Consider the following 57,671-nt stretch of genomic DNA (forward strand, 5'->3'; position numbering starts at 1 on the left):
ATGAAGGATAATGCGGCGGTGCTTGGAATTCAGGACGGAGAGGCAGCGGCAGATATGGCCCGCCTGGAATCCGCCTGGACGACCATCCGCACCGGTCTGCGCCGCGACATCGGCGCGCGCATGTTCGACCAATGGTTGAAGCCTGCGCGCCTGGGTGACTATTGCCCCGATTCGCAGACGCTGGATCTCCATTTTGCGTCGGATTTCAGCGCGAATTTCGTTTCCGGCCAGTTTGGCGATCGCCTGCGCATGGCCTGGCGCTGCTCGGGCGCCGGCGTGCGTGAAGTGCGCCTGCGCCGTGCGCCCGATTCGTCGGGCCCGCGCCTGCTGGAGGTGAAGCGCGACGTGGCCGCAGCCGTGACCGCGCCGGCGATCGTTGCCGCTGCGCCGACCGTCGCCTGCAACTTCCAGCCGCGCCACGCCTTTGACCAGTTCGTTCCGGGTGAGACCAACCAGCTCGCCTATTCGGCGGCGCTGGCGATGGCGGGCGAGGCGGAGCCCCGCTTCACGCCGCTCTTCATCCATGGCGGTACCGGCCAGGGCAAGACGCACCTGCTGCACTCGATCGCGCGGGCCTTCTCGGCCCATTCGCCGAGCGCGCCGGTGCTCTACATGTCGGCCGAACGCTTCATGGTCGAGTTCGTCAATGCGATGCGCTCGAACGAGACGATGGCGTTCAAGGCCCGCCTGCGCGCCGCGCGCCTGCTGCTGATCGACGATATCCAGTTCATCGCCGGCAAGGGCTCGACCCAGGAAGAATTCCTCCACACGATCAACGACCTGATCGATACCGGCGCCCGTATCGTCGTGACCGCCGACCGCGCGCCGCAGATGCTGGACGGCATTGATCCGCGCATCCTGTCGCGTCTGGCGGGCGGCCTAGTGGCCGATATCCGTCCGGCGGGTCTCGATCTGCGCCTTGCGATTCTGGAGGCGCGCCGCGCCCATGCCGGCGATCCGCCGGTGCCCGATGCGGTGATCGACTTCCTTGCCCGTTCGATCCGTTCGAACGTGCGCGAACTGGAAGGCGCATTCAACAAGCTGGTGGCCTATGGCCAGCTGACCGGTCGCTCGATCGATCTGGAATTTGCCCAGACCATGCTCGCCGACGCAGTGCGCGCCAATGTGCGTCGCCTGACCATCGACGAGATCCAGAAGGCCTGCGCCGCGCATTTCAAGATCGACCTGTCGGAAATGAAGTCGAAGCGCCGTGCGCGCGCTGTCGCGCGTCCGCGTCAGGTGGCGATGTATATCTCGAAGAAGATGACGCCGCGCTCGCTGCCGGAAATCGGCCGTACCTTTGGCGGTCGCGATCACAGCACGGTGATTCACGCGGTGCGCACGATCGAGAAGCTGCGTGAAAGCCATCCGGACATGGACGCCGACGTCCGCGCCCTGATGCGCCAGCTGGAAGGCTGATAGCAGCCCCAACCATGGCTGACTCCATGGGCTGACAGGGCAGGGTGGTTGGACTAGGCTTGATGCCATGATCCGCACCCTGGCCCTGTTCCTCCTCGCCGCGCTGGCCTCCGGCTCGCTGCTGGCCCAGTCTCCAACCCCGGTTTCGCCGCCTGCCGCGTCAAGCGATGTGCGGGTAGCGCTCGATACGAGTGCCGGGCGCATCGTGGTGGCGCTGCATCCCGACAAGGCACCGGTCACGGCCGGCAATTTCCTGCGCTATGTCGATCAGAAACGGTTCGACGGCACCGTCTTCTATCGTGCCGTCGGCGGCCCGGACTATGGCTTCATCCAGGGCGGGACACAGAATGATCCCAAGCGCGTCCTGCCGCCGATCAAGCATGAGCCGACCAGTCAGACGGGCCTCACCCATGATGACGGTGCGCTGTCGATGGCGCGCTATGCACCGGGCAGCGCAACCGGGGATTTCTTCATCGTGCTGGGCAAGATGCCGGCGATGGACGCGCAGCCCGAATCGGCCGGCGACAATCAGGGCTTTGCCGTCTTCGCGCATGTGGTCGAGGGGCTGGATATCGTGAAGGCCATCCAGGCCGGTCCGAAATCGCCCACCGCCGGCAATGGCGTGATGAAGGGGCAGATGCTGGAGCCGACGGTCAAGATCCTGTCGGCCCGGCGCCTGCCCTGTTAGAGGCTGCGTCGTTCCGTCGGTTCGACGGTGGGCGCGGCGGCATATCGATCCAGATATTGCGCCTCGCCCATCGGCCGGGCGAGATGATAGCCTTGGAACAGGGTGCAGCCGATGACGCGCAGCATGTCCATCTGCGCTTGCGTCTCGACCCCTTCGATTACCACTTCCATGCCAAGGCCCTGAATCAGGCCGACGACCGCGCTGCAGATCGTCCGCGCCTCTGCGGAGGTCACGATGTCGCGCACCAGGCTGCGGTCTATCTTCACCCGGTCGACCGGCAATTCACGCAGCCGGGCCAGGTTGGAATAGCCGGTGCCGAAATCGTCGATGGCGATTCGCACGCCATCCTGTCGCAGCGCGCTGAGCTGCCCCAGCACGCGCTCGTCCATGTCCATCGCCAGCGATTCGGTGATCTCCAGCTCCAGCATAGCCGGCGGGGTCTGGTGCGTCGCCATGGCGTGGCGCAGGCGCAGGAAGAAATCGGCCTGTGCCAGTTCGCGGGTCGAAATGTTGATAGCGATTCGCTGATGCACGCCCGATCGCGCCCAGCGCGCAGCGGTCTCGCATACCCGGCTCATGACCCAGTCGCCCAGCGCGACGATCATGCCGCTTTCCTCTGCAACCGGCACGAAGGCGCCGGGCATGATCAGCGCGCGTTCGGGATGGACCCAGCGCACCAGCGCCTCGGCCGTGACCGCATGGGCTACGCCGCCATGGCGCATTTCGATCTGCGGCTGAAATTCCAGCAGGAATTCGTCGCGCTCCAGCCCCAGCAGCAGGTCGCGTTCCAGTTCGGCGCGGTCCGCCGCTTCCAGCGCCAATTCGGCGGTGAACATCTCGGCGCGACCCCGGCCTTCATGCTTGGCATGATACATGGCGATGTCGGCCGATCGCAGCAGCGCGGACAGGCTGTCGCCATGGTCGGGATAGCAGGCGATGCCGATCGACGCGCCCAGATCGACATGCTGGCTGCCCAGTTCGAATCGCTCGCCCAGCGCGAACTGGATGGCGCGCGCGATGCGCGTGGCTGCCTCGCGATTGGGCAGGGTGGGGAAGAACATGGTGAACTCGTCGCCGGCCAGGCGGCCGATCACGGCGTCGCCCAGGCCTGCGCTGACCTGCGCCATCACCACTTCGCGCAGGCGGCCTGCCACCCGCGCCAGCAACTGGTCGCCGGCCGCATGGCCCAGCGTATCGTTGACCGCCTTGAATCCGTCCAGGTCGATGAAGAACAAGGCCGCCGGTCCCGAGCCGCAACGTTCGACGAGCAGGCGTTCGACCTGTCGGCAGAAGCTGGTACGGTTGGCAAGGCCGGTCACCTGGTCGAACAGCGCCAATGTCTGGACATGGTCCAGATTGGTGCGGACCTGGCTGAACAGGCTTTCCATCGCCACCGACAGGTCGGGCAGTTCCAACCCGATCTCGGCGGGGACATGGGAATGAAGATCGCCATGGGCGGCGGCCAGCAGCCGCTCCGTCGCGGTATCGATGGCGCTTGCGGTGGCGGCGATGGTGCGCTGGGCCGACGCCCAGCTCATCGTGCCGCACAGGATCGCGATGATCAGGGATCGGCCGACATCGACCAGATCGTCGGCCGCGCCATGGCCCAATAGCAGCGACAGGATGAAGACGAGCGCGCCGGCCGCACAGGCAAAGGCAGCAGCGCGGCTTTTCACTGTCACGCCCTGCATGTGCCTCCCTGCCTGCTCAAAGCCCCCGGTAATCGGTGCTGCTGGATCAGGCGGATATGAAGGACAGTGGTTAAGAAAAGGTCAGTGGCTGCGCAAATTGCGTCATTTTTTGCGGCGCAGGATCAGGTAGATGGCGCCGTCGCCGCCATGGCGGGGATGGGCAATGCGCACGCTGGCGATGCGATCGGCATAGGGGCTGGTCTCCAGCCAGTGTCCGATCTCGCCCCGGATCGCGCCGCGACGGCTCGAATCCCCGTGGCTGCTGGCTTTCGGCGGCTTGCCGGTCACGACCAGCAGCACCCGGACATCACGGGCAATCGCTGCCGCCAGCGCCTGATTAAGCCTGACATGGGCGCCGGCCAGATTATGGCCGTGCAGGTCGATCGACATGTCGGGGGCGATGTTGCCGCTACGGATTCGCTTTTCCCAGCCAGTGTCGAGTACGGCTGCGGGCGTGCGGGCGGGGGTGATCGGCACCGCCTTGGCAGGCTGCGGCGTTAACCTTGTTTCCGGGGTCGGCGCCGGGGCGACAACGGGCAGGGGCGGGCGCATCATCCCCGGCCGCAGCGGCCGGACCGAACGCGTCAATGCGCCCCAGAGCGCCTGCTCTTCAGAAGATAGGGTCCGGCGTCGCATGGCGCGCGATCACGGGCGCGCCAGCCGTGCGGCGGACCCGATCGGCAGCAATATCAGTGCGCTGCCCCGAGCGGACATGCCGCCGGCAATGCCGCGCGCGCGGTCGCCTGCCCCCCAGAAACTGTCGAACCGATTGGCGCCCTTGATCGCGCCGCCGGTGTCCTGGGCGATCCAGATGCCATTGGGTTCGGCCCGGTCCAGCGACAGCAGGACAGGGGCGCCCAGTGGAATATATTTGGGGTCGGCTGCCACCGTCGCCTCGGCCGTAACCGGTACGCCCAGCGCGCCGATCGGTCCCGCGCCGGTCAATTCACGGAAGAAGACGAAGCTCTTATTCTCGTTCATGATCGCCGCGCCCTCAGCGGGGTGGGCGCGCAGATATTGCATGATGTCCTGCATCGACCCGGCCTGGATCAGGCCACGATCCTTCATCAGCTTGCCGATGCCGGTATAGTCGCGCCCATTCTGCCCGTCATAGCCGATGCGCATCACCCCGCCGTCGGGCAGGGTCAGCCGACCACTGCCCTGGACCTGCAGAAAGAAGAATTCGACCGGGTCGGCGGCCCAGGCCAGTTCCAGCCCGCGCCCGGCGAGCGATCCGTCGACGATCTGCGATCGCTCGTCGAACGGCACGAAATTGCTGCCCTGCACCTTGCCGCGGATGGTACGGCCCTTCAGGCTGTCGCTGAACAGGCCGAGGTTGACGTCGATCAGTTCCGCCGGGCGGCGATAGATCGGCACCTGATAGCCGGGCTGGCGGGTGCGCGACCCGGCGATTTCCGGTTCATAATAGCCGGTGACGAAGGCCTTGCCCTCGCCCACCTGCACCGCCTCGAAATAGCGGGAGAAAAACTCGGCAGCGGTGGCTTCGGGCCAGCTCGACGCCGCGCTGCAGGCGCTGTTCCAGTCCGATCCGCGCGTCAGGCCGCTCTGGTCGGTGCGCTTCATCAGCGTCGGACAGGAAATGCGGAAGGCCTGCAGGGCGGCGCGGGCGCGCTCACCGGACGGGATCAGGCTGGCAATGTCGGGGCCGGGCGTGACGCCCAGGCCGGCGGCATTGGCCTGGTCCGTGGACAGGTCGCTCGGCGATACGGTCGGCAATTTCGGCGGCAGGGTGGGGCGGGGCGTGGCCGGAACCGGCCGGATCGCGCCTTCGCCGCCACCGCTCGGCCGGCTTGGCGCAGGGCCGCCGGCCGATGGCGGAATGACGCCGCCCGCGCAGGCGGACAGCATCAGCGCCGCAAGCAGCGCTCCCCCCGAATGACGCAGGCTCACGCCGCCTCGTCGGTTTCGCTGAGCTTCCAGTTGGGATCCGCGCTGCGGATGTCGCGGGTGAAGGTCCAGATGTCGTTGGTGCCGACCGCGTCGGTCAGCGACCCGGCAATGACATTGCCGTCCTTATCACGGGTGACGGCGGCAATGTCCGCCTCGAACCGCAGCGAAACTTCGGCGATACGGCCATTGACGCTGGCATCGACGATCTGTGCCTTCTCGATCCGCACCAGGCGATTGTCGAGCACGTGGCCCTCGGCTTCGCGCGCCGCGATCGCTTCCTCGAAGGAACCGAGAACATCGGCGTCGCACAGCCAGGCCAGTTCGTCGCGATCACCGCGCCAGAAGGCTTCCAGCACCATCTTGTAGGCGCTCTTGGCGCCTTCGACGAACTGCGGCACGTCAAAGCTGCGATCGGCACTGATCAGCGCGCGCACGCCTGCTTCGCCCGCCGGGGTAATGAGCCCTTCGGCCAGACGAACCGAATCGCCCGTCGCTTCCGGCATCGGGCGGGGCTGCAACCCGCCTACCTTGGCGCGTTCCTCCGCCGGACGCAGCGCAGGCTCCTGCTCATGGCCCGTCCGCTTTCCAAGAACGGAATAGAGCCGCAGTGCCAGGAAGCCGGCAATCATGGCGAGGATGACGATCACGTACACGGAGGCAAATACCCTTTGTTCGGGATGATGTTCCATCAACATAGGCATGTTTGCACGATACTTCAAATATCGGCTTGCCCTGTAATGCGCAGCAATTGGCCGACGTTGCTTCCTGTCGGGCGGCATTGCCCTGATCTTTCGCCACTGCTAAGCGCGCGGATCGATATCGCGGGCCGTTCCGGCCCTTCGAGCAACGAACGATCAGCAAGGATTTGAGGACAATGGCCGACGAAGCCGACACCATCCAGACCAACGTGACCGGCAATGGCGCCGACACCGCGCCGCAGATTGCGCTGATCAGCCAATATGTGAAGGATCTGTCGTTCGAAAATCCGAACGCCCCGGCCGTCTATCAGTGGCAGGACCAGCCGCAGATCGACGTCCAGTTCAACATCGGTGCCGACCGCGTCGGTGACGAAGTGCTGGAAATCGCGCTGAAGATCGAAGTGAAGGCCGTCGCGCCGCAGGGCACCGCCTTTGCCGTCGAACTGGTCTATGCCGCGCTGTTCGGCATGCGCAACGTGCCCGAGGACCAGATCCAGCCCTTCATGCTGGCCGAAGCGCCGCGCCTCGTCTTCCCCTTCGCGCGCCGCGTGCTGGCCGACGCGATCCGCGACGGCGGCTTCCCGCCGCTGCTGCTCGATCCGATCGATTTCGGTGCGCTCTACCTGCAGCAGGCCGAACAGATGCAGCAGACCGCAGGCGAACCCGCCGGCCACGCCTGATTGCATCATGAATACCCATCCGTTCGCCCTGAGCCTGTCGAAGGGCGCGGCTGAGCGTAGCGAAGCCCTTTCGCTACGCTCAGGGCAGGGCTTCGACTTCGCTCAGCCCGAACGGAGATTGCCATGAAACTGGTGAAGGCCCTTGGCTCGGTCGGCGGGCTGACGCTCGCCAGCCGGGTGCTGGCGCTGGTGCGCGATTCGCTCGCGGCCCGTTATGTCGGTGCCGGCTTCGCGTCGGACGCCTTCAACGGCGTGGCCTTCCGCCTGCCCAACATGTTTCGCGCCCTCTTTGCGGAGGGGGCCTTCTCCGCCGCCTTCATCCCGCTGTTCAACAAGAAGGCGGCCGGGCCGGGCGGCATGGCGGACGGCTATCATTTCGCAGAGCGGGCGCTGGCCGTGCTGCTGCCGGTGCTGATCCTGTTCACGATCGTCCTGCTGGCGGCGGCCTGGCCGATCACCTGGGCGCTGTCGGGCGGCTTTTCGCGCCAGAATCCGACACCGGATCAGTTCGCCTTCGCCGTCACTTTGTCGCGCATCACCATTCCCTATCTGGCGCTGATCAGCTTGGCCTCGCTGCTGGGCGGAATCTTGAACTCGCTCGACAAATTCTGGGTCAATGCGGCCGCACCGATCCTGCTCAACGTCGCGATGATCGCGGGCCTGTGGTTCTTCCACGGCGCCGACGAATATGAAACCGCGCGTGTTCAGGCGATGTCGGTCACGGTCGGCGGGGCGTTGCAACTCCTCTGGTTGATCTGGGCCTGCAAGCGGGCCGGCGTCTCGATGAAATTGAAGCGTCCGCGCCTCGACGCCGACGTGCGCGAGCTGCTGCGCCTGATCGTGCCGGCCGCTGCCGGCGCCGGCGCGTCGCAGATCAACCTCTTGATCTCCACGGCGCTGTCGGGCTGGCTGCTCGCCTCGGGCTCGATCACCTATATCTATTATGCCGACCGGTTGAATCAGTTGCCGCTCGGCCTGATCGGCATCGGCCTTGGCACCATCCTTCTCCCCACCATCTCGCGCATGCTCTCGAAGGGCGAGGATCAGGCGGCGATGGAGACGCAGAACCGGGGCATCGAACTCGCCCTGTTCCTGACCCTGCCGGCAACCGTCGCCTTCATCACCGTGGCCGAACCGATCGTGCGCGGCCTGTTCCAATATGGCCGCTTCAGCGCCGAGGACGCGATGCGCTGCGGCTGGGCGCTCTCCGCCTTCTCGATCGGCCTGCCCAGCTATGTGCTCGTGAAGGTGCTGACGCCGGGCTATTATGCGCGCGGCGATACGAAGACGCCGGTGCGCTATGCGATGCTGTCGATCGCCATCAATATCGTCGGCAATCTCGCGATGATCCCGACGCTCGGTCATATCGGGCCGCCGCTCGCCACCGCGCTCTCCTCCACCGTCAATGTCGCGATGCTCTATCGCACGCTGGTCGCGCGTGGGCATTTTACGGCAGACCCGCAGCTGCGCCGCCGTATCCCGCGCCTCGCCGTGGCGGCGGTGGTGATGGGGCTGGCGCTCTGGGCGGGCGAGGATCTGCTCGATCCGATGCTCTCGGGCCCTATGGTCAGCCGCTATATCGGGCTTGCCCTGCTTGTCGGCGCGGGCGTCGCGCTGTACGGGCTGGCTTGCTTCGTCACCGGCGCCTATCGCCTATCCGACCTCAAGGCGCTGATGCGGCGGCGAGGCACCCCATAACCAACAGAATGGATTAGAGTAATGCGCGTCCTTTCCGGCATCCAGCCCACCGGCAATCTGCACCTTGGCAACTACCTTGGCGCGATCCGCAACTGGGTGAAGATGCAGGACGAGATGGATGAAGGCAGCCAGTGCTTCTTCTTCCTTGCCGACATGCACTCGATCACCGTGCATGAAGGGCGCGAGCAGCGCATCCGCAACGTACGCGACATGGCCGCCGCCCTGGTCGCATCGGGCATCGATCCCGATCGCTCGGTCCTCTTCAACCAGGCGCGCGTGCCGGCCCATGCCGAACTCGCCTGGCTCCTGAACGGCACCGCGCGCATCGGCTGGCTCAACCGCATGACCCAGTTCAAGGACAAGGCGGGCAAGGACCGCGAGGGCGCGTCGGTCGGCCTGTTCGTCTATCCGGTGCTGCAGGCGGCCGACATCCTGCTCTATCAGGCGACCCATGTTCCCGTGGGCGAGGACCAGAAGCAGCATCTGGAGCTGTCGCGCGACATCGCCACCAAGTTCAACACCGATTTCGGCGTCGATGTCTTCACCCTGCCGGCCCCGATCATCCCCAAGGAATCGGCGCGCATCATGTCGCTGCGCGACGGCACGGCGAAAATGTCCAAGTCCGACCCCTCGGACCTGAGCCGCATCAACCTGACCGACGAGGATGATGCGATCATGACCAAGGTGAAGAAGGCCAAGACCGATCCCGAGCCGCTGCCGGAAACGGCGGAAGGCCTGGCCGGTCGTCCGGAAGCGACCAACCTGATCGGCATCTACGCCACCCTGTCGAACAGCACGCCCGATGCGGTCTGCGCGCAGTTCGCCGGCAAGGGCTTCGGCGCGTTCAAGCCGGCGCTGGGTGAATTGCTGGTCGAAACGCTGCGGCCGATGCGCGAGCGCTTCGTGGAACTGCGCACCGACGATGCCGCGCTCGATGCGATCCTCGACAAGGGTGCGGCCAAGGCGGCGGCGGCAGCCGAACCGACCCTGCGCGCGGCCTATGACGCCATGGGCCTGATGCGCTGAGTGATGCCCTGATGCCACAGGGGGCGGGGAAAGAGTCCATCCCCTGTGGCAGGCATACGGAATGGGCGCCGCCGCTCCGTCCCTTCATTGACCGGACATGGCTTGCGTCCAATCGACGGGTTGGTGCGTTCAAACGATGTTCAGTTGCGTTTTGCTAGAGCAGGGCGCAAGAAGACTAACAGGCATCCGCCTGATTCAGGACGCGAAAAAATGAAAGCTTTCAGCAAGATCGGCCTTTTCGCAGCGCCCGCGCTGGCGTTGGTGGCCCTGTCCGGCTGCGCCACGTCGTTCAAGGCGGACGTCGCCCGTTTCCAGCAGCTCCCCGCACCCGCAGGGCAGAGCTACACGATCGTTGCCGACGATCCCAAGCTCGCCGGTGGGCTCGAATTTTCCCATTATGCCCAGATGGTCGGGCAACGCCTGACCCAGACCGGCTATGTCGCCGCTGGCGATCCGGCCAAGGCCGACCTCATCGTGCGTGTCGCCTATGATGTCGACAATGGCCGGGAGCGTGTGCGCTCGACCGGTGGCTTCGGACCGAGCCCCTATTTCGGTGGTGGCTGGGGCTATGGCCGCTGGGGTCGCCCCTGGGGCTATGGCTTCTATGATCCCTGGCTGTTCGGCGGTGCCGGCTTCAACGACGTGTCGAGCTACACCGTCTACACCAGCGATCTCAGCATGAAGATCGACCGTGCGGCCGACAATCTGCGCCTGTTCGAGGGCAAGGCCAGCGCCCAGTCGCTGTCCAACAAGCTGACCTATCTGGTGCCCAATCTGATCGACGCGATGTTCACCAATTTTCCCGGCCAGAATGGCGAGGATGTGAAGATCACCCTGCCGCCCGAAAAGAAGGGCTGAGCAGTCAAGATACGGTCGGCTCCCAGCCAGGCCAAAATTGCCCGGCGGTCCCTGCGATCGCCGGGCTTTCTTTTTGCCTGCAAGCTTTTAGGCTGATTGGCAGGGGAGTGATGCCGTCACGCGTCAGGGGGAATGCACATGTCGTTGACGGTCAGGATCATGATAGCGCTGGTCGCGGGGCTGGCGTGCGGCATTGCCCTGTCGGAATTGGGCGGCGCGCTGGATGCGCGCATCGTCGATATCGCCCGACCGGTCGGCAAGGCCTGGCTCAACGGGCTCCAGATGCCGCTCATTCCGCTGATCTTTGCGCTGCTCGTCACCGGCGTTGCATCCGCCGCCAGCACGGCGCGGACCAGCGGCACGGCGACCCGAACGCTGATCCTGTTTGCGCTGCTGCTCACTGCCTCGGCGGCTGTCGCGGCGCTGCTGGGGCCGTTGCTGCTGCAATTCTGGCCAGTGCCGGCTGGCGCTGTGGGGGCGCTCACCGGGGCGGGGCCGGCCAGCGAGGTGCCCGGCGTTCGCCCGTCCGCCGAATGGTTGCTGGGTTTCATCCCGGCCAACCCGATCCGCAGTGCGGCCGAGGGACAGGTGGTCGCCGTCGTCCTCTTCGCCCTCGTCTTCGGTTTTGCCGTGACGCGGGTGGCGGAGGAGCGGCGCGCCGCGCTGACGGGCTTCCTCGCCGCGCTGGTCGATACGCTGCTGATCGTCGTCGGCTGGGTGCTGTGGCTCGCCCCGATCGGGGTGTTCGCCCTGGCACTGGTCGCCGGTAGCCGCTCCGGCCTCGCCACCGCCGGGGCGCTGCTCCACTATATCGCTTTCATCGTCCTCATTTGCCTGGCCGTGACGGCGCTGGTCTATCCGCTGGTGAGCCTGCTGGGCCGGATTGGGCCGGGTCGCTTCGCCCGTGCGGCCTTGCCGGCGCAGCTCATCGCCTTTTCGACGCAAAGCTCGATCGCCTCGCTGCCGGCGATGATCGCGGCGAGCGACGGCCCGCTGGCGGTGCGAGAAAGCACGCGCTCGATCGTGCTGCCGCTCGCCATCTCGCTGTTCCGCATCACCAGTCCGCCCGCCAATCTGGGCGTCGCCCTCTATGTGGCGGCGATGAACGGAGTAGCGCTCGGCCCGGTGCAGATCATGCTGGGCGTCGCGGTCGCCGCGATCGTCAGCCTGGCGGCGGTCGGCCTGCCCAGCCAGATCACCTTCTTCACCACCACCGGTCCCATTTGCCTCGCCATGGGCGTCCCGGTCGAGGCGCTACCGCTGCTGCTCGCCGTCGAAACCGTGCCGGACATTTTCCGCACCGTTGGTAATGTCACCGCCGACATGGGTGTGACCCGCATCATCGACCGAATTGGCACGATGCCTGTTGGCTTCAATTTACGTGAAGATACGGGGAAAGATGATGCCAATTGATTGCTGCGGCAATTTTTATCATGATTTTTCATAATATTGTTCTTGCCTCCCGTCCGGGGCATCGCGATCAGGAGCTAAGGAGTAGGAGCGAGCCATCGGTCCGGCCTTCGTCAAGTAAGGCCAAGCTACAGGCCGCCACGTAGCAAGATTACCTTTCTTTAACTGGTGTCTCTTCGTGGATCGCTCCAAACGGTGCGCCACGGAGAAATTTGATGAATCAGAAAGTCTGCTGGCCCGATACTAGCTGGTCTTATGTTGATGAATTCGGGGTCTGGTGCCCGTCCTGTTCCACGCAGATCGCAAAGGTCGAGGAACTTACCGCGGATTGGCGGGAGCCTGCGAAATGCGCATGCGGATATCCCGAAGAGGAATGATCGCGGAGCAGAAGGCAACTGCTCCCCTGTTCAAGATGTGATCATGCTCACCCGTCATGCCGGGCTTGGGCGCCCGCTCTGGACGAATTGCTTCCAGGCAGGCGGTTAATCTAGCCCCGCAGCGCCCGTTCTGTGATCAGCGTGTAGATGCGGGTCAGGTCGTGCAGGTCGGCGACCGCGACGGCCTCGTCCAGCTTGTGCATCGTCGCATTGTTGAGGCCGAATTCGGCCACCGGGCAGAGGCGCGAGAGGAAGCGCGCATCGGACGTGCCGCCGGTGGTCGACAATTCGGTGTCGAGGCCCGTCACGTCGCGGATCGCATCGCTGATCAAGGTGGAGAGCGTGCCCGGCTGAGTCAGGAAAGGCTCGCCGCTGATCTTGGCGTCCACCGTGCCGCCCTCGCTCGCCGCGATCGCGCTGATCCGATCGATCAGCGACGCGCCGCTATGCTGGTCGTTGAAGCGGATCGAGATGCGCGCCGTCGCCGCGGCCGGGATGACATTATGGGCCGGGTTGCCGACTTCCAGGTCGGTGATCTCGATATTGCTGGGCTGGAACCAGTCGGTGCCCTCGTCCAGCACTTCGGCATCCACTTTGGCCAGGATGCGGACCAGCGCCGGGATCGGATTGTCGGCCAGGTGGGGATAGGCGACATGGCCCTGCGTGCCCGCCACCTTGATCCACATGTTGACCGAGCCGCGCCGGCCGATCTTCACCACGTCGCCCAGCCGGGCCGAGGAGGTGGGTTCGCCGACCAGGCACATGTCGGGGTGCAGGCCATGGGCGACCATCCGGTCCATCAGCGCGAGTGTGCCATAGGTGGCCGGGCCTTCCTCGTCACCGGTGATGATCAGGCTGATCGTGCCGGGCAGGGCATCGGGCAGTTCGTGCAGCGCCGCGACGAAGGCAGCGATCGCGCCCTTCATGTCGACCGCGCCGCGGCCGTAGAGCAGGTCGCCGCGCACCACCGGGGTGAAAGGATCGCTGGCCCAGCCATGGCCGGGCGGGACGACGTCGAGATGGCCGGCAAAGGCGAAATGCGGGCCGGCGCCGGTGGTGCGCCAGGCGAGCAGATTTTCGACCGGGCCGTCGGGCGCGACGCCGCTGACGAAACGGTCTACGGTGAAGCCCAGCGGGACCAGCATCGCTTCCAGTTCGGCGAACACATCGCCGACGGCCGGGGTGACGGAGGGGCAGGCGAGCAGACGCTCGGCCAGGGCCAGGGCGTCATGATTGGTGCTGGTCTTGGTCATGGGGCAGCGTTAGCGAAAGCCGTCTTTCTTGACCAGCGCAGAGGAGAGGGGCCATGCCGAAGATCGATCTCGCCGCCATTTCACAAAGCAATGCCACCGGCTATCCGGGCGATCATGCGCTGGCGGTGGCCGGTCGCTACTATCGCCGGCTGGCCCCGGCGACGGGTCTTGGCGATTTCGGCGTCAGCCACGTCGTGCTGAAACCCGGCGCAGCCTCATCGCAACGCCACTGGCATGAGGGCGAGGACGAATTTGTCGTCCTGCTGTCGAGCGAGGCGGTGCTGGTCGAGGAGGGCGGGCGCACGCCGATGGCACCGGGCGACATGGCGGCCTTTCCCAAGGGTGTGGCGGATGGCCATCATCTGCTTAACGAAAGCGATGAGGACTGCGTGTTGCTTGCCTTTGGCCGTCCGTCTGTCAGTGATTGCCATTATCCCGATATCGATCTGCACCTGTCCGGTGGGGTCTATCGCCACAAGGATGGGAGCGTTTTTGCATGATGGATCGTCGTGGGTTGCTGGCCGGAATAAGTGGTGCTGTGGTCGCGGCGGGCGTGCCCTCGGTTTCGGCAGCGGCGCCCGCCGGGCTGATCCGGCCGCCGCGCCTGCGCGAAGGGGATGTGGTCGGCCTGGTCGAGCCGGCGGGTTTCACCGATGACGCCTTCGATCTGGACCTGGTCAAGGAGACGATCCGGGCGATGGGGCTCAAGCCCAAGGCCGCGCCGCATCTGGTCGAGCGCTATGGCTATCTGGCGGGCAAGGATGCCGACCGCGCCGCCGACGTCAACGCCATGTATGCCGATCCGGAGGTGAAGGCGGTGTTCGCGGTGCGCGGCGGCTGGGGCTGCGCGCGCATGCTACCCTATCTCGATTTCAAGACGATCCGCGCCAATCCCAAGCTGTTGACCGGCTTTTCCGATATCACGGCGCTGCATCTCGCCTTTGCGGCCCGCGCCGGCTTCACCACCATCCATGGCCCCAATGCCGCCAGCGGCTGGGGCAAGCTCAGCTGGGACAGTTTTCGCGCGGTGGCGTTCGACGGGGCGACACCGACCTATGTCAATCCGGTGGGGACGGAGGATAGGCTGGTGCCGCGCAGCGGCCGCATCCGCACCTTTGGCAGCGGCAAGGCGAGCGGGCGGCTGCTGGGTGGCAATCTCACCGTGCTGACGGCGCTGATGGGCACGCCCTGGTTGCCCGATTTCACCGGCGCGATCCTGTTCGTGGAGGAAACCAACGAGGCGGAATATCGCATCGACCGGATGCTGACCCAATTGTCGCTGGCGGGCATATTGCCAAAGCTCGCCGGATTCGTCTTCGGCCAATGCACCAGTTGCACGGCCACCGGCGTGTCCTATGGCGGCTTCACCCTGTCGGAAGTGCTGGAGCAGCATCTGGCGCCGCTCGGCATCCCCGCTTTCCAGGGCGCGCTGTTCGGCCATATCGCCAACCAGTTCAGCCTGCCGGTCGGCGCCCGCGCCGAAATCGACGCGGACGCGGGTACGATCCGGTTGTTGGAGCCGGCTGTCAGTTAGAGCCTGATCGTTTGAGCTGGAAGCGCTCCGCGCTTCCAGCGATGGCGTGAATCAGGCTCTATTCCTTTGTTGCGGGCTTGGCGCCGTCCAGCGAGGCGACGGTGCCATTGCCGATCGGCTCGCCTTTCATCCCCTCTGCAACCTTCTCGGCCGCCGCCATGACGCGCAGCACATTCTCGCCGGCCAGCTTGGCGATGTCGGCATCGCTCCAGCCGCGGCGCATCAGTTCGGCCAGCAGCGCGGGATAGGTGGCGACGCTGCCCAGCCCCTGGGGCAGCGATCCCACGCCGTCGAAATCGCTGCCGATGCCGACATGGTCGACGCCCGCAACCTTGGCGATATGGTCGATATGGTCGGCGACCATCGACAGGGTGACGACCGGTTCGGGATTGGCCTTTTCCCATTCCGCCAGCGCCTTCTTCGCGCCCTCGGGATCACCGATATAGAGGCCGCCAAAGGGCGGGGCGTTATAGCGGGCCATTTCCGCGCTGCGCGCCGCGCTCCAGACCCGGCGGGCCTCCGACACATATTGCGGCGCGAAATTGACCATGACCACGCCGCCATTGGCCGCGACCTGCTTCAGGATCGCGTCGGACACGTTGCGCGGCGTGTCGCACAGCGCGCGTGCGCTGGAATGGGAGAAGATGACCGGCGCCTTGCTGATCTTCAGTGCGTCCAGCATCACGCCTTCGCTGACATGGGCGAGGTCGACCAGCATGCCCAGGCGGTTGAGTTCATGCACCACCGCCTCGCCGAACGGGGTGAGACCGTCATGCTGCGGATTGTCGGTGGCACTGTCGGCCCAGGCGATGGTCCGGCTGTGGGTCAGCGTCAGATAGCCGGCGCCAAGGTCGTGATAGGCGCGCAGCACGGCCAGGCTGCCGTCGATCTGGCCGCCGCCCTCGACCCCGATCATCGACGCGATTCGACCGGCCTTGTGCGCGGCGCGAACCTCGGCAGCGGAGGTGGCGAGGGTGAAGTCCTGCGGGTAGCGGCGGGCGAGGCTGTGGACCAGTTCGATCTGCTCGACCGTGTCCTTCACCTGCTGCAGTTCGGGCAGGTCGGCCGACACCCAGACGGACCAGAATTGCCCGCCCATCTGCCCGGCCCGCAGGCGGGTGATGTCGGTATGATATTGGCTGGGATCGAGCTGCTCGAGCGGCATGGTCCAGCGGGCGTCGCCGGCCTTGCCGGCCATCGCTTCGGGCCAGTCATTATGGCCGTCGATCAGCGGGGTGGCCTTCAGCACCTTGGCGATTCGCGCCGCATAGGGATCGGACGCGGGCGCGGCCGACGCAGTAAAGGGGAGGGCGACGGTGGCGAGGAGCAGCGGCAGGGCTGCGAGGCGGAGGGATGTCATGGCGCGGGAGACTAGGGGGGCGACGGATCAAGTCAATCGCGGCTGGCGGGCGGGTGCGACATTGGCTAGACCCTTGAAACGATGACGATTGATCCGCTGTTGCTGCTGCAGGCCTATGCCATCGGTGTGTTTCCGATGTCCGATGACCGGCAGGCCGACGATGTCTATTGGGTCGAGCCCAAAAGGCGGGCGATCCTGCCGCTCCATGGCCTTCACCTGTCACGTTCGCTGTCAAAGACGATCCGGCAGGACAGGTTTCGCGTCACCGCCAACCGCGCCTTTGCCGGCATCGTCGCCCTATGTGCGCAAGCCGCGCCCGATCGTCCGTCGACCTGGATCAATGGCCCGATCGAGCGCGCCTATCGCCATCTCCACGAACTGGGCTTTGCCCATTCGATCGAATGCTGGGACGGGGATGAACTGGTCGGCGGCCTCTATGGCGTGGCGCTGGGTGGTGCCTTTTTCGGCGAGTCCATGGTGTCGCGCCGCACCGATGCGTCAAAGGTGGCGCTGGCCTGGCTGGTGGCGCGGATGCGCTTTGGCGGCTTCGGCCTGCTCGACTGCCAGTTCATGACCGATCATCTGCGCAGCATGGGCGCGCAGGAAATCAGCCAGCGCGACTATCTTCAGTTGTTGGGCGTTGCCGTCGGCGACGTGCCGCTGGGAGCGGGCGACGCGGTGCTGTCGGCCGGTTCTGGCGCGGCGGCCGGACTGGCATTTGCGCCGCTGGCCGGCGATGCGGCGGCAGGCACCTTGCCCTTGTCGCCCAGCTTGACCGTGGCAGGGCCGCTTTCGGGCCATTCCATCGTGCATCTCTTGACCCAGACGTCATAGACCGGGTGCTGGACGACATTGCGGTCGGGCCGTTCGCGGAACAGCCAGCCGGAAAAATTGCGGCGCCACTTGCCGTCGGAACTGCTGCGCACGTCCAACTGCACGAAGGCGCCGGTTTCCTGCACATTTTCCCAGGGGGCCGTGGTCTCGCACGCCTGCAGGCGGACGATGGCGTCGCCGACGCGCAGCGCCTCGCCGGGCTTCATCGTCAGGTCGCGGGTCAGGCCGTTGCGCTTGTTGAGCAGGCCTATGACGGCGGTGCGCTCGGCCATCGGCGTGCCGGACAGGCTGGCCTCGTCCGCGTTGCGGATAGGCTGGCCCTCGATCTTTACCGGGCCGCTCTGATTCGCTTCTGGCGCATCATTGCGACCGCAGGCCGCCAGCAGCGCGCACCCCAGAAGCGGCGCGCCAAGCAGGATCGGCGGGAATCCCCCCGCCGGACGCCGAATCATGCCGCGTCGGGGCTCCAAGCCTCGTAATCGCCGGTCGCCTTCTGGCGCTGGCCGCCCTTTTCGAGCGCGCCCGACGGACGATAGGCGTTGGCAGTGCCGGTCGCGTTGGGGGTGAATTCCTTTTCCCAGATGCGCGGCGGCGGCAGGAAGCTCTCGGGCGTGCCCTCGATCGAGTGGTGCAGCCAGCCATGCCATTCGGCCGGCACGCGGCTCGAATCATTGGCGCCGTTATACATCACCCAGCGGCGCGTCAGGCCGTTCGGATCGACGCCGCCTTCATAATAGACATTGCCCTGATGGTCCTCGCCCACTTTCGTGCCCTTGCGGGCCGTGAAGAGCCAGGTGCCAAAGGTGGCGCCATTCCACCAGGTGAAGATGTTTGCCAGGATACCCATGGCCGATGCGCTTAGCCGCTGGGATTGACGTGGGCAAGGACGATATGGCCCTAACGGGCGGTTGTCGGGCAGAAATCGAGGTCGATCGCGCTCTTGCCGTCGGTTGTTGCGCATTTGCCCCAGGCCAGGCGGTCGCCTTCCTTGATTCCCAGTTCCGCGGCGCGGCCGCCGCGCAGTTCCAGCACTGCCACCACCGGAACGCCGGCGGACACCGGCTCGCGCGAATAGGGGGCGACATTGGCGCCGATGAAGGCGATCGTGCCGTCGGTATGAATGAACAGCATGTCGAGCGGGATGATCGTGTTCTTCATCCAGAAGCTGGCGGTGCGCGGCGGCTCCATCGGGAAGAGCATGCCCTTGTCGGCATCCAGTGCCTTGCGGAACATCAGCCCCTGTTCCTGCTCCGCCTCGGTCCGGGCGACTTCCACGTCGAAGCGATGCACTCCCTTCGCCGTGTGGATGACGAGGGGGAGCAGCGCGCCCTGCGGTGCGGCGGCCTGAACATTGCCGCTGTCATTTGCAGCATCGGCGCCGGCATCGGGCTTGGCAGAGCAGGCCAGGAGCAGCGCGGGCAGGGCGGCGGCGAGAAGCAGTCGGGTAAGGATCAAGCGATCCTGCCTAGCGGGTTTCGGGGAGGTGCGGGAGAGAATTAACCCTCAATCCTCCGCGTCGGGGAAGTCGCCGGGTGCAGCATCGACCCAGCGCCGGGCCAGGGCATAGTCGTGGCCGGCGCGCAGGAAGGCGGCGATCGCCTTCTCCCGCCCCTTGGGATCGGGCGCCTGCATCGCATAGGGGCCGATCCGCTTGCGTCGCGCGAATCGGTCAGCTGCCGCCCAGCGATCGGCCTGTGCCTGGGCATCGGCGGCGCCACGATCGGCCTCCCCTATGCCGGCGGCGCGCAATGTTTCAGTGATGCGGCGGGCGCCATAGCCGCGCCGGCCGAGCGCCGCGCTCTTCATCAGGGCGAAGCCGCTGTCGTCGACATAGCCAAGTTCCGCGAAGCGGGCGACCAGCGCTTCGGGATCGGCCGGCGCTTCCCCGCCCCATCCGCGCTCGCGCAATTTGCGCGCAAGATAGGCGAGCAGCTTGCCGCGGCTGGTCGCGAACCGGCCGACATAGCGCAGCGCCAATTCGCGCAATGCGTCTTCGTCCAGGGGTGGGGGCGGGCGTTTGCTGGTCATGACCGGTCGTGCATTGTGCACCATCATGCGCTAAGCGCCATCTTTATGCCACAGTCGGGCCGGAATTTTACCGCGCCTTATGGTCTAGAAGCACAGGCTGGATTGAAACTATCCGGTGCAAGTCGACGTCAAAACTGATAGCGGCCGCCGGAATATGACAGATATGACATTGGGTGACACCAATATGACGGGTTCGCAGATTATGATGGCACCTACGCCGACCAACGATGTTCTTCCGCGCCGCTTCTCCGATTTCGAGACGTTGGGCGAAGCGTTGGATTATGCGGCGCAGGGCAAGCGCGGTCTCAATTTCCATGATGCGCGCGGCAATCTGGCGCGGCCCTATCCGTTCAGCGAACTGCGCGAGGACGCGATCGCCTGTGCCCATCGCCTGATTGCTCATGGCGTGAAGCCGGAAGACCGCGTCGCTCTGGTCGCCGAAACCGGCGCCGACTTCGCCATGCTGTTCTTCGGCATCGTCTATGCCGGTGCCTGGCCGGTGCCGCTGCCGTTGCCGACCAGCTTTGGCGGCAAGGAAAGCTATATCGACCAGCTCAATGTCCAGCTGTCGAGCTGTGACCCGATGCTGTTCCTCTTCCCCAAGGAACTGGAGGACATGGCGGGCGAATCCGGTCGGCAGAAGTCGGTCGAGAGCATCGCCTTCGAGGATTTCATCGCCCGCGACACGGTCCCCTGCGACCTGCCGCAGGCCAAGGGCGAGGAAATCGCCTATCTGCAATATTCGAGTGGTTCGACCCGCTTCCCCCATGGCGTCGCGGTGACGCACCATGCGCTGCTCAGCAACCTGTCGGCGCACAGCCATGGCATGGAAGTGCAGGAAAGCGATCGCTGCATCAGCTGGCTGCCCTGGTATCATGACATGGGCTTGGTCGGCTGCTTCCTGTCGGTCGTCGCCAATCAGGTGTCGACCGACTATATGAAGACCGAGGATTTCGCCCGCCGTCCGCTGGCTTGGCTGGACCTGATCAGCCGCAATGAAGGCACCTCGATCAGCTATTCGCCGACCTTCGGCTACGACATCTGCGCGCGTCGCATGTCGAGCCAGACCAAGGCGGCCGACCGTTTCGACCTGTCGCGCTGGCGCCTGGCCGGCAACGGTGCCGACATGATTCGCCCCGACGTGATGCAGAGCTTTGTCGATGCGTTTGGCGATGCCGGCTTCAGCCCCAAGGCGTTCCTGCCGAGCTATGGCCTGGCCGAAGCCACTCTGGCGGTCACCATCATGCCGCCGGGCGAAGGCATCATCGTCGAGCTGGTCGAGGAAACCGACCTGTCGGGCGGTGCCGCACCGGAAGGCCGTCCGCAGCGTTTCCGCTCGATCGTCAATTGCGGCAAGCCCGCCAAGGACATGATCGTCGAGATCCGCGACGAGGATGGCGGCCTGATGAACGAGCGCCAGATCGGCAAGGTCTGGACCACCGGCCCATCGCTGATGGTCGGCTATTTCCGCGATCCCGAAGCGACCGAAGCCTGCATGGCCGATGGCTGGCTGGATACGGGCGACATGGGCTATCTGTCCGATGGCTATCTCTACATTGTCGGCCGCGCCAAGGACATGATCATCATCAACGGCAAGAATCACTGGCCCCAGGATATCGAATGGGCCGTGGAGCAGCTGCCGGGCTTCAAGCAGGGCGACATTGCCGCCTTCGCGATCACCACGCCGGGCGGCGAGGAAGCGCCGGCGGTGCTGGTCCATTGCCGCACCTCCGACAATGAGGAGCGTTCGCGTCTGCGCGACCAGATTCGCGAGCGGGTTCGCGCCATCACCGGCATGAACTGCGTCGTCGAACTGGTGCCGCCGCGCACCCTGCCGCGCACCAGCTCCGGCAAGCTCAGCCGGTCCAAGGCACGCAACCTCTATCTGACCGGCGAGATCCGTCCTTACGATATCGCTGCCTGATCGGGCGACGCATACCGATTGATAACCATTGCCTGCTAGGCCGGGCATGTGGGTATCGAGCAAGGGCAATCCGAAACCGACCGACAGGGACGGGGTTCGCTAAGGGCGATGATGGGGCTCGCACGCCTCGTCGATGAAGCCGATATGCGCGTCCTGACTGCCCAGTTGCAGTCGGCAGATAGCGTCGCGCTGCTGCGTCTGGCGATGAACGTGTTCGGCCTGCTGTTCCTCTGGCGCGTGTTTGGCAGCCATGTTTCGGCGACCGTCATGATCGGCTGGAGCGTCGCGCTGATCGGTGCCGTTGCTATCAGTGCCCTGTTGATCCATCGCCGGAAGATCGGTGCCGGCGGCGTGCCGCAGGCGCGCGACCTGCGCCGCCATGCCCTGACCGGCCTGCTGCACGGCCTGGTCTGGGCGGCCTGCATGACGCTTTTTTCGAGGGGAGAGGGGGCTGAGCATCTCGTGGCGCTCTGGACCCTCATCAGCTGCATCATGGTGTGCGGCGCAATCAGCTATGCGGCGACGCCGCTGGCCGCGATCGCTTTCCTGGTGCCCTGCATCGTCGGCCTGTCGGCGATGTTCGACGGCGAAACCCTGTTACCGCTGCGGGCGCTCGCCACCAGCTATGCACTGTCGCTGCTGGTCGGTTGCCTCATCTATGCCCGCACCTTCGCGCGCCAGCACAGCACCACGGTCCAGCTGGCCGAGCAGACCGAAGTCGTCAGCCTGTTGCTGCGCGAATATGAGCAGGGCGCATCCGACTGGCTGTGGCAGACCGATGCGCTGCGCCGGATCAGCGGCGTATCCCAGCGTTTCGCCGAAAGCGTCGGCATGACGCCGCAGGCGCTGGAAGGGGCGCCGCTGGTCCAGGTTCTGGCCGGCGCCGGATGGGAAAGCGGCCGCTTCGCCTCCAGCCTGCATAGCCTGGCGGATCATCTCAAGCGGCGGGAAAGCTTCAGCAATCTGGCGTTGCCCGTCGATGTGCAGGGGCGCACGCGCTGGCTCGAACTGTCGGCCTCGCCCCGCTATGATGACAATGGCAATTTCCAGGGCTTTCGCGGTGTCGGGTCGGACATCACCATCCAGCGGGAATCGGCCGACAAGATCGCCCAGTTGGCGCGGTTCGACACGCTTACCGGCCTGCCCAACCGCGCCCATCTGCGCGATGCGCTGGATCAGGCGATGGCAGACACCGGCAATCGCCGGCCCGGCTGCGCGTTCCTGATGCTCGATCTCGACCGGTTCAAGGCGATCAATGACAGCCTGGGCCATCAGGTCGGCGACCAGCTGCTCAGCCAGGTGGCGCAGCGTCTGCGCCATGTCTGTGGCGGTGCCGGCTTTTGCGGTCGTATCGGTGGCGATGAATTTGGCGTGGTGATTGCGCGGATCGACGACGACCGGGCGGTGGCGCGCCTGTCGATCGCGATCATCGACGCCCTGTCGGCCCCCTATCAGATCGATCAGCATGTGCTGCATGTCGGGGCGTCGGTCGGCTCGGCCGTCTCGCCTATCGATGGGCATCAGTCCGAATCGATCATCCGCAGCGCCGATCTGGCGCTCTATCGCGCCAAGGACGAAGGCGGCGGCGTCCATTGCCCCTATGAGCCGCAGTTGCATGCCAAGGCCGAGGAACGGCAGCGGCTGGAGCAGGCGCTGCGCGAGGCGCTGGAAAAGGATCAGCTCCATCTTCTCTATCAGCCGGTGGTGGATGCCACCTCAGGCGTGATTACCGGGTTCGAGGCGCTGGCGCGCTGGACCCATCCCGAACTGGGGCCGATCCCGCCGTCGAAATTCGTGCCGGTGGCCGAAGAGGCACGGTTGATCGGGCCGATCGGCGAATGGGTGCTGCGGACCGCCTGCCGCGAGGCGATGCGCTGGCCCGCGCATATAAGGGTTGCCGTCAACGTGTCGGCGGAGCAATTGCATCAGTCCAACTTCATATCCGCGGTGATCAATGCGCTGGCCCAGAGCGGGCTCGATGCGCGGCGGCTGGAGCTGGAGGTCACCGAAAGCGTGTTCATGCATGAGGATGACGGCGCGCTGCGCGTGCTGGATCAGTTGCAGGCGATGGGCATACAATTGTCGCTCGACGATTTCGGCACCGGCTATTCCTCGCTCGGCTATCTCAGCCGCACCCGTTTCAACACGATCAAGATCGACCGCAGCTTCGTCGTCGGAGCGGCGCATAACACGCCGGAGAATCTGGCGATCATCCGGGCGGTGGTGACGCTGGCGGAAAGCCTGGGCATGTCGACCACGGCGGAAGGGGTGGAAACCGCGACCGAACTGGACATGGTGCGCCGGCTGGGCTGCAAGAAAGTGCAGGGCTATTATTATGGCCGGCCGATGCTGCCACAGGATGCGGCGCGCCTGTTCCCCGATCCGCCGGCGCAGGCCTGCGCCGTAGGCTGAGGCACGGCCTCAGCCCTGCTGAACCTGCCGTTCGACCATCGTCCATAGCGCGCCGAAGGCCTGGGCCGGGGGCGAGGCGGGGGCGAAGGCGCCCAGTGGCTTGCGACGGACCGTCATCTGCTCGATCGTGCTGGCCATCGGGATCGCTCCCCAGCCGGGCTGCTCGTCCAGTGCCTTGCGATGCAGGCTGCGGCGGCGGTCGACCATCGAATAGACCGGCAGGATCGGCGCATGATTGCCGCCGCGCTGGACCAGATAGCGTGCCACCTCGCCCATCGCGCGCTGCGACAGGGGGGAGGGGATGACCGGGATGACGATCAGGTCCGCGGCGCGCAGCACCTGCTCGCTGGTTTCGGTGAGGCCCGGTGGGCAATCGAGGATGATGCGGTCATAATCCTTGCCCAGGCTCTCGATCAGCTTGGCCAGCCGCTTCTTCTTGTCCATCTCGCGGAACAGATGGTCGAGGCTGCGCAGCGAGGTGTCGGCGGCGATCAGGTCCAGACCCGGCACGGTGGTGGGTTGGATCAGCTTGCGGACCTCGACATCTTTGCTGAAGATGGCCTGGGCCGCATCGCGGCTTTCAAGATCGGTGGAGAAGAGCCAGCTCGACGCCGCCTGCGGGTCGAGATCCCAGAGCAGGGTCCGCCGCTTCGATATGCTCGCCGCCGCCCAGGCGAGGTTGACCGAAAAGGTGGTTTTGCCAACGCCCCCCTTGAGGCTGTAGACGGCGATGGTCGCCAATGCCGGTTCCTTTGCCATGGGAGAGGAAGCTACGGCTTCCCCCCGTCAAAGCAAGGGCTCAAATCAGCCGCTTGTTACATGGGCGTGACAAGCGGCTGATATTCAGAGAATTTCCAGAACCTTGTCCTGGGGGCGGCAGAAGCGCACGCCCTTTTCGGTTTCGACGAAGGGGCGGTTCACATAGGCCGGATTGGCCGCCATCTCGTCCAGGATCGCATCCGCCGTCATGTCCGACAGGCCGCGTTCCTCGGCATCGGTGCCCATCTTGCGGACCGCTTCGGCCGGAGTCATCCCGGCGTCGGCGAACAGCTGGGCCAGCTTGTCGCGGGTGAAGGGGGTCTTGAGATATTCGACCACCTCCACCTCGACGCCGGGCGTTTCCTCAAGGATCGCCAGCGTCTTGCGCGACGTGCCGCATTTGGGATTGTGCCAGATGGTGGCCTTCACTGGCCATCCTCACGGGCAAGCCATTCTTCCAGCCACTTGATCGTATAGTCACCGTTGAGGAATTCGGGATCCTTCAGCAGCGCCTGATGCAGCGGGATGGTGGTCTTCATCCCTTCGATCACATATTCCTCCAGCGCGCGGCGCAGACGCATGATCGCGCCCTCGCGGGTGCGGCCATAGACGATCAGCTTGCCGATCATGGAGTCATAATAAGGCGGCACCTTATAGCCCTGATACAGGCCGCTATCGACGCGGACATGCATGCCGCCCGGAACATGATAGCTGGTGACGGTGCCCGGCGAAGGCGCGAAGGTCTTGGGATCTTCCGCGTTGATGCGGCATTCGATCGCATGGCCGGTGAAGCGGATATCTTCCTGGTTCACCGACAGGGGCTTGCCTTCGGCAACGCGGATCTGTTCGCGCACCAGGTCGAGGCCGGTGATCATCTCGGTCACCGGATGTTCCACCTGCAGGCGGGTGTTCATCTCGATGAAGTAGAATTCGCCATTTTCCCACAGGAACTCGATGGTGCCCGCGCCGCGATAGCCCATGTCTGCCATCGCCTTGGCGCAGATGCCGCCGATCCTTTCGCGCTCGGCCTGGCTCAGGACGGGCGAGGGCGCTTCTTCCAGCACCTTCTGGTGGCGACGCTGCAGCGAGCAGTCGCGTTCGCCGAGGTGAATGGCATTGCCATTGCCGTCGCCGAACACCTGGATTTCGATGTGGCGCGGATTGCCGAGATATTTCTCGATATAGACGGTGGCGTCGCCGAACGCGGCCTTCGCTTCCGAACCGGCCTGCTGCATCAGCGTTTCGAGCTGGTCGGGCGAGGTGCAGACCTTCATGCCGCGACCGCCGCCGCCGGACGCGGCCTTGATGATCACCGGATAGCCGGCAGCATCGGCAATTGCGCGCGCTTCCTCGACATCGCTCACGGCGCCGTCCGAACCCGGCACCAGCGGCAGGCCGAGCGCGCCAGCGGTACGCTTCGCCTCGATCTTGTCGCCCATGGTGCGGATATGTTCGGGCTTGGGACCGACAAAGGCGAGGCCATGGGCCTCTACGATTTCGGCGAACTTGGCGTTTTCGCTGAGGAAGCCATAGCCCGGATGAATCGCGTCGGCGCCGCTGATCTCAGCCGCCGAGATGATTGCGGCGATGTTGAGATAGCTGTCCTTGGCAGCGGGCGGCCCGATGCAGATCGCCTCGTCGGCGAGGCGCACATGCATGGCATCGGCGTCGGCGGTCGAATGGACCGCCACCGTCTTGATGCCCATTTCATGGCAGGCGCGGTGGATGCGCAGCGCGATTTCGCCCCGGTTGGCGATCAGCAGTTTTTCGATGGCCATGGGATCGCGGCCTTATTCGATGACGATCAGCGGCTGGTCATATTCGACCGGCTGGCCGTTATCGACCAGCACGGCCTTGACGGTGCCGGCGACGGGCGCGGTAATCGCGTTCATCACCTTCATGGCCTCGACGATCAGCACGGTTTCGCCGGCCTTTACCTGTGCACCGACGCGCGCGAAGGGCGCGGCGCCCGGCTCGGCCGAGAGATAGGCGGTGCCGACGATCGGCGACTTCACCACATTGCCGGCGGGCAGGGCAGGCTCGGCCGCCGCGGCGGGAGCAGCGGCCGGTGCCGCAGCAGGGGCAGCGACGGGTGCCGCTACGGCAGCGGGCGCTGCGAAGATGGGGGCGCCGCCACCGATCTTGCGCGCCACGCGAATCTTGCGATCGCCGTCCTCGACCTCGATCTCGGTCAGGTTGGTGTCGTCCAGCAAAGCTGCCAGTTCGCGCACCAGGGTGACGTCCACCTGCATCGCGCCCTTGTCATGCTTGTCGTTCATGCTTGACCCTTGTCGTCTTTCAAAATGCGTTCTGGCGGCCAGCGCCTATGCTCATTTGCGCCAAAGCGCAACTTTTGTGCGTTCTACAGTTCCAGAGCTGCTTCGAGCGCCAGCATGTAGGACATGGCGCCAAAGCCCGCGATCGTGCCCTTGGCGGCCATGCCGACATAGGATTTGTGGCGGAAGGCCTCGCGCGTGTGCGGGTTAGACAGGTGGATCTCTATCACCGGCACGGTGATGCTCTTGATCGCATCATGCAGCGCGATCGACGTGTGGGTATAGGCGCCGGGATTCATGATGATGGCGTGGGCGCCCTCGCGATGCGCCTCCTGCACCCAGTCGACCAGATGGCCTTCATGATTGGACTGGCGGAAGTCGATTTCGACATGGGCGCGGTGGGCGGCATCCTCCATCCGCTCGGCAATGTCGTCCAGCGTGTCATAGCCGTAGATTTCCGGTTCGCGGGTGCCGAGCATGTTGAGGTTCGGGCCGTTGAGAACATAGATTTTGCGTGTGTCCGCCATGGCGATCCCCCAGTCGGTCGAGACTTGTCTGTTGCGGGCGCGGCGTCGCCGCCCCTATATGCGCGCTGATCTTTAGCCCTTCGTGTCGCGCCAAGTCGAGACACGTTTCCAGCCACGAACGGGATAATGTAGTGAGCATCGACGGCACCATCTCCATCCATATCAATGGCGAGCATCGCCGCATCCGCGACGGCCTGACCCTGGCCGAGCTGGCGAGCGAGCTGGGCTTCGCGCCGGAGAAGGTGGCGGTGGAGCGCAATCTGGAAGTGGTGCCGCGCTCGACCCTGGCCGATGTGAAGGTCGAAGACGGCGACGAGCTGGAGATCGTCCATTTTGTGGGTGGCGGCGATGTGTCCCCGGTGGATGACGATAGCTGGACGGTGGCGGGCAAAACCTTCCGCTCGCGCCTGATCGTGGGCACCGGCAAATACAAGAATTTCGAGCAGAATGCCGCCGCGCTGGTCGCGTCGGGGGCGGAGATCGTCACCGTGGCGGTGCGTCGCGTCAATGTGTCCGATCCCAACGCGCCGATGCTGACCGACTATATCGACCCGAAAAAGGTCACCTACCTGCCCAACACCGCCGGCTGCTTCACCGGTGAGGAGGCGATCCGCACCCTGCGCCTGGCGCGCGAGGCGGGCGGCTGGGAACTGGTGAAGCTGGAAGTGCTGGGCGAAGCGCGGACGCTCTACCCGGATATGGTCGAAACACTGCGCGCGACCGAGGTGCTGGCCAAGGAAGGCTTCAAGCCGATGGTCTATTGCGTCGACGATCCGATCGCGGCCAAGCGGCTGGAGGATGCCGGCGCGGTCGCGATCATGCCGCTGGGCGCGCCGATCGGGTCGGGCCTGGGCATCCAGAACAAGGTGACGATCCGCCTGATCGTGGAAGGCACCAAGCTGCCGGTGCTGGTCGATGCGGGCGTGGGTACCGCGTCGGAAGCGGCGCAGGCGATGGAACTGGGCTGCACCGGCGTGCTGATGAACACCGCCATTGCCGAGGCGAAGGACCCGGTGCTGATGGCCGCAGCGATGAAGGCGGGCGTCGAGGCCGGCCGCATGGCCTATCGCGCCGGCCGCATGGGTAAGCGCATGTATGCCGACCCGTCGAGCCCGCTCGCCGGCCTGATCTGATTCCAGGGCGTCGCGGCGCGAGATTTGACGCGACAGTCGAAGTTCACAGTGTCGTGGGGGTGATTCCGGGGCAATGCGCCAGGAACGCGCCCGCGACGCGACAGCGAAGCGACAGTCGTGCGACAATCGGGTCACGATGACGCGCGTCCGACGCGACACTGGGGCGACAGTGAAGCGACGCCTGGGCGGCGCATGGCCGGTTGCTTGGGTGCGGATATCCCATCCCCAAAGTAAATCAGAATGAGGGCGTGTAGGACAGGCTGATGGAAGGCGCGCCTTGTAGCGATGCCCGCTTTGATTTTATGAGCTCTACATATGAAGGAGGCATCGATGGCGGGGATCAGCAAGACTGTGCGATGGTTGCTCCTGCTGTGCTATTTAAGCATGCTTGTCGGCCTTGGGCTTCAACGATTTGACGGCGGGCTGGCCGGCAATTGGAGCATCGTGCTGCTGAGTTTCGCGATACTCAATCTTGCATTCATGTGGGATGGTATCGTCCGCTTCGTGAAGAAATAGCGGACGGCCTGCTGACCGGCTATTCCTTAAAGTCGGCCGCATCTAAATCCCATCCTCGCTCCGCAACTCCAGCCGGCTGGCCCGGTCGAAGATCGCAAGCACCAGCGGGTCGGCTTCGGCGGCGCGGACGGCGACGTGGAAATCGACCGGGGGCATGAGCGGGGCGCCGGGCACCGGGACCAGTCGGCCTTCGGCCAGTTGCTGGCGGGCCATCGGCCGGGGGAAGATGCCGATGCCGCCGCCTTCCAGCACGATGTCGATCATGGTGCGGACATTGTTGCACAGGTTGAGCGGGCAGTCGGCCAGGTCCGACGCGGCGATCGCGTCCTTCATGATGCGATAGAGCGGCGACAGGTTGGTGAGCGACCAGATTGGCGGGCGGGTGGCCGCCATGGTCGCGACGGCCGCGGGGCTGGCGAGCCAGAGCAGGTCGACGTTGCCGATCGGCGCGGTGCGCAGCATCGGATGGGCGATGCGGCCGGCGGCGAAGGCGAGGTCGGCATGGCCCGAGGCGAGCTGCTGGATGAGGTCGGCGGTGAGCGCGATGTCGACCTCCAGGCTGACATGGGGCAGGTCGCGGCCAAGCTGGGCGACGAAGCCGGGCAGGCAGCTGGCGGCGGCAATCTCGCCTGCGCCGATGCGGACGATGCCGGTCGCGCCGGATATGTCGCTGCAGCCCATCAGCACGCCCTGAAAGCGCGTCCAGAGCGGTTCGCTCTCGCGCACCAGTTCGCGCCCGGCGGGGGTAAGTGCCATCGTCCGCCCCTCGCGCCGGAAGAGCGCGGTGCCCAGATGGCTTTCCAGTTCGCGCACCCGCGCGGAAATGGCCGGCTGGGTCGTGTTGAGGCGCGCCGCCGCCGCCGCGAAAGTGCCCAGCCGCGCGATCCAGAGCAGGGTTTCAAGATGGTAGAAGGCGATGCGATTGATAGACATTGTTTGGGTTTAACTGAAAAAACAAATCATTGGTATTGATCGGTTTGCCTGCCTAGTCTGCGCCGAAATTTCAAAAGGATGGATGCCGATGGCCAAGAAGCTCTACCCCGATGCCGCCGCCGCGCTGGAGGGGCTGCTGTTCGACGGCATGCATCTGTGCGCGGGCGGCTTTGGCCTGTGCGGCATTCCCGAGCGGCTGATCGATGCGATCCGCGATTCGGGGGTCAAGGACCTGACCATCGCCAGCAACAATGCCGGCATCGACGGCGAGGGGCTGGGCAAGCTGCTGCGCACGCGCCAGGTCAGGAAGATGATCTCCTCCTATGTCGGCGAGAATAAGGAGTTCGAGCGGCAATATCTGGCGGGCGAGCTGGAGGTGGAATTCTGCCCCCAGGGGACGCTGGCCGAGCGCTGCCGCGCGGGCGGGGCGGGCATTCCCGGCTTCTATACCAAGACCGGCGTCGGCACCGCGGTGGCCGAGGGCAAGGAAGTGAAGAGTTTCGACGGCCAGGACTATATATTGGAGCGCGGCATCTTTGCCGATGTCGCGATCATCAAGGGCTGGAAGGCCGACGAGAGCGGCAACCTGATCTTCCGCAAGACCGCGCGCAATTTCAACGCGCCGATGGCGACGGCGGCGAAGATCTGTATCGCCGAGGTGGAGGAAGTGGTGCCCGTGGGCAGCCTCGACCCCGATGCGATCCATCTGCCGGGCATCTACGTCAAGCGGATGATCGTCGGCGCGCCCTATGACAAGAAGATCGAGTTCCGCACCGTGCGCCAGAGGGACGCGGCCTGATGGCGACGATGATGCGGCTTGCGCCGGCGCTGTTGCTGGCGCCGCTGGCGGCCTGTGCGACCACCTCCGCGACGACAAGTGCGACGGGTCCGGCGCCGGTGACGCCGACCGGGCCGGCGGTGCCGCCGACGGGCATGCAATATCTTTATGGATCGGGCGAGGCGGCGGCGCTGTCGCGCCAGGCCTGGACCGCGCTGGTGGCACATACTGCCGCCGTCGTGAAGGCGCGGCCTGCCGATTCTGTCGTGCTGGCCGACGGCGCGAGCCTGGATGCGCCCAAATATGTGCCGTGTGGCAACCGGCCGTTCGCCGCCGTGTTCGACGTCGACGAGACGGTGATGCTGAACACCGGCTTCGAATATCATGATGCGAAGACCGGGAAGGGCTATGATGCCGCCGACTGGGACGCGTGGGAAAAGACCGGCGAAGGCGCGGTCGGCCCGGTGCCGGGTGCGGACAGCGGCCTCAACGCGCTGCGGGCGATGGGCGTGACCGTGATCTTCAACACCAACCGCTCGGCCGCCAATGCCGATGCGACGGCGCGCGCGATCAAGGCGGCGGGGCTGGGCGAGGCGGTGCATGGCACGACGCTGTATCTGGCCGGCGACGATGCGATGGGATCGCGCAAGGATGGCCGGCGCTGGACGATTTCGCGCAGCTATTGCGTGATCGCGCTGGGCGGTGACCAGCTCGGCGATTTCACCGACCTGTTCAATGTGGGGCAGTCGGTGCCGGTGCGGCGTGCCGCGACCGAAGGCCCGGGAATCGCGAAACTCTGGGGCGCGGGCTGGTTCGTCCTGCCCAACCCCGTTTATGGCAGCGGCCTCAAGGGCGGCTTCGACGATGTTTTTCCTGCCGACAAGAGGTGGGCGCCGCCCGCCCAAGGGGAGAAGTGATAATGGCCTGGACCCGTGACGAGATGGCCGCGCGTGCGGCGAAGGAGCTGGAGGACGGCTTCTATGTGAATCTGGGCATCGGCATCCCGACGCTGGTGGCGAACCATATTCCCGATGGCGTGGAAGTGACGCTGCAGTCGGAAAATGGCATGCTGGGCATCGGCCCCTTCCCCTATGAGGGGGATGAGGATGCGGACCTGATCAATGCCGGCAAGCAGACGATCAGCGAGCTGCCGCAGTCGGCCTATTTCAGTTCGTCCGACAGTTTCGCGATGATCCGCGGCGGGCATATCGACCTCACCGTCCTTGGCGCGATGGAAGTGGCCGAGAATGGCGACATCGCCAACTGGATGATCCCCGGCAAGATGATCAAGGGCATGGGCGGCGCGATGGACCTGGTCGCGGGCGTCAAGAAGATCATCGTGGTGATGGAGCATACGTCCAAGAATGGCGATCCCAAGTTCATCCCGGCCTGCACCCTGCCGCTGACCGGCAAGAATGTGGTCGACATGATCGTCACGGACCTGTGCGTGTTCCAGCGTCCCGACCATGACAGCCCGTTCAAGCTGGTTGAACTGGCACCGGGCGTGACCGCCGAGGAAGTCGCTGCTAAGACGACCGCCCATTATATCAGCTAAGGGCGTTTCATGAGCCTCGACGGCACCTATGACGAAGCCAATATCTTTGCCCTGATCCTGCAGGGCAAGATCCCGTCGACCAAGCTGTACGAGGACGAGAAGACATTCGCCTTCCTCGATATCATGCCGCAGACGCGGGGCCATGCGCTGGTCATTTCCAAATGGTCCAAGGCGCGCAACCTGCTGGAGATGGAGGATGAGGCGCTGGGTGAGGTGATGGCGACCACCAAGAAGGTCGCCACCGCCATCCGCAAGGCGCTGAACCCCGACGGCATCCAGATCGCCCAGTTCAACGGCGCGCCGGCGGGCCAGACGATCTTCCACCTGCACGTCCATATCCTGCCGCGCTGGGAGGGCGACCCCAAGGGTTTCACCGCCCATGGCGCCGGTGCGCAGGCGGACAAGGATGCGCTGGCGGCGCTGGCCGAAGAGATTCGCGCGCAGTTCTGACGTGGCACTCAAACCCTTCAAGGCGCCGGGCGCGCGGCTGGCGCTGCGGTCCAAGGCGGCGAACAGCTATCTGACCGGCGATCGGGGCGGGGCCGAGGTGATCCTCGACATCTCGCGGCTGCTCTCGCGTGCTTTCCACCCGACGCCGACCGGCATCGACCGGGTCGAATATGTCTATGCCCGCGAATTGCTGGAGCGGATGCCCGATCGGTTGGCCTTTGCCGCCGTTCATCCGGCGGGCGGCTATTATGGGCGCTTGAATCACGCTGCCGTGCGCCAGTTCCTGGCCTTCACCGCGGCGAAATGGCGTAATGTGGATTCGCCCGACGAGCGCAAGGAGCGGGCGGCGGTGATCCGCCACATGTTCGCGACGCGCCCGCGCCCGGTGCCCAAGGCCAAGGGGCCGCGCATCTATCTGCAGGCGTCGCCCCATCATCTGGACGATGCGGCGCAGGTAGGGGCGATTTTGCGGGCGGAGGGCGCGAAGTTCGTCACGCTGGTGCATGACGTCATTCCGCTCAGCCATCCCGAGTTCGCCCGGCCGCAGGGCGCGGACGAGCATCGTCGCCGGCTGCGCAGCATCGACCTTTATGCAACCGGCATTATCGGCAACAGCCAGGCGACGCTGGACGCGCTGGAACCGCATCTGTCGAACGGCCTGGCCGATCGCCAGACATGCGTCGCCCATTTCGGCGCCGATCCGCCCGATGTGTTTGGCGGTTCCGGCACGGCGATCCCGCAGCGGCCCTATTTCGTCTATCTGTCGACTATCGAGCCGCGGAAGAACCATCTGCTGCTGCTCAATATCTGGCGGCGGATGGTGGACGAGCTGGGTGATGCGGCGCCGATGCTGGTATTGATCGGCCGGCGCGGCTGGGAAAATGAGAATGTCATCGACATGCTGGAGCGGGGCGAGGCGCTGCGCGGCCATGTGATCGAGGCCGGCGAACTGCCCGACAACCAGATGCAGGATCTGGTCGCGGGCGCGCGGGCGATGCTGATGCCATCCTTCGCCGAAGGCTTCGGCATGCCGGTGGTCGAGGCGCTGTGTGCCGGCGTCCCGGTGATCTGCAGCGACATTTCGGCGCATCGCGAAGTCGGCGGGGACGCGCCCGATTATATCGATCCACTCGATGGCATGGGCTGGATGCGGATGATCCATGCCTATGCCGCAGCGGATTCGCCGCAGCGGGCAGCGCAACTGGCGCGGATCGGCGGATGGCATGCGCCGACCTGGCGTGACTATTTCGACATAGTGGCGGAACTATTGGAAGATGTGACAACTTCTGTTCCTTGACCGGGAATCGGTCGGCGATCATGGATGGTCAGATAAGGCAGCCGGATCAGGGGGATATGTGACCGGGGGTTGGTGGAACATGGGTGTGAGCCCGGTATGCCCGATGGAGCCGGGCGCTCTGTGAGCGGTCCGCCGTTCCTGCGCTCGCCGCCGTTTCCAGGCGTTGATTCGAATGTAGCGGCCATCAGCCGTGCCGTTGCTGGCGGCACAATCTCGACGATATCCGAAGCGCTGCTCGACAGCATCGCGGACGAGAGGGTCGGCGGAGATTTCTGGGGACATAGGCCGTCCGGCCTGCATATCGTTGCGCGGGAAGGCGTTAAGATCGCGCCGGAGGCCTGCGCCGGGCTTCTCGCCGGCCAGATCGGCATTCTGCCTTTGGGACGGCAAGGCCAAGGCACTGTGTTCGCGGGCGTCGGGACGCTTCTGCCCCATGATTGCGATCCCTGGGCCCTGGTGGCGCAGGTGCGCGCCGTTCATGCTGCACCTGATGATGATCTGGTGATCGTTGCCGGCCTGCTCGACGTGCCGGCTTTCGGCCTGGATGGCGAGCGGCATTCGCGTGAAATGTTGCGCGCTGCGGCACGGGCGCGTCTGGCTGCGGCCGAATATCGCGACTGTTTCAGCGGTCAGCCGGTCGATGCCGCACATGCCGTCGCCCAGCTTGCCGATTGGCGCCGCCATATCGATGGTAATCGGACGATCGTGGCGGCGAGCGGCATGGCCTTCTGGAAGCGAGAGGCGATGCGGCATTTTCTCTGGAATGGGTTGGACAGTCCTCCCTTCATGTCGCCGGCGCGCGGATTGGCGCGGGCGCGCAAAAAGGGGGCGGCGCTGGCCATCTGGCCGTCGCGTGTGCCGTCCGACATGGTCAGGGATGCGACCGACAAAGATGTTGCGATCGCTCGTGTCGAGGACGGCTTTTTGCGTTCCCGCGGGTTGGGGGCGGGGCTGCATCCGCCTGGATCGGTGGTGATCGATCATAGCGGCATCTATTATAATGCCCGCAGCCCCAGTGATCTGGAAACGCTGCTTGCCACGCATGGGTTCGCGCCTGCGCTGGTCGATCGGGCCCGGCGGCTGCGTCATCGCATATGTGCGGCAGGCGTCACGAAATATGGGCAGCGCGCCGGACAGATGATTGACCTGCCGGCCGGCCGGCGCACGGTCCTGGCCGTCGGGCAGGTCGATGACGATATGTCTGTCCAGCTGGGTGGCGCGGGTGTGGGCGGCAATCTGGATTTCCTCGCTCGCGTCCGAACGGCCGAGCCGGACGCCTGGATCGTCTATCGCCCCCATCCCGATGTTCAGGCGGGGCATAGAAAGGGGCATTTGAGTGATGCCGTCGTGCTGCAACATGCCGACGCGATCGACAGTGGTGCGCCCCTTATGGAACTGGTGCAGCGGGTGGACGAGGTGCATGTCCTCTCTTCGCTGACCGGCTTCGAAGCATTGATGCGGGGGCGCCCCGTAACCGTTCATGGCATGCCCTTTTATGCCGGCTGGGGCCTGACTCGCGATCTGGCCAAGGCGTCGCCCAGAAGAGGTCGCCAGCTCGACGTGGATCAGCTTGTGGCGGGCGCCCTCATTCTCTATCCTCGCTATCTTGATCCGTTGACGCGCTTGCCCTGTGGTCCAGAATTGATGGTGGACCGTCTGGCAAGTGGATCGACGCCACCGATGACCTGGCTCATCCGGTTGCGGGCGCTACAGGGGAAGCTACGAAGATTTATGACTTTGTCTGCTGAGTTCCTTCATGGCTGAACCATCGTCAAAGACATTCCTGTTCTTGCAGGGGCCCCACGGTCCGTATTTCTGGATGTTGGCCAACGCGCTGCGAGATCGCGGTCATGCTGCATTACGGATCAACATAAATGGCGGCGACAAGGTGGACTGGCCGGGCGAAGCCACGGACTATCGTGGGACGTTCCGGAACTGGCCGCTCTTCTTCGATGATTTCATCGTCAATCAGGGGGTCACTGACCTTATATTATACGGCGATTGCCGTCCCTATCACGCATCGGCACATGGCATGGCGCGGCTGCGCAACCTGCGTGTCCATGTCGTCGAAGAAGGCTATATCCGACCGGATTTCCTGACATTGCAGGATGACGGGGTGAACGGTAATTCAACCCTGCCGCTGGACCCTCAATGGTATCTGGATCAGGCGCGCAGCTTGCCCGATTATGATGCAACGTTGCCGCAAGTGCCCTCGACCTTTCGGGCGCGGGCGCGCAACACGATGCGCAATGGGCTCGCCTCTGCCTATATGCGCCCCTATTTCCCCTTTTACCGGACCCACAGGCCGCATAGCTTCCTGATGGAATCGGTGGCCTGGTGCCGCAAGCTGGTCATGCGACGTGGCGACGCGCAACGATCGGAGGCCGCCTGGGAGAGGGTGAAGGATCAGCCCTATTTCACCCTGCCGCTGCAGTTGAATTCCGACTATCAGATTCGGGTTCATTCGCCTTTCGGCAATATGCGGGCGGCCCTGCGCTTCGTCATCAAGAGCTTCGCGCGACACGCGCCGGATCATGTCTCGCTGGTTGTGAAGCGCCATCCTCTCGATCCGGGGGTGGTGCCATGGCATCGGCTGACCCGTCGTCTGGCGGTTCAATATGGGGTGAAGGACAGGGTCATCTATCTGGCGGACTGGGACATTGCCGAGGTCGTCGAACGGTCGCTTGGTGTAGTCACGGTCAACAGCACGGTCGGGACCTTGGCGCTCAACAGTTCCCGATCGGTCGTGGTACTTGGTCATGCGGTCTACAAGGTTGCCGGCATGGTGCATACCGGAGGGCTAGACAGTTTCTGGGCCGCGCCTGCGCCGCCGGACATGGCGCTCTATTCCGCGTTCAAGCGGGTGCTTGCGGACAAATGCCTGATCCGCGGTGGCTTGCTGTCGCGGGAGGGGCTGGAAATGCTGGTGACGAACGCCGCCGATCGGCTCTTGCGGCCGGAGCGGGAAGGCCGCAAGCATGCGGTGCGTCGTCAGCCCATTTTGAAGGCCGTGCGCGGGGATGCGGCCTGATCGGCGGTGCCGGTTGTCGCTCCGGTTGATAGGATGTCGCCACGCGACGCAGCAGTTTGAAGGTTCTGGAAATAGCCGATGATCAAGTTCGAGAATGTGAGAAAGATCTATGAAGGGCGGGGCTTTCATAACCTGGTCCTGTATGATCTGAACTTCACGATCCCCAAGCGTGTCAGCCTGGGCATTTGTGGTGCCAATGGCGCGGGCAAGTCGACCTTGATGCGGTTGATTGCCGGCGCGGAATCCCCCACGTCCGGGCGCGTGATCCGCAAGATGGCGACGAGTTGGCCGCTGGGCTATACTAGCGCGTTCCAGTCCAGCCTGAGCGGGGCCGACAATGTGCGCTTCATCGCCCGCATCTACGGTAAGGATGTGAAGGAACTTCAGGACTTCGTCGAGGAATTTGCGGAAATCGGCCCCTATTTCCGGCAGCCGACGAGCACCTATTCGGCCGGCATGGTCGCGCGCCTGGCCTTCGCGATTTCGCTGGCGATCCGGTTCGAATGTTATCTGATCGACGAAATCACGGCTGCGGGCGATGAACGCTTCCGGGTGAAGTCGGAAAGGGCGCTTGAAGAACGGCGGAGTGAATCGGCGATCATCATGACCAGCCATGTTCCCGAAACCCTGCGTGCCTATTGCGAGACCGGTGCGGTGCTCTTCAACGGGGCGCTGACCTTCTACGATACGATCGACGAAGCGATCGACGTGCATATGTATTACCAGCGATCGTCACGCAATGATCGGGCGGTTGCCGAGAAGCGGCGCTAGGCTGAGCGCGAGCGGCAAAGGAAAGGGCGGCAACCACGCGGTTGCCGCCCTTTCCTTTGGCAGTCTTTCCAAATCTGCTCGATTTCCTGATTGCCACCGCGAAGGGGCAATTTGGCCGCCTTCCCCTCGTCAAATATCTCGACGAGGGGTGATCGACGTTCAGGCCGGGCTATGCTCCGGGATCAGACCGCTGATATGGAAAGCCAGGTTCCGGTAGTCGAGATTGCCAATCTCGTCGGAGGGGCGCCAGGTTTCGGATTCGAAATGCAGTGCAGTGCCTGCCTCGACACGTTCGATGGGGAGTCGGGTCTCGCCGGGCGGGATGGTGAGATCCTGCGCCTTGCCGCCGCCGAGCCGCAGCTTGGCCTGAATGTCCTTGGGACGGAAGTTCTGGATCAGAAGTGCGGCGCCACCGCTGCCGACTGGCTCGTTGAAGATCAGTGAGGTCGAGGCATTGGCCACGATATAATCGCCGTCCAGTTCTCCGCCCTCGATCACGGCATGCCGGCTGAGCCATTTCGCGCCCAGTGCTTCGTCCTTCGAGGCAACGACAAACTGGCCGATGGGATCGGGGAAGTCCGTGATTTCGACGTTGAAATGGGCGCGCTCGAAGCATTTCACCAGGAAGTCCTGCGACCAGCCGCTTTCGAACCAGCCATGCTTGTGAATGCAGTAGACCGACATCGGATCGAGGCGGAGCCCCCAGTGCGGCCACCAATGGGTGTTGATGGGTTCGCCGCAGGCCACGACCTTGCCGCCGGGGTTGAGCATGGATGCGAGGCGCTCGATCAGCGTCCAGGGTTCCACCGCATGGTGAAGGCACTCGTAGAACAGGAACATGTCGACCGGGGCCGACGGCTGGTAGCTGTCGAACGAGGCATGGACAGCATTGATGTCATAACCGTAGCGCAGCGAGCGATCATGGACCAGCGAGACGAAATCGCGGTTGATATCGACCGCTTCGACATCGAGGCCGAGATAAGCGCCCAGTTCGGATGAGAGGCCCCAGCCGCAACCCATGTCAACCAGTCGGGCACCACGCTTTGGTCGGGCGAGGCGCATGGCCGTGGCCAACTGTACGATCTGCGTGGCCAGCATCCCCGGATCGCCGTGATTATAGGGGTTGCGGGCGCGCACATGGCTCGCCTTGTCGAAGATGGTGTGCTCGTTGATGCTCTGGTCCAGCTCTCGACCGGACATTTCCTTGTAGAGCGCGATCTGGGCATCGTAATATTCGCGGGAGAACGGGTCCAAGCGCGTATCGACCCGAACCTTTGGCTGGTAGACGACACCACGCCAATATTCGTCCACGCGCGGATCACCGGGACCACCAAGGGAATCGATTGTGCTGACGAAATTGGGGAGGTCGTCAGGACCGAGGATACTCATGAACATCTCCAAAGATTATATTGTCAGCACCCATCGGACTCATGCCCGGACCAGCATGTCAGAATATTTGATCTTGTTGATTGTCGAGCCGGGCAAAAGCATGGATCACGCCGTTCGAAGCGCCTCCTGACCGCAAACGCCGCGAGGGCGAAGCGGGGCGCGATCTTTGCCGCGATTGAGAACGCCGATGGCGAACACGACAAAAAGCCAGTTCAGGGAAGGGTAGAAAGCGTATTTCCCCAAAGGACCTTGGCATGTTTCCATGGCATTTGCCTAACCCACTTCCGAGCGCGCTGCAATTGTCTAGCTTTATCATTGAGCGCTATTCGGGCGACATTGCGTGTAGAAAATATGATGTGCGGCTGGCACATCTTCATGCTTCAGCTGCTGCCAGCACATCCATGCTGCGAAAATGCGCGCGCCGTGTCCCGCGACAGTGGAAAGAAACAGGCGCGAGGCACGACACCAATGACGCGCCCGTTGTCAGACCAGCCGGAAACTGATGGCGACAGCGGCAAGGGTGACCAGAATCAACAAGGATCCGACCGCCAGCATGGTGGCGCGTTCCCAACTGAATTCGGTGCCGCCATGACCCTGGGCAAGCGCAAATTCCGCACGCGACTTGTTGAGGGCTGCTTCGGTCATCATCTGCTTCATTCGCAGGTCATCAAACAGATCGTTCAATAACCGGCGTTCGGCGACGAGGAAGGGCTCGACTTGTGGCTGAAGCTCTATTGCGTGCCGAATGGACATCAATGCCTCTTCCCGTTCGTCTGCCATTTCCTGGAAATAGGACAGGGCAGCCCAGAGATGGGCATTGTGGTGATAGCGATCCACGATCGTCTTCATGAAGGCGACGGCATCCAGCGGAGCGCCGCTTTCGCGAAGCGTATGGCAGTAGGCTATGCCGATTTCCGGCCGATTTTCGACCTCATAGGAGCGCTTAAGCAATCTTCTAGCTGCGGGGAGTTGCCGCTTGGTCAGCGCGTCATTCCCCAGCACATAGAGTGCCGTTGCCGACAAATGCCTGTTCGCCCGAAAATGGCGATTTACGTCCAGGATAGTGCCTTCGCCCATGGCGATGACCAAGGCCACAAGCGTACCGCTCTCTTCAAGCGAGTAACGTGCCGGGCTGCCGGTATGAGGCGTTTTGAAGACCGTCGCGCGGGAAAACAGAGTGCTGGCCTGCTGGAAGTTTTCAACCTGGGCCGGCACGCAGGGGTCATAGATCATGGTGATCTGGGCCTGGACCGGCTTCGCCAGGGCGCAGTCCACTGTCATGTCGGGTGACACCGCCAAGATGGTCACGTTGGAGAAGGCCGAAAACAGCCGCAATGCAGCAGTTGCTCCAGCTTCCGTCCCCAGGACGGTGACGCTCTGATATTGGGGAATCTGATCGCAGACGGTCGCGATGGTCTCGGCCGTGAGGTCCGCATAGCCCATGTCGCTGGCTTGCTTTATGGCGAGAACATCGAAACCTTCGGTCCGCAGCCGATCTTCGTAATAGCCAAATCCGTTGACATCGCACAGGGCTGGCGGCGCGAACGTAACCGCCAACCGGTTGCTGGGCATGTCTCCACGGATGAATTCGATAAGGCTGTTTTCATTCTGGAAGAGAATGGTGCGCCCCGCTGCCGGCGTCGGCTGCAGCGAGGTCTTTCTTGATCGAGCGGCCGGTCGCTCTGTCATCACCTTGTTCGCCATTGCCATCAGGCTGCCTTGACCTTGTTGCGTTCGACATCGTCGCGGCGAAGGGCCCCGACATCATGCTGGAACTGGATGCCGGTAATTGCGGGGTGCTGCCAGATCGTCTTGCCCGGTTCGGCCGTAACAATCTGTCCCTTGACCGGAAAGGCGGCCATCAGCGCTTCTTCATCGATCGAGACGGGCTTCCAGTGGCGATCAATCGCTTTCATCACGTCCTGCCAGTCACTTTCCTCGTCGCGCGGCTGAACATAGAGCGGCAGACGCGTACGGCCGATGCCGGTATAGAGGTCGCGGATACGCAGGTCGAGCCAGTCTGCGTTCAGCGGCTCGCCCCGGAATCCACGGCCAGGTTCGGTGCCTCGCGTGGCGAAATAGAGGCAGGGGATGCCATAGCTTTCCGCAACCACCATGCCGTGAAGGCTGGTCGACACAATCCGCTTGCAGGAGAGGATCTCGTCGAACTTGTCCTTGAGCCCTTCGGGATCGATGCTGGTCAGCGTGTTGATGATGCGAATGGACGAGCGCAGAGATTCAGGAATCCGAGCACGGATCACATGCTCCGCCGCGCCGGCATCCAGCGCGCGACCGTCAAGTTCGGACAGGTGCAGGATGACGCCAAGCTCGTGGGTCTTCTCCACCTTGGGATTGTAGAAGCGGGGCATCAGCCATACGGGATCGCCGAACGCCGTATTGGGGCCGCCGCCGAGCAATTTCTTGGACACCTTGCCGCGCGTTGCCGAGACATGCACCTTGGTACCGGGCGAAAAGTTGAACGGAATGCGTTCGTTGGCAGGCGCGCCGGGGTTCTTCCACTGCGAGCTCCCCGTGCCCCAGAAGAAGATGGTGCCATTGTCGAAGCCGTGGCCAATGGTGCCAACCGCGCCCAGCCGGATCGACTGCGACTTGGTGGGGATGCGCTGGATCGGCAGGCCGGACATAAGTGCGACCATGACGGGGCTGAGAGCATCGCCCCAGTTCAGATAATTCATATCCGTCGTCGCGCCGGCCCAGGACATGGGGAGGACGCCTTGCTGATCGACGACTTGTTGCAGTTCGTTCAAAGCTATTTCTCCATCATCTTGGCGACGTTTGCGCCTTTTCGCGAATACTGCACATATGGCCGAAGTGTTTGTCCTGCTTGATTTTGACACCCCGCAGTGAAGCCATAAGCGAGTTAAAATGCCAAAGCTAGAGCGCTTCCAATTGGGAGCCATTTGGGAGGATGCGATTGGGCTTGTCGCAAGCCCTTGCCGATAGAGCTATCTGCGGCCATCAGTGGTGGATGGATGGTGTCGTGCAGTCCGACGATTGGGAAAAGATCGGCGAGGGTGCCAGTGCCGAAGTGTGGGCGCTGGATGACAGGCGCGTGCTCAAGCTCTTTCGTGCAGACGTGAACGATGTTCCGATCGCCCTGGAACAGGCTGCAGGCCAGTGGGCGGATGCGCAGGGATTGGCGGTAGCGCGGCCGAGCGGCCGCATCAGGCTGGATGGGCGAGAGGGGATCATGTTCGAGCGCGTCCATGGCATCGACATGCTGACGGCGATCCTGCGCAAGCCTTTCCGCATGTGGCGGCTGATCGCCCGTATGGCACGCCTGCAAGCGCAAATGCATCGCATGCCGGGGAGCGAGATATTGCCACGGCAAATCGACGTATTGCGACACCGGATACAGCGATCGCAAGCCGGTGATGCGGCGATCCAGAAAGCCTGGCGGCTGGCCGAGATTCTGCCGACCGGGGATCGGTTGACCCATGGCGACTTCCATCCGGGCAACCTGTTGCTGGCCGAGCGTGGCATAGTTGTGATCGATTGGGCCCAGGCTTCCTCGGGCATGCCGGCCGCTGACGTCGCGCGCACCGAACTGCTGTTGCGATTTGCAGGGGCGGGACGCAAGGGAGCATCCCCGCTCGCGGCGCTCATCACGGCGCATTGGTATCGGCACTGCTATAAACGATACTCGGGCATGTCGACCGCGGCAATCAATGCCTGGCGATTGCCGGTGGCCGTTGCCTGGTATCGCGGGCAAGCAGGCTTGCCGCAGGAACGGCTGGCAAGATGGATAGGCCGGCTGGTGCATGCGCAACCGCAATAGTCGGCGAATGTTGGCCGTCGGTCAGCTGTGCGCTTGTTCGTGGAGGGGCGAGCCTAGCTCGCCCCTCCAGCATCTCATCCGGCAATCTCGTCAAGCCGTTCCTTGTAGCGCTGTGCCAGCGCATCCATGGAATAGCGCTGAGACACCAGTTCATAGCCAGCCTTGGCACGACGTTCTGCGTCGATCGGATCGTGGCGGACCTTCTGCATGGTCTTGGCCAGTTCCTCGACGTCGATCTCGGCCCAGCAGGCGCCCGGCGCATCATAGACGAAATCGCCTGGTGCAATCGGCGTGAGCTTGGACGCGACCGGGTAGCTGGTCTCTTCCGTGCAGAAGTCCTCGGTCCCGCTATGGTTGGTGACGATGACCAGGCGCGACAGGAGCATCGCATAGGCAGGCAGGTAGCCGAAGCCTTCGGAGCGGTGCGCGCTGATCAGGGCATCGGCCATCTCGATCAGGCCAAGATATTTGGGGAACGGCATGCGTTCGTTGACCAGCAGGATGCGCGGGTCCGCGTCAGCCGCGGCAAGCACGCGGGCAATCTGTCCGGTCCGGTCGCCCGGATGCGAGAAGATGCCAGTAGTCTTGACCACCAGACGAACGTTGGGATCGTTGGGGAAGGCGCGTGCAAAGGCATCGACCACGGCTGCAGGATTTTTGCGCTCCACCCAGCTGTCGATATCGAACGAGGTTACGAAGACGAAATCATCCTCGTGAATGCCGTAGGTCGATCGATCAAGGCGTTCGACCGGACCAAGGTCGATACCCTTGCCCATCACATGGACATTGGCGAATCCGGCATTGTGGTAGACCTCCTGCAGATAGGTGGTGGGTACCCACAATTCGTCCATCAGGGTCGCGCCGCCACGATGCTGTTCGGGCATGACCGAGGATTCCCACAGCGCGAAACCGATGCGGTAGCTGTCGGGCCGTGCGTGGGTGCTGTAGCGCGATACCAGAGCAGGAATCTCGTCGCAGTTAAGATGATAGATTTCGATCGGGCGATCAAAGCTGCGCCCATTCCCCCGCGGCGGGATGACCATGTCCGAGTCCGTGTTGACGGTTTCCACGTCAATGCCGACGCTGTCGAGTGCAGCCAGGGTCATCCGCATGTTCGTGCCCAGGCCCGAGGACGAACGCGCCCGGCCGATGACGCGAAGCGGATAATTGTCCGGCAGTTCGGGAGCCGGCAGCCAGTCATAACTGGCGCGCAGGGCGGCAATCTCCGGCGCGACGGCCTGACCGTGCGCAGTGATGTAGCCAAGGCTGCGTCCGCCAAGATTTGCCATCACCAATATTTCGAAGGGCGACACCGCGATTGACGGACCGATCGGCTGGGTCATCCAGTCCAGGATGGACTGGCCGACGAACAGGCGCCGCGCTTCGTTTTCGAGACCAAGCAGCAGCAGGTCGAAGGCATAAGCGCAACGACCGGCGGCCAGGGTCGCATCATAGCGGCTCTGATACCCGGCATCGTCATTGAGCAAGCGCGCCATGAAGCCGGTTTGCTGCGGGAAGGCTTCCTCATCATCGCAGGATTCAGGCGACGTTGCATATGCCCGGACTACCGGATCGGGCACCAGGCTGACGGGAAGATTGTGATCGATCATCACCGAGGTGATGTAGCGCCACATGAGGTTGAGGAAATCCTGATGGCGATTGAAGTGAATCGCCATATTGTCGTCAAGCGTCGCGATCATCGAGCGCGAGACCGGCATGCTGGACAGTTGCGCGGGAAGTGCGCGCGAGTTGAGCCACTGCGTCAGGCGCGGGGGCAGCGGCGGGGCGCTGTTGCGGAAGAAGCTGTTGCTGTCCTGAACCATGCGCTTGAACAGGTCGACATATTCGACCGGATCGGTGGGAAGGCCATTCCGGAAGTTTCCGAATTTTGCCGCGAAGGATTCAAAATAGGCCGACTGCCTGCGTTCCCTGTTGCGGCGCTGCATGGTCGACGTCGTCGTCGAGGAAATGACCGGCTGACGATAGGATTTTCCGCTGAGCCGCATGCGGATCATCTGGCCCAGCCGTGCGATGCCCTCATAGCCAAGGAAGTCGTAGCTGCGCAGAACCTGGGCGAGGACAGCGAGTTTCCGTCGCTCGTCATCATTGGCTGACCTGGATGCCTTGACCAGTTCGGCAATGGCGTCATTGCGCGAATTGGCGTTGTGGAAGCCGGAAAGCGGAACGGTGAGCGATGCGGCGCCGCGCTCATTGAACCAGTAGGCGCCCTCGTTCACCATGTCGATTTCGCAGGTGACCGCGCCCCGCGGCAGGTCCGCCGGCGCGATCGTGATCGAGAATTGCGCTTCCTGTTTCGGGCGAACAGGGAAAGCGTTCAATTTGCCGCGAAATTCGCAATTGGGAATGATGTTGCCGTCCGCGTCCTTGAAGTTGCGAATGCCAAGGGCATGGTTCCCGTCCCACGGCGTATCGCCATTGTTGATGATCCAGCCGCCAACGGTAAACATGTTGGGCAGCGCGCCGCTGTGATCGCGCGTCTCGATCACGATTTCATAGGCGTCGATCTTGTCCATGACGGGCTTCTTGCGGGTGCTGCGCGCGCGGCCGGCAGGAGCGATCTGCTCATCCACAAAAATCACGGCGACTTCCTCCACGTCGTTCGACGGGAGGCCCGAAAGATCGATATCGTTGGACGCATGGGGAGGCAGGCTTGGCTGGGCATGCAGAAAAGCATTTTCCGGATCCGACGGTTCGTCGGCAAGTGGAACAATGGTCACGTCTATCGTGTGAGGCCAGTCGCCAGGCACATTCGTGTCTTTAGCGAAATGATCTTCCTGCCCTTCTGCCGGACCGACATTGTCCGGCGTCAAATCAGGCGTTTCATGTTCCAGCTTGCCCGTCACTATTTATCCCCTGCTTGCTGAATTCGGTGTTAAATCGAGTCTGTTGCACTGCAGTATCTATGGCGCTTACTGCAGCGTGAGCAATCAGAATTCTATGTTTTGCCAAATTGATGGATCAATATCCCAACGGGCGGCATCGGGGTCGACGGCCAGTGGGAGGGGGAAGGCGCGCAGCAACGCGTCGCCATCATAATTTTCGACCGGACGCCAGCGGCGATCGATGAATCGGATGATGGCGTTCCAGTCCGACTTGAACTTGCGATCGCTCAGATAGGCATTGATGGTCGATCGACCGAGGCCCGCGTAAAAGTCCGCGATACGGTGATCGATCTTGGATTTCGGATCGTTGATTTCGAGTTGGGCGCCCTCGCCCTCGCCAGGGCCATAGGTCGCGAACCAGGCGCATGGGATGCCATAGGTTTCCGAAATGACCAGGCCGTGCAGGCTGGTCGAAACAATACGGCGGCACGAAATGATTTCGGCAACCTTTGCGCGCATGGCGTCGGGCGTGGCGTCGCAATAGGTGTTGATGATCTTGACCTTCCCGGCCCATTCTTCCGGAATGTCATAGCGACCATATTCCGGGCGGTGGCCGACACCTGGACATTGCTCGGTCAATTCCGAAATGTGCAGGATGACGCCCAGATCATGGGTTTTCTCGACATCGTCGAGCGGCCAGATGCGCGGCAGAAGCCAGACCGGGTCGCCGAAAATGTCAGGCGCATCGATGCCGGCGTTGCGGAATGTCGCCGCGCTGTTCGGGCCGCGCGTGGCATAGACGTTGAATTCGGTATTGGGCGGCTTGGAATAAGGCGCATCGCCGGTGACCGGATTGCGAAGCGCATCGACACCGGTTCCCCAGAAATGCAGCTTTCCGTTTTTCTGCCCATGGCCGATGGTTCCGACTGCGACAATGCGTTCGCTGTCTTCGTCGAAATTCGCGCGGACCACGGGCATGCCGGCCAGCGAACTCACCATGATGGCGCTCAATCCATCGCCGAAGTTGGTATAAGGTTGTTCGGGGGTGGTTGCGACCCAGGATAGTGGTGCGCGAAGCCTCTCACGGTTCATGCGGAGGAGGCGGTCGGTCTGGACGTCTAGCGGCATCGTCTTTTCTTTTCTCGAATTTATGGGAGCGGTGCGATTGTCTTGGGCATAATCAAGTTCGATTCTGGTCGCAATCCATTTGAATATATTGGCAGTTTCTCTTTGTTGTGCAGTGCGGCGGGCATCCTGTCTTAACGCGGGTGACAATGCCCTCGGTCCTGCCTAGGGTCGCGGGGCATGAAAAACGTATGGCCCGCCCCGTCTGCAAGGGGGATTTTGAAGTGTTCTGATCAGTCTGCGTCAACGTATGCGGTCTCATGGGTGACCCCATGGCCAAGATGGACATCCGCACGTCTGGAGCCACAATAAAGACGCCGGCAACGAGTGCCATTTTTTTGGCCGGGCTTTCCAGACGCCGATCGACTGTCAGGCCATCTTCACGATCCTTCCTGCAAACATCGTTGGCCTATGCACGAAGATGCGTGCGGCCGATCCGGTTATGCCGCGACTGGGTAGCCGCGTTCGAACGTCGCGTCCTTGCGCAAGGCCGCCCATGCGATCCGCGCCAGCTTGTTGGCCAGCGCGACGACGATAGCATTGCGGTGGACTCCTCGCTCGATCATTCCTGTCAACCAGCGCCCCAACGGGGTCTCGCTTCGCGCCAGCGACGGCAATGCTGCTCGGGCACCGTGGATGAGCAAGGTGCGCAAGTAGGTGTTGCCTCGCTTGGAGATGCCGAGCAGCCGCGGCTTGCCGCCGGTAGTATGCTGACGGGGCACCAGACCGAGCCAGGCACCCAGGTCTCGGGCTTTGGCAAAGCTGCTGGCATCGCCCACGGCTGCAATCAGGGCAGTTGCGTTCAGCACCCCGACGCCGGGGATGGATGTGAGCCGCCGGGCAGCCGCGTCATTGCGCGCCAGCTCGACAAACTCGCCGTTCAGCGTTTCCACCCTGGTATCGAGTTCGCGCCATTCGGCACGCAGTTCGGCCACCAACTGGCGCAGACGCGGTGACAAGGTCGTATCCTCATCGGCCAGCAGGGCATCGATGCCGAGTTCCAGCTTGCGCCGCCCAACCGGGAAAATGGTCCCGCGCTCCAGCAGGATCGCCCGCAACTGGTTGGTCAGGCTCCTGCGCTCAGCCACCAGGCGCGAGCGAACCCGGTGGAGCGTCTGGATGTCCAACTGCTCCTGGGTCTTGAGTTCGACGAAGCGCATCGTTGGACGCGAGGCGGCCTCGGCGATCCCCTCGGCGTCGCGGTCATCGTTCTTCTGTGCTTTGACATACGGCCGTACGTACTCCGGCGACATCAGCCGGATCTCATGTCCGTGCGCGGCGAACAGGCGCCCCAGATAATGGGCACCGCAACATGCCTCCATCGCGACCACGCACACAGGAAGCTTGGCAACGTAGTCGACCAGCGTCTGGCGGCGCATCGACCTGCGTACGACGACAGCTCCCGACGCATCCACGCCCACCACACTGCAGGCATTCTTGCCCAAATCAACGCCAAGGATCACAATAGACATCGGTCCGCTCCTTTCCTCTTCAAGCACCAGCATCATATCCGATGCCGGGGAAAAGGGGCGGGCCATCCCATAAAGACCTAGGCATGATCGACGACGCTGGCCAATCGGAAAGGTGCCTCTCTGAGGGGGCATCGAGAGTTTTGCCTATCTGCATCGACGGGCGTCTGCTGGATCGCAATTTTACTGGCGTTGGTCATTATGGTCATCGTCTGGCTCAGACCCTGGAGCGCCACGCTGTGCCGCCTATGCGCCTTGATGCCGCGGTGCCCGAGTGGGACCAGTCCGGTGCGGCGGCACGCATGGGGCGGTATCTGCGCGCCTATCTTCCCGGTGTGAGGTCGCTGGTCCGCAGTCGTGCAGATAAGCCTGGCTATGCTGAAAGATTGATAGGACAGGATATTTTTCGTCAGGCCTATCTGCATTTCAAATTTCATGGCCGGTTGATGCGCCTGCAGGTGCCGGGGCCTGCTGGCATCATGCATTGGACATACCCGCTGCCGCTCTATCTGGAGGGATGGCGCAACATCTATACGGTCCACGACATCATACCGATCGATCGCCCGGATCTGTCTTCGATCAACCCCGTCCGGATGGAGCGTCTGCTGCGCGCGATCATGGCGCGGGCTGACCATCTCGTGACAGTCAGCGAGGTGGTGCGACAAGAATTGGTGGCGCGGTTCGGTTGTGCGCCAGATACCGTCACGGCTTGCCATCAGGTGGCGGACCTTGATGCGCGGCGCGGTGAAGTGTCGCGGGATCCGAATGCGCATTTTCTTTTTTGCGGTGCGGTGGAGCCGCGCAAAAATCTCGCCCGGCTTGCGCGTGCCTATGTGGTCAGCGGCAGTAACAGGCCTTTGATCATCGTCGGACAGGACGGATGGCGTTCTGACGAGGTGCGGCGTGAAATCGGAAGTCATCCCGGCATTCGCTTCATGCCATTGCAGAGCCGTGAATCATTGTCGGACCTGATCCGGGGTGCGCGCGCGCTGCTATTTCCATCGCTGGCAGAGGGTTTCGGCCTGCCGGTGGCGGAGGCGCTGGTGCTGGGGACGCCGGTCATGGCTTCGGATATCCCAACGCTGCGGGAAGTTGCTGGAGACGCTGCCCTTTTTGTCGATCCTTTTGATGAGGCGGAGATGAGCCGTGCAATAATGCGGTTGGATGGTGATGATATTCTGTGTGAGCGTCTGGCGAGACTTGGCGATGTCAAAGCTGTCGCTTATCAGTCGCGGGCTTATCATGAGCGGCTGCAGGCAATCTATGCCGCGGTAGGCGAAAACCGGTGAAGAGCCGGGGTGGGGCGGAATGGTGATGAGAATTGGTGTCGACGGTTATAATCTCGCCTTGCCGGCGGGAACCGGCGTCGCCAGCTATGGTCGGGCCCTGTGTCGCGCGATCACCGCCATCGGTGGCGAGATAGACCTGATTTATGGCATCGCCATGCGGCCCGAAACTCCGGCGCCTATGCGGGAGACGCTCTTCTATTCGCGATTGGGCGAGCAGTTGTCTCTGGGGCAGAAGCCCAAGATGACGCTGCGGCGGCGGGCGTTGAGGGCTGCAATGCTGCCGACCGTCCGCAAAGCGGTGGAAGTGCCCATCAGCGGAAAGGTCATTGCAGGCGATATGGTCGAGCGGGTGCCTCCCGCGCGACGGATTTTTTCGCGTTCGGGGCTTTTCGAGGCCTCGGTCCATTATTTTCGCCGCTATGGCAAGGCGATGCGGATCGAGGTGCCAGAACCGCCGGCGATCATGCACTGGACCTATCCCGTGCCGGTGGAAATGGTCGGCGCGCGCAACGTCTATACCCTGCATGATATCGTGCCGCTGGTCATGCCCTATGCCAGCCTGGAAGATAAAGCCTATTACAAGGCCATGCTGCAATGGCTGGTGGATAATGCGTCGGGTTTGTGCACGGTGTCCGAGGCGTCCCGGCACGATATCTCGGGCATGTTCGGCATGGCTGCGGATCGGATCGACAACCTGTATCAGGCGGCGGACCTGGGTGAGCATCCGGTCATGCCTGCTGGCGATGATCTGCGGCTCTGGCTTGATCGGCTGTTCGATCTGGAGCTGGGGGGCTATTTCCTCTTTGCGGGGGCGATCGAGCCGAAGAAGAATGTCGGGCGATTGATCGAGGCCTATCTGCAGTCGGGGGTGGAAACGCCCCTGGTGATCGTGGGACGGGAGGGTTGGCGAGCTGAACCTGAGCTCCGTTTGCTGCGCGGCGGCAATGGCGCGCAGTTGAAGGGGGCGGCGCGTATCCGCCGGATCGACTATCTTCCGCGCGCTCAATTGCTGCGGCTGATGCGCGGAGCGCGAGCGATGCTGTTCCCATCGCTCTATGAAGGCTTTGGCTTGCCGGTGCTTGAGGCGATGGCGCTGGGAACGCCGGTATTAACTTCAAATATTAGTTCTCTGCCGGAGGTGACGGGTGAGGCGGCGATGCACGTTGACCCCTATGACGTCGACGCGATGGCACGGGCTATCGTCGCGATGGACGGAGATTCCGCTTTGCGACAGCGACTTAGTGCACTAGGTCTTTCGCAGTCGCAGCGCTTTTCGAAGGAGCGTTTCGAGGAACGCGTCGCGCTTTTCTACGAAAAATTACTTAAATGAATTTGTTAAGGCGAAGGCAGGGCAGATGAAAAGCGGGGCAAAGCAGCAGATCATGGCTGCGCAGATACGTTATTTTCGTCGCGGTGCAGCATTGACTGCCATCGCACTGACGGCGGCCTGTTCAAGCGTGCCCAGCAGTGGCCCGACGGCGGGCCAGCTGTTCGACAAGGAACGAGTCGAGGCCAGCAAGATCGGCTTCAGCATCATCGATGTGTCGAGTGACAGTATCCCGGCTCCCGAATTGGGTGAGTTGGGGACGACGGCAACCCTTGAGCAGCTCACTGCCAATGGCAGGATCGACCTGCTTGGCCCTGGCGATGTGCTGCAGGTCAATATCTATGAAGTCGGGGTGTCGCTTTTCGGTAGCGGCATGACCATCGGCGGCGGCGGTGATCGCATGGATACCAGCGCCAAGGACCAGTCGCTCAATGGCGTAACCGTTGACGAGCAGGGCTATATTTCCTTGCCCTATATCGGCCGGATACAGGCCGCCGGACGCACCACGGACGATGTGCGGCGCGCCATCATCGCGGGTTTGCGCGGCAAGTCGCAGGCGCCTCAGGCGCTGGTCACCGTGAAGGAAAATGTCACCAACACGGTAACGGTGGGCGGCCTGGTGTCCGATCCGGGGCGTCAACGCCTGTCACTTGCGCGCGAGCGGATATTGGACGTGGTTGCTGCTGCTGGCGGGCTCAAGGAGCCGGCAACGCAGAGCACCGCGATCCTGCGGTTTACGCGTGCGGGGCGGACGGCGGAAACCTATCTTGCGCAGCTTGTGCCGGGCTCCGCCGCCGATTTGCAGCTGTTGGGCGGCGATCGCATCGAAATCCTGGAACGTGCGCGCAGCTTCACCGTCTTCGGCGCCGCGGGCAAGGTTTCGGAAGTCAAGTTCGAGAAGGCGAATCTCTCGCTCAGCGACGCTGTCGCGCGCGGTGGCGGGCCGGATGCGCAGCAGGCTGATCCTGCGAATATCTTCATCTTCCGTTATCAGCAGGATGCTGCGGCACCGGACGGCGAAAAGCCGCTGGTCTACCGTCTGGATATGACTCGTCCTTCAAGCTATTTTCTGTCGCAGCGCTTCATGATGCACGACAAGGACGTCATCTATGTCGCAAACGCGCGGGCCAATCAGACGCGCAAGGTGGTGGAAATCTTCAATCTGCTGACTTCGCCGTTTATCCAGGCGCGCGCGGTTACGCGATAGGGAAGGGTATGATCGGGTGATGCAAGGTCGCTGCAGGCATCCGATGATCCTTGGCAACATGGCGAAACAGCCGAACGGGCATCACGATGTAACGAAAGCGGCGTCCAGCGCCGATTCAGAGGAATTATGAGCGACCAAGCTATGCGCATTTATCCAGTCATTCTTTCGGGCGGTTCCGGGACGCGGCTGTGGCCGCTGTCGCAATCGCATCGGCCCAAGCAGTTCGTGCCGGTCGTGACCGACAAGTCGATGATCCAGGAAACGATTTTGCGCGTGGCCGGCCAGCCGGAATTCTTGCAGCCGATCATCGTTTCGGGGCAAACGCAGGGGCACCTCGTCACCGAAGCACTGGATGGCATCGGCGTCGAGCCGGCCGCGGTGCTGTTGGAGCCTGCTGCGCGCAACACCGCTGCCGCCGTTGCCATCGCCGCGCACTGGATAGCCCGCAATGATCCTGGCGCGATGATGATGGTCATGCCTTCGGATCATGTCATCAAGGATCTCGACAGCCTTTACGTGGCGATCCGTTCGGCGGCCCAGGCGGCGCTTGCTGGGAGGCTGGTGACCTTCGGCATACAGCCGACCCATCCTGAAACCGGCTACGGCTATATCGAGCGCGGTTCGCCGCTCGAGGATCTGGCTGCCGTTCACCAGGTGCTGTCCTTCCACGAAAAGCCATCGCTGCCGCTCGCGACCCGATATTTCGAAGGCGGGCAACATTATTGGAACGGCGGGATGTTCCTGTTCCTGGCCGATGCCTATCTGGCTGCGCTTGGCGAACATGCGCCCGAGGTAGCGGCCGCGAGCGCTGCGGCGATGGACGATGCGCTGGTCGAAGGTTCCACGGTTCGGCCCGGTGCAGAGGCCTTCATGGCCGGGCCGGATATCTCGATCGACCATGCGGTGATGGAAAAGGCCGTCAACGCTGCCGTTGTGCCGGTCGACATGGGCTGGTCTGACGTCGGATCATGGGACGCGCTGTGGACGATCCAGACGCGCGACGAGCGTGATAATGCGGTGCAGGGCGATGGTGTCGTGATCGATGGCGAGGGCAACCTCATCTATGTCAGCGACGGACCGCCGGTCGCGGCATGGGGGCTGCGCGATTGCGTCATCGTTTCGACAGCGGACGGCATATTGACGGCTCCCCGTCACCGGTCGCAGGATGTGAAGAAGATTGTCGACTTTCTGAAGCGGCGCAATGCCGGTGCGTGAGACTTTCATGCCGAGGCGTTGCGAACGTTTCTGCTCTGCGGCATGGACGAATTGAACTGGCTATGCAGACCCAATCTGGTTGGAAACAATGATCGAAGCGGCGAGAGACAATAAAGGCTTGGCCGGCTTTTTTGAGGGGCTTCGGGTTCAGTTCAGCGTCATCGGCGCGCTGATCATGCGCGAATTGCATACGCGTTATGGGAAGCGCGGCCTTGGCTATGTCTGGCTGTTCCTTGAACCCATGCTTCTGGCGGTGCTCGTCGTCTCGCTGCGGCTCATCGCGAAGGAGCGGCACTATGGCGCGGGTATCGGCGTGGTACCCTTCATCGTGCTGGGATACACGATGTTCATCATGTTCCGCGGTATCTGGAACCGTGCCGACGCCGCGATCGAGTCCAATCTGCCGTTGATGTATCACCGCATGGTGAGCATTTTCGACATATTGATGGCCCGCGCGATACTGGAAGCAGCCGGCTCGATCGCCGCCTTCATCGTGCTGACCGGACTGTGCATCATGGTCGATATGGGGGACTGGCCAGCCCGTCCCTTCTATTTCATCACCGGATTTCTGGAATATTTCTGGTTTTCATTCGCCCTTTCCATGATTTTGTGCGGGGGAACCTATGAAAGCCCCACGTTGCAGAAGTTCGTTCACCCGATCAGCTATATTCTTCTGCCATTGTCCGGCGCATTTTTCATGGTGGAATGGTTCCCGGACAAGCTGCACGGGCTGATTGCATGGTGGCCCATGGCTTCGGTGTTTGAAGAGATGCGTTATGGCTGGTTCGAACCTGCGTCCGACCAGCATTTTTACCCGGCATATGTCTGCGCATGCTGCATGGTGCTCACCTTTTTGGGTTTGTTGTCGATCAAGCTTGTGCGGCGGAAGGTTGAACTGAAATGAATAAGCTCACTGACATTGTTCGATCAGGCACGGAAGTCGACCCACGTCCGACGGTGGTCGAGGATGATGAAGTCTCCGCGCCGTCCAAGCTTGATGCGATCAAGCGCTATCTCTGGCGCTTTCGCTTCTTTCTGGCGATCGTTGTCCTGCCGACGTCCATCGTCGCTGCCTATTTCGTCCTGATTGCGACCGACCAATATGAATCGGAAGCGCATCTTGTCGTTCGCTCCAATAGCGGTGGCAAGGAGCCGAGCGGTCTGGACGCCGTTCTGAAGTCGTTCGGCACGAGCGACTCCTCGAAAGAGGCGTCGACGCTGGGCGATTATATGCGGTCGCATGATGTGGTCGCTTCGTTGCGGCGCAGCACCCAGTTGGTCGAACGCTATCGCCGGCCCGAAGCCGATTTCATAAGTCGCCTGCCGACCGCCGATCCGACGGACGAGGAGCTTGTGAAATATTTCAAGGCACGCTCCAACATCGATCTGGATTCGGAAACGGGCATCATCAATGTCCGTGTTCGTTCCTTCCGACCGTCGGATTCCTACGCCATCATCAATGCGATGCTGGCGCTTGGCGAGAAGCGGGTCAATGCGCTGAACGCGCGATCCTATGAGTCCATGCAGGGGCTTGCCCGGCGGCAGCTGGCAGAAGCCGAGAAGGGCTTGCGCGAGGCGCAGGCGCAGTTGGCGGCGTTCCGTCGAGGGCGCGGTGACGTCGATCCCGAGGGCAGCGCGGAGGCACAGTTGAAGCTGGTCACCGAACTGCGCAAGGAAGAGGCGATGGCGCGTGCCGAGATGCAGGCGATCGCCGCGCAGATCGGCAGCGACAACCCGCAATACAAGGCGCTGCAAAGCCGCGCCGAGGCAATCAACCAGCAGTTGACGTCGCAGGAAGGCTTCCTGGTCGGCAACAGCAAGTCCATCGCCTCGCGTCTGGGTGACTATCAGGATCTCGAACTGCGCCGCGATTTTGAATCAAAGCGCTACGCAGCGGCTGCGGCGGCGCTGGAGGGCGCTCGCGAGCAGGCAACGCGTCAGCAGTTGTTCGTGGTACGCCTGGTCGAACCCAATGTGCCGCAAAAGGCGCTGTATCCCAAGGGACTCAAGACCGTCTTCACGGTTTTCCTGGCGCTCGGCATTGCCTATGGCATCGCCTGGCTGCTGATTGCCGGTGTGAGGGAGCATAGCTCGTGAATCGCGAGGCTGCGAAACGGTTGGCGCCCGCCCCGGTCCGCAAGCTGGTTTCAAAGCTCAATCGCGCGCAGGGGCGGTACAAGTCGGCTGGTGTGCCCGTGACGGGCGCAGTCCATGGCTTCATATCACGCGGCAATGCGGCGCGATCCGCAAAGGACTGGGAGCAGGCTGCCGAACATTATCGTGCGGCCGTCAGCGAGGCGCCCAATCTGGCGCATATCTGGATCCAGCTTGGGCACATGCTCAAGCAGAAGGGGGATGTCGATCAGGCTCTGGACGCTTATGCGCGCGCCGAGACGATCGATCCGGACGGCGAAGGTGCCGTCGAACAGGGGCGCGTTGCGAAACTGCAGAAAAAAAACGCTGTCGCAACGCAGCATTTCCTTCGGGCCTATCGAACGAACAACGGCAATATCGAAGCGCTAACGGAGCTTCTTCACCTGCTCGAACGGAGAACCAAAATGGATCGGCAAGCTCTCGCCAGCCTTTTGAAGAATCCCGAAATGACGACCGCCGATTCTGCTCCTTCGTCGATGCGCGACGGTGAACTGACCATGCTCGACTCTCTGCTGGGGCGCGTGAAAGAGTTGAATCTGGAAGAGGGCCAGGTCGAAGCGCTCAGAGCGGCGCGCGAGCGCCTCAATGAGAGGGTGGGCGATGACAGCGCGCCGGCAGCATGGGAGGGCGATCAGATCGTCTTCGACGCGTCCGACCTGATCGAGTATTTTGCGCATAATCGTCTTCCCACCGGCATTCAGCGGGTGCAGATCGCGACCATCACGGATTCGATCCGCAGTCGACCGGCCGGCAGCGTCAAAGTATGCTGTTTCCTGCCGGATGATGGTAGCTGGATCGAGGTTGCGACGGCAAAGTTCATCGCCATCTGTGGTCTGGCTCTTATCAGTGGCGACCGGTCCGATCCCCAATGGCAGCAGGCCTATACGGATCTCAAGATCAGTATCAGTCTGGCGCCTCCGCTGAAATTTAATGCCGGCGCGTTCCTCGTCAACCTGGGTACGTCCTGGTGGCTGCGCGACTATTTCCTGTTCGTGCGGGAAGCCAAGCGACTGCATGGCGTGCGCTATATCCCCTTCGTCCACGACCTCATCCCGATCGTGACGCCGCAATATTGCGTCAAGGCGCTTACGCAGGAATTCATCGAATGGGCACTGGGCGTGTTCCAGCACGCCGACTTCTTCCTGGTCAATTCCAATGCCACGAAGAACGACCTGCTCAAGGTTGCGAGCACCCTTGGCCATCATATCGAGCCGGAGGATGTCGCCGTCATCCCGCTGGATGCGCAGTTCCGCGATCCGGGGCAGCCGCTGGCGCCCGTTCGCTTGCTCCGGGACTGGCAGCTCAAGCCCGATGATTTCGTGCTGATGGTCTCCACGATCGAAGTGCGCAAGAACCATGCTGCGGCATTCGATGCCTGGGAAGCGCTGATCGAGAAGCATGGCGCGCGACAGGTGCCCAAGCTGGTTTGTGTCGGCAAGGATGGTTGGCTGAACGATGCCATCTATGCTCGGCTCGATGCATCGTCGCAGCTTCGATCGCGCGTGGTGATCCTGTCCGGCCTTTCCGACGAGGAACTGGGCCTGCTCTATGACAGTTGCCGTTTCACCCTGTATCCCAGCCATTATGAGGGCTGGGGCCTGCCGGCGACGGAATCGCTCTGTTATGGCAAGGTGCCGCTTCTGGCTGACAATTCCTCGCTGCCGGAGGCCGGTGGTCCCTTCGGCGTCTATTTCCAGTCGGGATCGTTGGCCGATCTGATCGACAAGGCCGAGCGGCTGGTTTTCGATCGTGCGGAACTGCAGCGGCTCGAAGCGAAAATCGCCGCGGAATTTTCGCCCCGGACCTGGCAGCATGTGGCAGATCAGATCGGACGCGAGATCGAGACATTCCTGGCCCGCAAGCCGGCAATGCTGGGAGCCAATGACGAATGGTCGCAACGGATAGAGCCGGTGACATTCGGCGCCTATTACCCGCTGGGACGGACGCCCGAGCATCGCATCTGGAAGGGGTTGGGCTCGGCGGAAATCTATCGGAGCGGCACGGGTTGGTACTGGCCCGAAGAGTGG

51 protein-coding genes and 1 pseudogene (1 of these 52 running past the window's edge) are annotated in these 57,671 nt (G+C 63.3%); 30 read left to right on the top strand and 22 right to left on the bottom strand.

All coding sequences use genetic code 11. The features are described 5' to 3' along the window. Together dnaA and U0025_RS00010 are read left to right on the top strand one after the other, a co-directional pair. Positions 1-1,419: a chromosomal replication initiator protein DnaA gene (gene dnaA / locus U0025_RS00005; protein ID WP_004210320.1), complete on the top strand. Its 1,419-nt coding sequence runs from the start codon at positions 1-3 to the stop codon at positions 1,417-1,419. A gap of 67 nt (positions 1,420-1,486) precedes the next feature. Continuing rightward, the gene (locus U0025_RS00010) at positions 1,487-2,107 is read left to right on the top strand and encodes a peptidylprolyl isomerase (RefSeq protein WP_004210322.1); all 621 of its coding nucleotides are present in this window, start codon (positions 1,487-1,489) and stop codon (positions 2,105-2,107) included. On the opposite strand, the gene U0025_RS00015 is transcribed toward U0025_RS00010, so the two are convergent. The 4 genes from U0025_RS00015 to U0025_RS00030 all read right to left on the bottom strand — a co-directional run bounded on the left by U0025_RS00015 (position 2,104) and on the right by U0025_RS00030 (position 6,362). Then, the gene (locus U0025_RS00015; RefSeq protein ID WP_004210324.1) at positions 2,104-3,798 is read right to left on the bottom strand and encodes a putative bifunctional diguanylate cyclase/phosphodiesterase; all 1,695 of its coding nucleotides are present in this window, start codon (positions 3,796-3,798) and stop codon (positions 2,104-2,106) included. The two genes, U0025_RS00010 and U0025_RS00015, sit on opposite strands and share 4 nt — an antisense overlap. 102 nt (positions 3,799-3,900) lie before the next feature. After that, positions 3,901-4,434 carry a Smr/MutS family protein gene (locus U0025_RS00020; RefSeq protein ID WP_037490930.1) on the bottom strand — a complete coding sequence of 178 codons (534 nt, stop codon included), beginning with the start codon at positions 4,432-4,434 and terminating at the stop codon, positions 3,901-3,903. Positions 4,435-4,443: 9 nt separating this feature from the next. Beyond that, on the bottom strand, positions 4,444-5,709 hold the full coding sequence (gene mltA, locus U0025_RS00025; RefSeq protein WP_004210328.1) for a murein transglycosylase A: 1,266 nt from the start codon (positions 5,707-5,709) through the stop codon (positions 4,444-4,446). Beyond that, positions 5,706-6,362 (bottom strand): Tim44/TimA family putative adaptor protein, encoded by a 657-nt coding sequence (locus U0025_RS00030; RefSeq protein ID WP_037491994.1) that lies wholly within the window; start codon positions 6,360-6,362, stop codon positions 5,706-5,708. Before U0025_RS00030 ends, mltA begins: the two co-directional genes overlap by 4 nt. Positions 6,363-6,583: 221 nt before the next feature. Here U0025_RS00030 and secB point away from each other — a divergent pair, with 221 nt between their 5' ends. From secB to U0025_RS00055, 5 genes are all read left to right on the top strand, one after another. Continuing rightward, positions 6,584-7,087 (top strand): protein-export chaperone SecB, encoded by a 504-nt coding sequence (gene secB / locus U0025_RS00035; RefSeq protein ID WP_004210332.1) that lies wholly within the window; start codon positions 6,584-6,586, stop codon positions 7,085-7,087. 123 nt (positions 7,088-7,210) lie between these two features. Then, positions 7,211-8,785: a murein biosynthesis integral membrane protein MurJ gene (gene murJ / locus U0025_RS00040; protein WP_004210333.1), complete on the top strand. Its 1,575-nt coding sequence runs from the start codon at positions 7,211-7,213 to the stop codon at positions 8,783-8,785. A 21-nt stretch (positions 8,786-8,806) separates the two neighbouring features. After that, positions 8,807-9,811, top strand: coding sequence for a tryptophan--tRNA ligase (trpS, locus tag U0025_RS00045; protein WP_004210335.1), 1,005 nt, complete (start codon positions 8,807-8,809; stop codon positions 9,809-9,811). 210 nt (positions 9,812-10,021) lie between these two features. Continuing rightward, positions 10,022-10,669 (top strand): DUF4136 domain-containing protein, encoded by a 648-nt coding sequence (locus U0025_RS00050; RefSeq protein ID WP_004210337.1) that lies wholly within the window; start codon positions 10,022-10,024, stop codon positions 10,667-10,669. A gap of 138 nt (positions 10,670-10,807) precedes the next feature. After that, the gene (locus tag U0025_RS00055; protein ID WP_004210338.1) at positions 10,808-12,082 is read left to right on the top strand and encodes a dicarboxylate/amino acid:cation symporter; all 1,275 of its coding nucleotides are present in this window, start codon (positions 10,808-10,810) and stop codon (positions 12,080-12,082) included. Positions 12,083-12,566: 484 nt separating this feature from the next. Here U0025_RS00055 and dapE read toward each other — a convergent pair whose 3' ends face one another. Continuing rightward, the gene (dapE, locus tag U0025_RS00060; protein ID WP_004210339.1) at positions 12,567-13,709 is read right to left on the bottom strand and encodes a succinyl-diaminopimelate desuccinylase; all 1,143 of its coding nucleotides are present in this window, start codon (positions 13,707-13,709) and stop codon (positions 12,567-12,569) included. A 53-nt stretch (positions 13,710-13,762) separates the two neighbouring features. Here dapE and U0025_RS00065 point away from each other — a divergent pair, with 53 nt between their 5' ends. Continuing rightward, on the top strand, positions 13,763-14,209 hold the full coding sequence (locus tag U0025_RS00065) for a cupin domain-containing protein (protein ID WP_004210341.1): 447 nt from the start codon (positions 13,763-13,765) through the stop codon (positions 14,207-14,209). Beyond that, positions 14,206-15,243 (top strand): S66 peptidase family protein, encoded by a 1,038-nt coding sequence (locus U0025_RS00070; RefSeq protein WP_004210342.1) that lies wholly within the window; start codon positions 14,206-14,208, stop codon positions 15,241-15,243. Before U0025_RS00065 ends, U0025_RS00070 begins: the two co-directional genes overlap by 4 nt. A 58-nt stretch (positions 15,244-15,301) precedes the next feature. Here U0025_RS00070 and U0025_RS00075 read toward each other — a convergent pair whose 3' ends face one another. Beyond that, positions 15,302-16,603 (bottom strand): dipeptidase, encoded by a 1,302-nt coding sequence (locus U0025_RS00075; protein ID WP_004210344.1) that lies wholly within the window; start codon positions 16,601-16,603, stop codon positions 15,302-15,304. 81 nt (positions 16,604-16,684) lie between these two features. Between U0025_RS00075 and aat the strand changes: the two genes are divergently transcribed. Further along, positions 16,685-17,437 carry a leucyl/phenylalanyl-tRNA--protein transferase gene (gene aat / locus U0025_RS00080; protein ID WP_037490936.1) on the top strand — a complete coding sequence of 251 codons (753 nt, stop codon included), beginning with the start codon at positions 16,685-16,687 and terminating at the stop codon, positions 17,435-17,437. A 35-nt stretch (positions 17,438-17,472) separates the two neighbouring features. On the opposite strand, the pseudogene U0025_RS00085 reads toward aat, so the two are convergent. From U0025_RS00085 to U0025_RS00100, 4 genes and pseudogenes are all read right to left on the bottom strand, one after another. Then, positions 17,473-17,889: pseudogene (locus U0025_RS00085) on the bottom strand (DUF2155 domain-containing protein); the annotation flags it as partial. Beyond that, positions 17,886-18,284: an NADH:ubiquinone oxidoreductase subunit NDUFA12 gene (locus U0025_RS00090; protein WP_004210347.1), complete on the bottom strand. Its 399-nt coding sequence runs from the start codon at positions 18,282-18,284 to the stop codon at positions 17,886-17,888. The pseudogene U0025_RS00085 and the gene U0025_RS00090, both read right to left, overlap by 4 nt. 50 nt (positions 18,285-18,334) lie before the next feature. Next, positions 18,335-18,892: a DUF192 domain-containing protein gene (locus tag U0025_RS00095; protein WP_004210348.1), complete on the bottom strand. Its 558-nt coding sequence runs from the start codon at positions 18,890-18,892 to the stop codon at positions 18,335-18,337. 48 nt (positions 18,893-18,940) lie between these two features. After that, positions 18,941-19,465 (bottom strand): regulatory protein RecX, encoded by a 525-nt coding sequence (locus U0025_RS00100; RefSeq protein ID WP_037491996.1) that lies wholly within the window; start codon positions 19,463-19,465, stop codon positions 18,941-18,943. 163 nt (positions 19,466-19,628) lie between these two features. On the opposite strand from U0025_RS00100, the gene U0025_RS00105 reads away from it, so the two are divergent. Together U0025_RS00105 and U0025_RS00110 are read left to right on the top strand one after the other, a co-directional pair. After that, positions 19,629-21,389, top strand: coding sequence for a fatty acyl-AMP ligase (locus tag U0025_RS00105; protein ID WP_004210350.1), 1,761 nt, complete (start codon positions 19,629-19,631; stop codon positions 21,387-21,389). A gap of 108 nt (positions 21,390-21,497) precedes the next feature. Further along, positions 21,498-23,801, top strand: a complete 2,304-nt coding sequence (locus U0025_RS00110) for a putative bifunctional diguanylate cyclase/phosphodiesterase (RefSeq protein ID WP_037490941.1) — start codon at positions 21,498-21,500, stop codon at positions 23,799-23,801. A 9-nt stretch (positions 23,802-23,810) separates the two neighbouring features. Here U0025_RS00110 and U0025_RS00115 read toward each other — a convergent pair whose 3' ends face one another. The 5 genes from U0025_RS00115 to aroQ all read right to left on the bottom strand — a co-directional run bounded on the left by U0025_RS00115 (position 23,811) and on the right by aroQ (position 27,363). Next, positions 23,811-24,560 carry a ParA family protein gene (locus U0025_RS00115; protein WP_004210352.1) on the bottom strand — a complete coding sequence of 250 codons (750 nt, stop codon included), beginning with the start codon at positions 24,558-24,560 and terminating at the stop codon, positions 23,811-23,813. An 84-nt stretch (positions 24,561-24,644) separates the two neighbouring features. Beyond that, on the bottom strand, positions 24,645-24,989 hold the full coding sequence (locus U0025_RS00120) for an arsenate reductase family protein (RefSeq protein WP_004210353.1): 345 nt from the start codon (positions 24,987-24,989) through the stop codon (positions 24,645-24,647). After that, positions 24,986-26,338, bottom strand: coding sequence for an acetyl-CoA carboxylase biotin carboxylase subunit (gene accC, locus U0025_RS00125; RefSeq protein ID WP_004210354.1), 1,353 nt, complete (start codon positions 26,336-26,338; stop codon positions 24,986-24,988). Before accC ends, U0025_RS00120 begins: the two co-directional genes overlap by 4 nt. Positions 26,339-26,350: 12 nt before the next feature. Further along, complete coding sequence (accB, locus tag U0025_RS00130) at positions 26,351-26,839, bottom strand: acetyl-CoA carboxylase biotin carboxyl carrier protein (RefSeq protein ID WP_004210355.1); 489 nt, start codon at positions 26,837-26,839, stop codon at positions 26,351-26,353. Between the two features lie 83 nt (positions 26,840-26,922). After that, positions 26,923-27,363, bottom strand: coding sequence for a type II 3-dehydroquinate dehydratase (gene aroQ, locus U0025_RS00135; RefSeq protein ID WP_004210356.1), 441 nt, complete (start codon positions 27,361-27,363; stop codon positions 26,923-26,925). A gap of 131 nt (positions 27,364-27,494) precedes the next feature. Between aroQ and thiS the strand changes: the two genes are divergently transcribed. Next, the gene (gene thiS / locus U0025_RS00140) at positions 27,495-28,496 is read left to right on the top strand and encodes a sulfur carrier protein ThiS (protein WP_004210358.1); all 1,002 of its coding nucleotides are present in this window, start codon (positions 27,495-27,497) and stop codon (positions 28,494-28,496) included. Between the two features lie 330 nt (positions 28,497-28,826). Next, positions 28,827-29,012 (top strand): hypothetical protein, encoded by a 186-nt coding sequence (locus U0025_RS00145; RefSeq protein ID WP_004210360.1) that lies wholly within the window; start codon positions 28,827-28,829, stop codon positions 29,010-29,012. Positions 29,013-29,054: 42 nt separating this feature from the next. On the opposite strand, the gene U0025_RS00150 is transcribed toward U0025_RS00145, so the two are convergent. After that, positions 29,055-29,945, bottom strand: coding sequence for a LysR family transcriptional regulator (locus tag U0025_RS00150; protein WP_004210362.1), 891 nt, complete (start codon positions 29,943-29,945; stop codon positions 29,055-29,057). A gap of 88 nt (positions 29,946-30,033) precedes the next feature. On the opposite strand from U0025_RS00150, the gene U0025_RS00155 reads away from it, so the two are divergent. The 8 genes from U0025_RS00155 to U0025_RS00190 all read left to right on the top strand — a co-directional run bounded on the left by U0025_RS00155 (position 30,034) and on the right by U0025_RS00190 (position 37,827). Beyond that, positions 30,034-30,744 (top strand): CoA transferase subunit A, encoded by a 711-nt coding sequence (locus tag U0025_RS00155; RefSeq protein WP_004210363.1) that lies wholly within the window; start codon positions 30,034-30,036, stop codon positions 30,742-30,744. Beyond that, positions 30,744-31,640, top strand: a complete 897-nt coding sequence (locus U0025_RS00160) for an HAD family acid phosphatase (RefSeq protein ID WP_004210365.1) — start codon at positions 30,744-30,746, stop codon at positions 31,638-31,640. Before U0025_RS00155 ends, U0025_RS00160 begins: the two co-directional genes overlap by 1 nt. Positions 31,641-31,642: 2 nt before the next feature. After that, complete coding sequence (locus U0025_RS00165) at positions 31,643-32,278, top strand: CoA transferase subunit B (RefSeq protein WP_004210374.1); 636 nt, start codon at positions 31,643-31,645, stop codon at positions 32,276-32,278. Positions 32,279-32,287: 9 nt separating this feature from the next. Then, a complete protein-coding gene (locus U0025_RS00170; RefSeq protein ID WP_004210376.1) occupies positions 32,288-32,728 on the top strand; it encodes an HIT family protein in 441 nt (146 codons plus the stop codon). 1 nt (position 32,729) lies between these two features. Further along, entirely contained in the window at positions 32,730-34,025 is a 1,296-nt protein-coding gene (locus U0025_RS00175) for a glycosyltransferase family 4 protein (protein WP_037490946.1), read from the top strand. A 120-nt stretch (positions 34,026-34,145) separates the two neighbouring features. Beyond that, a complete protein-coding gene (locus U0025_RS00180) occupies positions 34,146-35,789 on the top strand; it encodes a capsular polysaccharide export protein, LipB/KpsS family (RefSeq protein WP_004210378.1) in 1,644 nt (547 codons plus the stop codon). Continuing rightward, entirely contained in the window at positions 35,782-37,056 is a 1,275-nt protein-coding gene (locus U0025_RS00185) for a capsule biosynthesis protein (RefSeq protein WP_004210379.1), read from the top strand. The genes U0025_RS00180 and U0025_RS00185 overlap by 8 nt, the downstream gene beginning before the upstream one ends. Positions 37,057-37,134: 78 nt before the next feature. Beyond that, positions 37,135-37,827, top strand: a complete 693-nt coding sequence (locus U0025_RS00190) for an ABC transporter ATP-binding protein (protein ID WP_004210380.1) — start codon at positions 37,135-37,137, stop codon at positions 37,825-37,827. Between the two features lie 159 nt (positions 37,828-37,986). Here the strand turns inward: U0025_RS00190 and U0025_RS00195 are convergent, their stop codons facing one another. From U0025_RS00195 to U0025_RS00205, 3 genes are all read right to left on the bottom strand, one after another. After that, positions 37,987-39,216, bottom strand: a complete 1,230-nt coding sequence (locus U0025_RS00195; RefSeq protein WP_004210381.1) for a class I SAM-dependent methyltransferase — start codon at positions 39,214-39,216, stop codon at positions 37,987-37,989. A 483-nt stretch (positions 39,217-39,699) separates the two neighbouring features. Next, positions 39,700-40,926, bottom strand: a complete 1,227-nt coding sequence (locus U0025_RS00200) for a tetratricopeptide repeat protein (protein ID WP_004210382.1) — start codon at positions 40,924-40,926, stop codon at positions 39,700-39,702. Next, entirely contained in the window at positions 40,926-42,074 is a 1,149-nt protein-coding gene (locus U0025_RS00205; RefSeq protein WP_217653169.1) for a polysaccharide pyruvyl transferase family protein, read from the bottom strand. The genes U0025_RS00200 and U0025_RS00205 overlap by 1 nt, the downstream gene beginning before the upstream one ends. An 83-nt stretch (positions 42,075-42,157) precedes the next feature. Here U0025_RS00205 and U0025_RS00210 point away from each other — a divergent pair, with 83 nt between their 5' ends. Then, positions 42,158-43,015 carry a phosphotransferase family protein gene (locus U0025_RS00210; RefSeq protein WP_323156745.1) on the top strand — a complete coding sequence of 286 codons (858 nt, stop codon included), beginning with the start codon at positions 42,158-42,160 and terminating at the stop codon, positions 43,013-43,015. 74 nt (positions 43,016-43,089) lie between these two features. Here U0025_RS00210 and U0025_RS00215 read toward each other — a convergent pair whose 3' ends face one another. From U0025_RS00215 to U0025_RS00225, 3 genes are all read right to left on the bottom strand, one after another. Then, complete coding sequence (locus U0025_RS00215; RefSeq protein ID WP_004210385.1) at positions 43,090-45,879, bottom strand: glycosyltransferase family 4 protein; 2,790 nt, start codon at positions 45,877-45,879, stop codon at positions 43,090-43,092. 84 nt (positions 45,880-45,963) lie between these two features. Then, on the bottom strand, positions 45,964-47,133 hold the full coding sequence (locus U0025_RS00220; RefSeq protein ID WP_217653170.1) for a polysaccharide pyruvyl transferase family protein: 1,170 nt from the start codon (positions 47,131-47,133) through the stop codon (positions 45,964-45,966). A gap of 290 nt (positions 47,134-47,423) precedes the next feature. Beyond that, positions 47,424-48,455: an IS110 family RNA-guided transposase gene (locus U0025_RS00225; protein ID WP_004207353.1), complete on the bottom strand. Its 1,032-nt coding sequence runs from the start codon at positions 48,453-48,455 to the stop codon at positions 47,424-47,426. Positions 48,456-48,538: 83 nt separating this feature from the next. Between U0025_RS00225 and U0025_RS00230 the strand changes: the two genes are divergently transcribed. From U0025_RS00230 to U0025_RS00260, 7 genes are all read left to right on the top strand, one after another. After that, positions 48,539-49,741, top strand: coding sequence for a glycosyltransferase family 4 protein (locus tag U0025_RS00230; RefSeq protein ID WP_072893599.1), 1,203 nt, complete (start codon positions 48,539-48,541; stop codon positions 49,739-49,741). A 58-nt stretch (positions 49,742-49,799) separates the two neighbouring features. Continuing rightward, on the top strand, positions 49,800-51,071 hold the full coding sequence (locus U0025_RS00235; protein WP_157225208.1) for a glycosyltransferase family 4 protein: 1,272 nt from the start codon (positions 49,800-49,802) through the stop codon (positions 51,069-51,071). A 25-nt stretch (positions 51,072-51,096) separates the two neighbouring features. Beyond that, on the top strand, positions 51,097-52,275 hold the full coding sequence (locus tag U0025_RS00240) for a polysaccharide biosynthesis/export family protein (RefSeq protein WP_004210389.1): 1,179 nt from the start codon (positions 51,097-51,099) through the stop codon (positions 52,273-52,275). Between the two features lie 141 nt (positions 52,276-52,416). After that, positions 52,417-53,490 carry a mannose-1-phosphate guanylyltransferase/mannose-6-phosphate isomerase gene (locus U0025_RS00245; RefSeq protein WP_004210390.1) on the top strand — a complete coding sequence of 358 codons (1,074 nt, stop codon included), beginning with the start codon at positions 52,417-52,419 and terminating at the stop codon, positions 53,488-53,490. Between the two features lie 88 nt (positions 53,491-53,578). After that, positions 53,579-54,394, top strand: coding sequence for an ABC transporter permease (locus U0025_RS00250; protein ID WP_004210391.1), 816 nt, complete (start codon positions 53,579-53,581; stop codon positions 54,392-54,394). Further along, the gene (locus U0025_RS00255) at positions 54,391-55,587 is read left to right on the top strand and encodes a Wzz/FepE/Etk N-terminal domain-containing protein (RefSeq protein WP_004210392.1); all 1,197 of its coding nucleotides are present in this window, start codon (positions 54,391-54,393) and stop codon (positions 55,585-55,587) included. The genes U0025_RS00250 and U0025_RS00255 overlap by 4 nt, the downstream gene beginning before the upstream one ends. Beyond that, on the top strand, positions 55,584-57,671 hold the 5' portion of the coding sequence (locus U0025_RS00260; protein WP_004210393.1) for a glycosyltransferase family 4 protein. It continues 423 nt past the right edge of the window; 2,088 of the gene's 2,511 nt are visible here — the first part of the coding sequence; its start codon is at positions 55,584-55,586; the stop codon falls past the right edge of the window. Before U0025_RS00255 ends, U0025_RS00260 begins: the two co-directional genes overlap by 4 nt.

The sequence above is a fragment of the Sphingobium yanoikuyae genome, from assembly GCF_034424525.1.
In the GTDB taxonomy this organism is placed as follows: domain Bacteria; phylum Pseudomonadota; class Alphaproteobacteria; order Sphingomonadales; family Sphingomonadaceae; genus Sphingobium; species Sphingobium yanoikuyae.

Coding starts and splice junctions, on each gene's coding strand:
- U0025_RS00050 (WP_004210337.1), top strand. CDS start 10,022: ATGAAAGCTTTCAGCAAGATCGGCCTTTTCGCAGCGCCCGCGCTGGCG.
- U0025_RS00230 (WP_072893599.1), top strand. CDS start 48,539: ATGATCGACGACGCTGGCCAATCGGAAAGGTGCCTCTCTGAGGGGGCA.
- murJ (WP_004210333.1), top strand. CDS start 7,211: ATGAAACTGGTGAAGGCCCTTGGCTCGGTCGGCGGGCTGACGCTCGCC.
- U0025_RS00090 (WP_004210347.1), bottom strand. CDS start 18,284: ATGGGTATCCTGGCAAACATCTTCACCTGGTGGAATGGCGCCACCTTT.
- secB (WP_004210332.1), top strand. CDS start 6,584: ATGGCCGACGAAGCCGACACCATCCAGACCAACGTGACCGGCAATGGC.
- U0025_RS00245 (WP_004210390.1), top strand. CDS start 52,417: ATGCGCATTTATCCAGTCATTCTTTCGGGCGGTTCCGGGACGCGGCTG.
- aat (WP_037490936.1), top strand. CDS start 16,685: ATGACGATTGATCCGCTGTTGCTGCTGCAGGCCTATGCCATCGGTGTG.
- U0025_RS00170 (WP_004210376.1), top strand. CDS start 32,288: ATGAGCCTCGACGGCACCTATGACGAAGCCAATATCTTTGCCCTGATC.
- U0025_RS00200 (WP_004210382.1), bottom strand. CDS start 40,926: ATGGCAATGGCGAACAAGGTGATGACAGAGCGACCGGCCGCTCGATCA.
- U0025_RS00075 (WP_004210344.1), bottom strand. CDS start 16,603: ATGACATCCCTCCGCCTCGCAGCCCTGCCGCTGCTCCTCGCCACCGTC.
- U0025_RS00015 (WP_004210324.1), bottom strand. CDS start 3,798: ATGCAGGGCGTGACAGTGAAAAGCCGCGCTGCTGCCTTTGCCTGTGCG.
- U0025_RS00255 (WP_004210392.1), top strand. CDS start 54,391: ATGAATAAGCTCACTGACATTGTTCGATCAGGCACGGAAGTCGACCCA.
- dapE (WP_004210339.1), bottom strand. CDS start 13,709: ATGACCAAGACCAGCACCAATCATGACGCCCTGGCCCTGGCCGAGCGT.
- U0025_RS00110 (WP_037490941.1), top strand. CDS start 21,498: ATGATGGGGCTCGCACGCCTCGTCGATGAAGCCGATATGCGCGTCCTG.
- U0025_RS00150 (WP_004210362.1), bottom strand. CDS start 29,945: ATGTCTATCAATCGCATCGCCTTCTACCATCTTGAAACCCTGCTCTGG.
- trpS (WP_004210335.1), top strand. CDS start 8,807: ATGCGCGTCCTTTCCGGCATCCAGCCCACCGGCAATCTGCACCTTGGC.
- U0025_RS00070 (WP_004210342.1), top strand. CDS start 14,206: ATGATGGATCGTCGTGGGTTGCTGGCCGGAATAAGTGGTGCTGTGGTC.
- U0025_RS00165 (WP_004210374.1), top strand. CDS start 31,643: ATGGCCTGGACCCGTGACGAGATGGCCGCGCGTGCGGCGAAGGAGCTG.
- U0025_RS00115 (WP_004210352.1), bottom strand. CDS start 24,560: ATGGCAAAGGAACCGGCATTGGCGACCATCGCCGTCTACAGCCTCAAG.
- U0025_RS00190 (WP_004210380.1), top strand. CDS start 37,135: ATGATCAAGTTCGAGAATGTGAGAAAGATCTATGAAGGGCGGGGCTTT.
- U0025_RS00065 (WP_004210341.1), top strand. CDS start 13,763: ATGCCGAAGATCGATCTCGCCGCCATTTCACAAAGCAATGCCACCGGC.
- U0025_RS00055 (WP_004210338.1), top strand. CDS start 10,808: ATGTCGTTGACGGTCAGGATCATGATAGCGCTGGTCGCGGGGCTGGCG.
- dnaA (WP_004210320.1), top strand. CDS start 1: ATGAAGGATAATGCGGCGGTGCTTGGAATTCAGGACGGAGAGGCAGCG.
- aroQ (WP_004210356.1), bottom strand. CDS start 27,363: ATGGCGGACACACGCAAAATCTATGTTCTCAACGGCCCGAACCTCAAC.
- U0025_RS00240 (WP_004210389.1), top strand. CDS start 51,097: ATGAAAAGCGGGGCAAAGCAGCAGATCATGGCTGCGCAGATACGTTAT.
- accB (WP_004210355.1), bottom strand. CDS start 26,839: ATGAACGACAAGCATGACAAGGGCGCGATGCAGGTGGACGTCACCCTG.
- U0025_RS00185 (WP_004210379.1), top strand. CDS start 35,782: ATGGCTGAACCATCGTCAAAGACATTCCTGTTCTTGCAGGGGCCCCAC.
- U0025_RS00105 (WP_004210350.1), top strand. CDS start 19,629: ATGACATTGGGTGACACCAATATGACGGGTTCGCAGATTATGATGGCA.
- U0025_RS00195 (WP_004210381.1), bottom strand. CDS start 39,216: ATGAGTATCCTCGGTCCTGACGACCTCCCCAATTTCGTCAGCACAATC.
- U0025_RS00160 (WP_004210365.1), top strand. CDS start 30,744: ATGGCGACGATGATGCGGCTTGCGCCGGCGCTGTTGCTGGCGCCGCTG.
- U0025_RS00010 (WP_004210322.1), top strand. CDS start 1,487: ATGATCCGCACCCTGGCCCTGTTCCTCCTCGCCGCGCTGGCCTCCGGC.
- U0025_RS00225 (WP_004207353.1), bottom strand. CDS start 48,455: ATGTCTATTGTGATCCTTGGCGTTGATTTGGGCAAGAATGCCTGCAGT.
- U0025_RS00020 (WP_037490930.1), bottom strand. CDS start 4,434: ATGCGACGCCGGACCCTATCTTCTGAAGAGCAGGCGCTCTGGGGCGCA.
- U0025_RS00100 (WP_037491996.1), bottom strand. CDS start 19,465: ATGACCAGCAAACGCCCGCCCCCACCCCTGGACGAAGACGCATTGCGC.
- U0025_RS00250 (WP_004210391.1), top strand. CDS start 53,579: ATGATCGAAGCGGCGAGAGACAATAAAGGCTTGGCCGGCTTTTTTGAG.
- U0025_RS00155 (WP_004210363.1), top strand. CDS start 30,034: ATGGCCAAGAAGCTCTACCCCGATGCCGCCGCCGCGCTGGAGGGGCTG.
- U0025_RS00145 (WP_004210360.1), top strand. CDS start 28,827: ATGGCGGGGATCAGCAAGACTGTGCGATGGTTGCTCCTGCTGTGCTAT.
- accC (WP_004210354.1), bottom strand. CDS start 26,338: ATGGCCATCGAAAAACTGCTGATCGCCAACCGGGGCGAAATCGCGCTG.